This is a genomic window from Klebsiella sp. D-Nf1 (assembly GCF_002810515.1).
Classification (GTDB): domain Bacteria; phylum Pseudomonadota; class Gammaproteobacteria; order Enterobacterales; family Enterobacteriaceae; genus Klebsiella; species Klebsiella variicola.
This window is the reverse complement of sequence record NZ_PIOK01000002.1, coordinates 1-56,323: the sequence shown is the minus strand read 5'-3', so window position 1 is coordinate 56,323 and position 56,323 is coordinate 1. Positions and strand designations below refer to the sequence as shown.

The window sequence follows — 56,323 nt, the reverse complement described above, 5'->3', positions numbered from 1 at the left end:
CCGGACGAGCCACTTTGCTGCTACGACTACGACCACGGCCGCCTTCGACTTCACGGTCGTTATCATCTTCAGCCTGACGCGCATGCTGAGAGGTGGTTACGTGGTAGTCGGTCGTTTCTTCAGGGGTTTCTGGAGTTTCAGTCCAGTTTTTTTCATTTTCTTCAGCCATACGGCGTGCTTCTTCCGCTACACGGCGCGCTTCTTCTTCAAGTTTGCGGCGTGCTTCTTCTTCCGATTTGCGCTTCAGCTCCGCTGCTTCGTTCTCACGGCGGGTCTTTTCAGCCTGGGCGGTCTTGGTCATTTCGTCGGTATGTTGATTGCTCACTTTGTCTTTTTCCGCGGCTTCACGTTTCGCTTTATCAGCGACTTCACGTTTAGCTTGTTCTGCGGCCTCACGTTCAGCTTTTAATTGCGCCTCGCGTTTCGCTGCTTCTTCAGCTTCACGACGGGCCTGCTCTTCCGCTTCACGCTGCGCCTGCTCTTCCGCGGCCAGGCGTTCAGCCTCTTGCGGATCGCGTTTCACAAAGGTGCGTTTCTTGCGGACTTCGATTTGTACCGATTTACTCTTTCCACCGGTACCTGGAATATTCAACGTGCTGCGCGTTTTACGCTGCAACGTCAGCTTGTCAGGCGCCGAACCGTGTTCACGATTCAGGTGCGTTAACAAGGTTTGCTTCTCTTGCGCGGTCACAGAATCATCAGCTGATTTGCGAATGCCTGCATCAGCAAATTGCTGTATCAGGCGATCCACAGAGGTCTGAATTTCTGAGGCCAGCGCTTTAATAGTCACATCTGTCATGCTGTTCCTTCCTGCTACAGTTTATTACGCTTCGTCGCCGAACCAACAAATGTTGCGAGCAGCCATGATGAGCTCGCCAGCTTTCTCGTCGGTCATCCCTTCGATATCAGCCAGGTCATCAACGCCCTGCTCGGCGAGATCTTCCAGCGTACAAACACCACGGGCGGCCAGTTTGAATGCCAGAGCACGATCCAGACCTTCCAGATTCAACAGATCATCGGCAGGTTTGTTGTCTCCCAGGCTTTCTTCCTGAGCCAGCGCCAGCGTAGTCAGTGCGTTTTTCGCACGCTCACGAAGTGCTTCAACGGTGGCTTCATCCAGACCGTCGATTTCCAGCAGTTCTTTCATTGGCACATAGGCCAGTTCTTCCAGCGAGGAGAAGCCTTCTTCAACCAGCACTGTCGCGAAATCTTCATCAATATCGAGATATTTGGTGAAGGTATCGATAGCGGCATGCGCTTCCGCCTGGTGCTTAGCCTGCAGATCGTCAACGGTCATCACGTTGAGTTCCCAGCCGCTGAGCTGCGAAGCCAGACGAACGTTCTGACCGTTACGGCCAATCGCCTGCGCCAGGTTGCCCGCTTCCACCGCGATATCCATGGTGTGTTTATCTTCATCCACCACGATAGACGCGACGTCTGCCGGCGCCATGGCGTTAATCACGAACTGCGCCGGGTTATCATCCCACAGGACGATATCGATGCGTTCGCCGCCCAGCTCAGTAGAGACGGCCTGCACGCGCGCACCGCGCATACCGACGCAAGCGCCAACCGGGTCGATACGCTTGTCGTTGGTTTTCACCGCGATTTTCGCACGAGAGCCCGGATCGCGAGCTGCCGCTTTGATCTCCAGCACTTCTTCCCCGATTTCCGGCACTTCGATGCGGAACAGTTCGATCAGCATCTCAGGTTTGGAACGGGTCACGAACAGCTGGGCGCCACGCGCTTCCGGACGGACAGCGTACAGTACACCGCGGATGCGGTCGCCCGGACGGAAGTTTTCACGCGGCAGCATATCTTCACGCAGGATCACGGCTTCAGCGTTGTTGCCCAGATCAAGGGTGATGTTGTCGCGGTTCACTTTTTTCACCACGCCGGTGATGATCTCACCTTCGTGCTCGCGGAACTGATCGACCACCATCGCGCGCTCGGCTTCGCGGACTTTCTGCACGATAACCTGCTTAGCGGTCTGCGTGGTGATACGGTCGAAGGTAACAGACTCAATCTGATCTTCGACATAGTCGCCGACGTTCATGCTTTCATCTTCGTAACGCGCCGCTTCCAGCGTGATCTCGCGCGTCGGCTGAGTCACCTCTTCAACAACCAGCCAGCGACGGAAGGTGTCAAAATCACCGCTCTTACGGTCGATTTCTACGCGAACGTCGATCTCTTGTTCGTATTTTTTCTTGGTGGCCGTTGCCAGCGCGCTTTCCAGCGCTTCGAAAATTTTCTCGCGCGGCAGCGCTTTTTCGTTGGAAACGGCTTCAACAACAGCCAAAATTTCTTTGTTCATCGGGGCCTTTCACCTCAATCCAGACTGTTAAAAGTGGGGAACCAGGTTCGCCTTCTGGATGTTACTCAGCGCGAACACTTCATCTTTGCCTTCGACGGTTACCGTGATCATTTCACCGTCTACCGCTTTGATAATGCCCTGCCATTTGCGACGGTTCTGAACCGCCATGCGCAGCACCAGCGCAACTTCTTCGCCAGTGAAACGTTGATAGTGTTCGGCGGTGAACATCGGACGGTCGAGACCAGGCGAAGAGACTTCCAGGTTGTAAGCGACAGTGATCGGGTCTTCAACATCCATGACGGCGCTTACCTGGTGGCTCACATCAGCACAATCATCAACGTTGATGCCATCTTCACTATCAATATAGATGCGCAGTGTGGATGTGCGACCGCGAATAAATTCGATGCCGACCAGCTCAAAGCCAAGCGCTTCAACCGGCGCAGTGAGCATCTCTGTTAATTTTTGCTCTAATGTGGACAAACCCACCCCCAAGACATAAAAAAAGGGCGTATAGCCCAGTTATTCTGAAGTCAGATAACAAAAAACCCCGATAAATCGGGGCTTTAGATAACTGAACCCTGAGATCGCCATGGCGATCTGGAACACCTTCCGCAAGAATTCTTTCAAATTCGGCTACGAAGGACACTTAGTCCTCACAGTATATTTGAAAAAGTACTTAATGGGAAAGTGGTTGCGGGGGCCGGATTTGAACCGACGACCTTCGGGTTATGAGCCCGACGAGCTACCAGGCTGCTCCACCCCGCGCCTGAAACGTGGCATATTTTACTCTTATTGAGTAAAAGACGCAAATACTGCTGGGATTTGGTACCGAAGACGGGACATAAAATCGGGGTGAATTGTATCGGCAATTAGTATATTTTGTCAACATGCATTTTATCACCCCCGATTGCCGTTTGTGCTGGTATTTCAGGCTTTTTTAGCAAAAAGATGATGAAGCCCTTCCTGTCGCCAGTAAAAGATGGTTAAATGAATACTCACAATTAATGCATAAAAATGCAGTTAAGGTTGTTGAGTCGAACTCACCACAGTCTATCGAGCAGGGTTTTATTTTATGACGACGATTCTCAAGCATCTCCCGGTTGGTCAACGTATTGGTATCGCTTTCTCTGGTGGACTGGATACCAGCGCCGCGCTGTTATGGATGCGCAAAAAAGGCGCCGTGCCTTATGCATATACCGCTAACCTGGGTCAACCGGACGAAGACGACTACGATGCTATTCCGCGCCGCGCGAAAGAGTATGGCGCCGAAGGTGCCCGTCTGATCGACTGCCGCAAACAGCTGGTCGCAGAAGGGATCGCGGCGATTCAGTGTGGCGCATTCCATAACACCACCGGTGGGTTGACCTACTTCAACACCACGCCGCTGGGCCGCGCGGTCACCGGCACCATGCTGGTGGCGGCAATGAAAGAAGATGGCGTCAACATCTGGGGCGATGGCAGCACCTATAAAGGCAACGATATCGAACGTTTCTATCGTTACGGCCTGCTGACCAATGCTGAACTGCAGATTTACAAGCCGTGGCTGGACAGCGACTTTATTGATGAACTCGGCGGCCGTCACGAAATGTCCGAATTTATGATCGCCTGCGGCTTTGACTACAAGATGTCAGTCGAAAAAGCCTATTCCACCGACTCCAACATGCTCGGCGCGACCCACGAAGCGAAAGACCTCGAATTCCTGAACTCCAGCGTCAAGATCGTCAACCCGATTATGGGCGTGAAGTTCTGGGACGAAACCGTGAAGATCCCTGCGGAAGAGGTGACTGTACGCTTTGAGCAAGGCCATCCGGTGGCGCTGAATGGCAAAACCTTCGCCGATGACGTCGAGATGATGCTGGAAGCCAACCGTATCGGTGGTCGCCACGGTCTGGGCATGAGCGATCAGATTGAAAACCGCATTATCGAAGCGAAAAGCCGCGGCATTTATGAAGCCCCGGGGATGGCGCTGCTGCATATCGCCTATGAGCGTCTGCTGACCGGTATCCATAACGAAGATACTATCGAGCAATACCACGCCCACGGTCGTCAGCTGGGCCGCCTGCTGTATCAGGGACGCTGGTTCGATTCCCAGGCGCTGATGCTGCGTGATTCACTGCAACGCTGGGTTGCCAGCCAGATCACCGGTGAAGTCACCCTCGAACTGCGTCGCGGTAACGACTACTCGATCCTCAATACCGTTTCAGACAACCTGACCTATAAAGCAGAGCGTCTGACCATGGAAAAAGGCGATTCTATGTTTACCGCCGAAGACCGTATCGGTCAGCTGACCATGCGTAATCTGGATATCACCGATACCCGCGAGAAGCTGTTTGGCTATGCCCAGTCTGGCCTGCTGAGCGCCTCCTCAGCAACCGGTTTACCGCAGGTTGAGAATCTGGAAAACAAAGGCAAATAATCGCCTGACGATGTTTGCTCTCCGCCGGCGGCTTTCCGCCGGCTTTTTATTTTTTGTTACCCACCAACATCAAAAAAAATCGCCAGGACGCATTTTTTCCTTATCGCCCGACCAGCAAAATTGTTGACTATAATAACTTCAATTGATTAATTCATATCTGGTGATAAACATAATGAATATTAAACCACCGATCAGGCCACAAAAGGCCATTGACCGACTGATCGATGTGCTTGAGCCGCACGCCACGCCCGTTAACGCGATCGCCAGAAAAAGACTGACATGGGAATATAAAGGCAAAACTCAGCTCTTTATTTTTAAAAAAGGCGAACTGTCGATTATCCGTAATTCCGACAAGCTATTGATGGTAACCGTCTATGAGCCGCACCTTTTCGGCGTGGCGGAAATGCTACAGCCTAGTCGTAGCCATAGTCTGCGGGCGGAGGTCTCTTCCGAGCTGCTACGGATCGACTATGACCTGGCCTCCGCACTATTTCGCCAGCATAACCTTTGGGAAGAGGTGACCAGCCTGCTGGCCTATCATACTTCGTACCTGGTATATCGTGACGATCTGGTCCTGCAACAGCGAACCTATTCGGTCATACGTAACCATCTACTGGAAATGATGCTATTAACCGAAGAGACCCGACAGCGCGTGTCTATTCTTGAATATATTCAGGACAGGACCCACCTGTCGCGCAGCAGTATTCTCAATGTCTTGTCAGCATTAAAGAAAGGCGGTTATATTGCCTTTGCCCGCGGCGGTTATTTGCAAAGCATCGCCTCACTTCCTGAAAAATTTTGACCGCGCCAGTCACCTTTATTTGTTGTTATTCACCTCACTGTTGAAAATGTTTAAATTTAAATCAATAAACGCTAACGGTAAAAAAAGAAAAATTTTATGCTGAGCATCTGAATTTACCGGCGGACAACATGTCCCTGGGCTCGACCAGCAGGCAGCCACTCACGGCGTTAACCGCCGGGCCTGCACCGGCTCAGGATGTGCCACCGGAAATCGGCCAGGCGTTAGCAGCGGTAGCGGGAGTTGACCCCCTCGCCTGTCGTCTGCAGCGACCATAACGATGAGATCCAAGAACCCGTTAATTTTGCCCGAACGCCCGTATCGGGCTTTTTTTTATCTGAAGGAATTCCACAATGAAGTCTATTACTCCAAAATTGGTTGCCGTGATGATCGCCCTGGGGGCCAGCAGCGCCGTCTGCGCATCCGTTAACCTGCATGGTGAAGCCGGTGCCGAGTTCACCAATCTCTCCGCCAGCTTTGGCGCCGGGGAACCGGGTATGACGTTCAATACCCAGTGGGTCCACAGCGACAACGACGGGGATAGCGTAGGACTGGGAATGGGCTACAACTTTAACCTTGGGCCTTTTCTGATGACGCTGGGCGGTAAAGGTGTCTATCTGAACCCCAACGATGGGGATGAAGGTTACGCCATTGCTGCAGGTGGCGGAGCAGAGCTCCCCCTCGGCCAGTACTTCACGCTCTTCGGTGAGGGCTATTACTCACCAGACTCAATGTCCAGCGGCGTCGATGATTATGTGGAGGCCAATGCCGGATTACGTATTAACGTGCTCCCGTCTCTGAATATCGAAGCAGGCTATCGTTATATCGATATTGCGGGGAAAGATGGCCATCGTGACAACACCCTGGCCGACGGGGCCTATGCCGGGGTTAACTTCCGCTTTTAATCCTTACACAGGGATTGCCGTCCGGCAGTCCCTGTCTTCTCTCAGCTGGCCAACGGCACGCTTTTCAGCACGCGGTTGATCTCCTGCAGACCAGCAACATTATTCTCTTTCCGGTAAACGTCATTCATGGACGCCATCTGCTCCAGACGGGTCAGGGCGCCATACACCTGGTACGCCTCACTATGTCTGTCAAACACATCGCGGCGCTCCACATCCTGCAAATAATGATTTTTCAACGAATGGTTAAGGCGACCAATCAGTGCCGTATTGTCCTGGAAATAGCGCGTCACCGCCTGGGCATTATTCGCTGTAGCCCCAGGCTCACTGTGCGATACCGGTACCGTTAGCGCATTAATCGTCTCCACCGTTTGGGAGGGCGATGTTGAACTGCACCCTGCTAAACCGAGCACGCCGGCGACGATAAGCAACCCGATCTTGTTCATTATGTCACTTCACCTCTGTTAATTTGACGAGGCGACTTTAACGACAGTAAAAGGAGGGAACCAGCAAAGAGATGTTTATAAATAAATGGCCGGTGGGGACAAAAACAAAAAAAGACGCTTTTCAGCGTCTTTTTTCTGGAATATTGGTACCGAGGATGGGACTCGAACCCACAAGCCCGTTAGGGCACTACCACCTCAAGGTAGCGTGTCTACCAATTCCACCACCTCGGTACAGAATACTTAGTGCGGGATGTCGCTGCTCGGCTGAGCCGGTGCAGTTGACTGAGTTTGCTCCGTTTTCGGCGCGCTCAGGTTATCCCACTCACTTCCTTTACTGGTCTTGTTGCTGTTGATATTACCCAGCGCCAGACTGATGATGAAGAACAGCGCAGCCAGGATGCCGGTCATACGGGTCATGAAGTTACCAGAACCGCTGGACCCAAACAGTGTGCCGGAAGCGCCTGCACCGAAGGAGGCTCCCATATCAGCGCCTTTACCTTGCTGCAGCATAACCAGACCAACAAGGCCAATCGCTACAATAAGGAAAACTACCAAAAGAGCTTCGTACATAATCAACCTGTTCCTTGCGGATTTGCCGCATACCAAGTGCTTCGACCAATAAAGCGGGACGTTTTAACGTTTCCCACTGAAGCGGGTGTGAATACTAACCAAAGCGAATGACCTTCGCAAGGGCAATTTCGACACATTGTATCAACTGCAGAAAAAAACAGCAAAAAGTCGGTTTTCTATCATAAAAAAGGCGGCAAGCGCCGCCTTTTTAACCACTTAGCCCGGAAAGCTAAACGCTTTTTACCGCTTCGGCGATACGGTGCGCGAACTCGTGCACCTGCTCTTCATGCTCGCCCTCCACCATGACGCGGAGCAGCGGTTCTGTTCCGGATTTACGCAGCAGGACACGGCCGCGTTTCCCTAACGCCGCTTCCACTTCTGCGGTTACCGCTTTGACATGCTCGTTCTCCAGTGGATTACCGCTGCCTTCGGTAAACCGCACATTCACCAGCAGTTGAGGGAACATCTTCATGCCGCTGCAGAGGTCATGCAGGCTCATATGGTTGCGTACCATCGCCGCGACCACCTGCAGACTGGCGACGATGCCATCGCCGGTGGTGGTTTTATCCAGCAGGATCACGTGGCCGGAGTTTTCCGCACCAATGCGCCAGCCTTTTTCCTGCAGCATCTCGAGCACATAGCGGTCACCGACCTTCGCGCGGGCAAACGGGATACCTAACTGCTTGAGCGCCAGCTCCAGTCCCATATTGCTCATCAGCGTGCCGACGGCGCCGCCGCGCAGCTGCCCCTGACGCAGTCCTTCCCGGGCGATGATATAGAGGATCTGGTCGCCATCGACTTTATTACCTTCATGGTCAACCATGATCACCCGATCGCCATCACCATCGTAGGCAATGCCCAGATCGGCTTTCTCCGCCAGCACGCGCGCCTGCAGCGCACGCACGTCGGTGGCGCCGACCTCTTCGTTGATGTTGAGGCCGTCTGGCTCGCAGCCCATCGCGATAACCTGGGCTCCCAGCTCGCGGAAGACATTGGGGGCAATGTGATAGGTCGCGCCGTGCGCGCAATCCACCACCACTTTCAGCGTGGAGAGGCTCAGTTCGTTGGGAAAGGTGCCTTTACAAAATTCAATGTAGCGCCCGGCGGCATCGACGATACGGCTGGCTTTGCCCAGTTCTGCCGAATCCACGCAGGTAAGCTCCTTCTCCATTTCGGCTTCAATCGCCTCTTCCACATCGTCTGGCAGCTTGGTGCCCTCAATGGAGAAGAATTTAATACCGTTGTCGTAGAAAGGGTTATGCGAAGCCGAGATAACGATCCCCGCCTCGGCGCGGAATGCGCGCGTCAGGTAGGCGATAGCCGGTGTCGGCATGGGTCCGGTGAACGACGCAGAGAGCCCCGCTGCCGCCAGCCCAGCTTCCAGCGCCGACTCCAACATGTAGCCCGAAATACGGGTATCCTTGCCGATGATAATTTTACGCGAGCCGTGGCGCGCTAACACTTTCCCTGCCGCCCAGCCCAGCTTAAGCACAAACTCCGGAGTGATCGGCGCATCGCCGACGCGGCCACGAATACCATCGGTGCCAAAATACTTGCGGTTACTCATAACGTTTTTTTCCCTTAGCGGCGAGGGTGGCTTCCACCACGCGCAGCGCTTCTACCGTTTCTTTGACATCATGGACGCGGATTATCTGCGCGCCCTGCATTGCTGCAATGACGGCACACGCCAGGCTGCCGTTCAGCCGTTCTGACGGCCCGACGTTCAGCAACTGACCTACCATCGACTTACGCGACATACCGACCAGCAGAGGCAGCCCAAAGTGGTGAAATTCCCCCAGTCTGGCCAGCAGTTGATAATTATGGGAGAGATTTTTACCGAAACCGAATCCCGGGTCGAGCAGCAATTTTTCTTTTGCGATCCCCGCCTGCTCGCAGCGCACAATATGTTCTGTAAAAAAGCGCTCGACATCGGCGAAGACATCCTCATATTTCGGCGCCTCCTGCATGGTTTTCGGCTGACCCTGCATATGCATCAGACACACCGGCAGCCCGGTTTCCGCGGCGGCCTGCAGCGCGCCAGGTTCGGTCAGCGAGCGAATATCGTTAATGATATGCGCCCCTGCCCGGGCCGATTCGCGGATAACCTCCGGTTTGGAGGTATCCACCGAGATCCACACTTCAAAGCGCTGAGCGATCGCTTCGACGACCGGGATCACCCGTGCGAGTTCCTCTTCTACGCTCACCTCAGCCGCCCCTGGCCGCGTCGATTCACCGCCGATATCAATGATGGTCGCCCCGGCGTTAATCATCAGGTTGGCATGCTTCACCGCCTCAACCAGCGAGTTGTGGGCACCGCCATCGGAGAAGGAGTCGGGCGTCACATTAAGAATGCCCATCACATGGGGATGAGAGAGATCGAGGGTTGAGCCCTGGGCTACAAGTTTCATCACAAAATCCCTGAGACTGAAGAGGTTAAAAAAGAAAAACCCCGGAGCGGGCGCCCCGGGGTTTTAAGGTTAAAACAAGACATCAACAGCGGTAGCTTACTTGTCGCCCAGCTGCTCTGACATGGTGTTGCCCGGGTTCGGCGTACGCGGTTCATCAACCGGGCGCGGCGCACGAGGCGTACCATTGTTGTCAGAGTTGTTCGAAGAACCAGATTCTTCCCAACCCGCTGGCGGACGAACATCGCGACGAGCCATCAGGTCGTCAATCTGCGGCGCATCGATGGTCTCATATTTCATGAGCGCATCTTTCATCGCGTGCAGAATATCCATGTTGTCGTTCAGCAGCTGACGAGCACGACCGTAGTTACGCTCAATCAGCGATTTCACTTCCTGGTCGATGATACGCGCGGTTTCATCAGACATATGCTTCGCTTTCGCTACGCTACGGCCGAGGAAGACTTCGCCCTCTTCTTCCGCATACAGCAGCGGACCGAGTTTGTCGGAGAAGCCCCACTGAGTCACCATGTTACGCGCCAGGTTTGTCGCCACTTTAATATCGTTGGACGCACCGGTAGAAACATGTTCCGGACCGTAGATAATCTCTTCCGCCAGACGACCGCCGTACAGCGTGGAGATCTGGCTTTCCAGTTTCTGACGACTGGCGCTGATCGCATCGCCTTCCGGCAGGAAGAAGGTCACACCCAGCGCACGACCGCGCGGGATAATCGTCACTTTATGGACCGGATCGTGTTCCGGTACCAGACGGCCGATAATGGCGTGGCCCGCTTCGTGGTAAGCGGTCGATTCTTTCTGCGCTTCCGTCATCACCATGGAGCGACGTTCCGCACCCATCATGATTTTGTCTTTCGCTTTTTCGAACTCAACCATCGACACAACGCGTTTGTTGCCGCGAGCAGCAAACAGCGCCGCTTCGTTGACCAGGTTCGCCAGGTCCGCACCGGAGAAGCCCGGGGTACCGCGCGCAATGATCGCCGCGTCGATATCCGGCGCCAGCGGTACGCGACGCATATGCACTTTCAGGATCTGTTCACGACCGCGAACATCCGGCAGACCAACAACAACCTGGCGGTCGAAACGGCCTGGACGCAGCAGCGCCGGGTCAAGAACGTCCGGACGGTTAGTCGCCGCGATAACAATGATACCTTCGTTACCTTCGAAGCCGTCCATTTCAACCAGCATCTGGTTCAGGGTCTGCTCACGTTCATCGTGACCACCGCCAAGGCCCGCGCCACGCTGGCGGCCGACGGCGTCGATTTCATCGATGAAGATGATGCAAGGCGCTGCTTTCTTGGCCTGTTCGAACATGTCACGCACACGAGATGCACCGACACCGACGAACATTTCGACGAAATCAGAACCGGAAATTGTGAAGAACGGCACCTTCGCTTCGCCAGCGATCGCTTTCGCCAGCAGCGTTTTACCGGTACCCGGAGGGCCGACCATCAGGACGCCTTTCGGGATCTTACCGCCCAGTTTCTGGAAGCGGCTCGGCTCACGCAGGTATTCCACCAGCTCACCGACTTCCTCTTTCGCTTCGTCACACCCGGCAACGTCGGCAAAAGTCGTTTTGATCTGGTCTTCCGTCAGCATACGGGCTTTGCTTTTGCCGAAGGACATCGCGCCCTTCCCGCCGCCGCCCTGCATTTGCCGCATAAAGAAGATCCAGACGCCGATCAACAGCAGCATTGGGAACCAGGAGATGAAGATGGAAGCCAGCAGGCTTGGCTCTTCTGGTGGTTCGCCAATAACTTTGACGTTTTTAGTCAACAGGTTATCGAGCAGCTTCGGATCGTTAACCGGAATGTAAGTCGTGTAACGGTTACTATCTTTCTTGGTAACGTTGATCTCACGTCCGTTGATACGCGCTTCGCGAACCTGGTCCTGATTGACCTCTTGCAGGAAGGTAGAATAATCCACCTTGCGGCCATTCGACTCGCTGGGCCCAAAGCTCTGGAATACTGACATCAGCACAACGGCAATGACCAGCCAGAGTATTAGGTTTTTCGCCATGTCACTCAAGGGATTAACCTCTTATTACAACTGTGTTAAAAACAGCGTCAGGATACTCTATATCCAGTTTCATTCAAACTTTCGTTTGAAATCTGCCGGTTATGGTTTACGCCCGGTCGCTACAATATACACTTCACGCGAACGAGCGCGGGAAGAGTCCGGCTTACGAACTTTGACCTTCGTAAACAGGGAGCGAATTTCTCGAAGATACTCATCGAAGCCTTCGCCCTGGAACACCTTCACTACAAAACTACCACCTGGCGCTAATACATCACGAGACATTTCAAGCGCCAGTTCTACCAGATACATAGCCCGGGGAATATCCACCGCCGGTGTTCCGCACATATTCGGCGCCATATCGGACATGACAACTTGGACTTTACTGTCGCCCACTCGCTCAAGTAACGCTTTCAGGACTAATTCATCACGAAAATCGCCCTGAAGGAAGTCCACACCAACGATTGGATCCATTGGTAAAAGATCGCAAGCAATGATGCGGCCGCTGTTGCCGATCTGCGTGACCGCATACTGCGACCAGCCACCGGGAGCAGCACCGAGGTCAACTATCGTCATCCCCGGCTTAAAAATTTTGTCACTTTGCTGTATTTCATCAAGTTTAAACCAGGCACGGGAACGTAACCCCTTTTTCTGTGCCTGTTGAACATATTTATCGCTAAAGTGTTCCTGAAGCCAGCGGCTTGAGCTGGCAGAACGCTTTTTACCTGTCATTTAACATTCCCGTTCGGGTTCATCGTACTTTACTGCGTAAAAATCGACGCGGTAGTTTGGCGATATATGGGAGATGGCGGTAGAATGACCCGTTTTCAATCCCAACGTAAGCAAAAAAATACGATGAATCTGAGTACTAAACAAAAACAGCACCTGAAAGGTCTGGCACATCCGCTCAAGCCAGTAGTTATGCTTGGCAATAATGGTTTGACCGAAGGGGTACTGGCCGAGATCGAACAAGCGTTAGGGCACCATGAGCTCATCAAGGTGAAGATCGCCTCAGAAGATCGCGAAACTAAAGCCTTGATCGTGGAAGCCATCGTGCGTGAAACCGGCGCCTGTAATGTACAGGTCATCGGTAAAACGCTGGTTCTGTACCGCCCAACGCCAGAGCGTAAGATCTCGCTGCCACGCTAAGAATATCCTGAATCTCGACACAACTTTGTGTAAAACGAGGGATTTCTGCGGCCAGGCGAGCAAAATGCCATGCTCCTGACGTTGATAAAAGGCCGCTATGCGGCCTTTTTCCTTTCTTTACAATCTATAAACATCGTAGCGGGAAATACGCCTTACAGGTATTCAACCTTAGTAATTTCGTATTCCACTTCACCACCCGGGGTACGGATAGTCACGACATCATCCTGCTCTTTGCCGATCAGACCACGCGCGATCGGTGAGTTCACGGAGATCAGATTCTGCTTAAAATCCGCTTCATCATCACCCACGATGCGGTAGGTCTGTTCCTCGTCGGTATCCAGGTTCAGCACGCTGACGGTTGAACCAAAAATCACCCGGCCATTATTCGGCATTTTGGTGATATCAATCACCTGGGCATTGGACAGCTTCGCTTCGATATCTTTGATTCGCCCTTCGCAGAAGCCCTGCTGCTCACGCGCGGCATGATACTCAGCATTCTCTTTCAGATCGCCGTGCTCACGAGCGTCAGCAATAGCGGCAATGATTTCAGGACGACGCACAGACTTCAGATAATCCAGTTCTTCGCGCAGTTTCTCAGCGCCACGTAAGGTCATCGGAATCGCTTGCATTAGTTATACCTCTTTATCATTCCTTCAGGGAACGGATAGTCCCGCCCCGCCACCTGTCCTGCCCACAGGCAGGACACGAGCAAAAAGAAACCGACCCGGGAAACACTCCCCAGGTCAGCAGCAATTTTTCATTTGATAGGTATTTTACCCCGAAGTTCATTATGGGTCATCGTTTACTTTACTGGGCGTTGCACCGTAGTATGACGGCCTGGCTTCAGGTTGTTAGCGCGAGATTATGCGATTTCCCAGATTTATCATCGGATTGACTGCCGGTATAGCGCTTAGCGCTCAGGCGGCGAATATTGACGAGTACATCAACCAGCTTCCCGCCGGTGCGAACCTTGCCTTTATGGCGCAAAAGGTCGGCGCATCGACGCCGGAAATCGACTACCACAGCCAGCAAATGGCGCTCCCGGCCAGTACGCAAAAGGTTATCACCGCGCTGGCGGCTCTGCTGCAGCTGGGGCCCGATTTCCGCTTTACCACCACGCTGGAAACCAAAGGCTCACTTGACGGCGGCGTGCTGAAAGGCGACCTGATTGCCCGCTTCGGCGGCGATCCGACGCTCAAACGGCAGGATATTCGCAATATGGTGGCGACACTGAAAAAAGCCGGCGTGCAGCGTATCGAAGGCAATGTGCTCATCGATACCTCGGTCTTCGCCAGCCACGACAAAGCGCCGGGCTGGCCGTGGAACGACCTGACGCAGTGCTTCAGCGCTCCGCCGGCGGCGGCGATTGTCGACCGTAACTGCTTCTCTGTCTCACTGTATAGCGCGCAGAAACCGGGCGATCTCGCCTTCATTCGCGTTGCGTCCTATTATCCGGTCACCATGTTCAGCCAGGTGCGAACGCTGCCGCGTGGCTCATCGGAAGCGCAGTATTGCGAGCTCGACGTGGTGCCGGGCGATCTCAACCGCTATACCCTCACCGGCTGCCTGCCGCAGCGTAGCGAACCGCTGCCGCTGGCCTTCGCCATTCAGGATGGCGCCAGCTACGCCGGGGCGATCCTCAAAGCGGAGCTGACCCAGGCGGGGATCACCTATAGCGGCACGCTGCTGCGCCAGACGCTGGCCAATGACCCCGGAACGGTATTAGCCACCACTCAGTCGGCTCCTCTGCACGATCTGCTGAGGATCATGCTGAAGAAATCAGACAACATGATTGCCGACACCGTCTTTCGCACCATCGGCCACGCCCGTTTCGGCGTACCAGGCACCTGGCGGGCAGGATCCGATGCCGTACGCCAGATCCTGCGGCAACAGGCTGGGGTCGATCTCGGCAACACGATCATCGCCGACGGCTCTGGCTTGTCGCGCCACAACCTGATCGCCCCCGCGACCATGATGCAGGTGCTGCAGTATATCGCCCAGCACGATACCGAACTCAACTTCATCTCGATGCTGCCGCTGGCGGGCCACGATGGATCGCTGCAATATCGCGCCGGTCTCCACCAGGCGGGCGTGGATGGTAAAGTCTCGGCGAAAACAGGTTCGTTGCAGGGGGTTTATAACCTTGCTGGCTTTATCACTACCGCCAGCGGACAAAAGGTGGCCTTCGTGCAGTATCTCTCCGGCTACGCCGTGGAACCCGCCGACCAGCGTAATCGCCGCATCCCGCTGGTCCGCTTTGAAAGCCGCTTGTATAAAGATCTGTACCAGAACAACTAAAAACAAAAGGGCCGCATGAGAGATGCGGCCCTTTTTGATCCAGAGAAGTCAGGATTAACGTTTGTAGATGAATTCGACGCCTTCTTCGTCGTCTTCGTCCCAGTCGTCATCCCAGTCTTCGTCATCTTCCACTTCGACTTCGGCTTCTTCAAGCTGCTGACGGTGATAGTCGTCCCACATGAACTCGACTTTCTCCGGCTTCTGCTCTTCTTCCGCGTGCACGATCGGGTTTTCGATGATAAAGGTCATCACATCCCAGCACAGATCTTTCACGCCCTGCTGGCTGGCAGCTGAGATCAGGTAGAATTTCTCTTCCCAACCCAGCGCTTCGGCAATCGCCTTCGCTTTGGCTTCGGCTTCCGCTTTGTCCATCAGGTCAATCTTGTTAAAGACTAACCAGCGTGGCTTAGAGGCCAGCTTCTCGCTGTATTTCTCCAGCTCGCCAATGATAATGCGCGCATTCTCAACCGGATCGGAACCGTCGATTGGCTCGATGTCGATGAGATGCAGCAGCACACGGCAGCGCTCAAGGTGCTTGAGGAAGCGGATACCAAGGCCTGCGCCTTCCGCCGCCCCTTCAATCAGCCCCGGGATATCAGCAACCACGAAACTCTTCTCGTTATCCATACGCACCACGCCCAGGCTCGGCACCAGGGTGGTAAACGGATAGTCAGCCACTTTCGGCTTGGCAGCAGAGACCGCACGGATAAAGGTGGATTTACCGGCATTCGGCATCCCCAGCATCCCGACGTCGGCCAACAGCATCAGTTCAAGCTGCAGGTCGCGCTTATCGCCCGGGGTACCCATGGTCTTCTGACGCGGGGTACGGTTAACGGATGATTTGAAACGGGTGTTGCCCAGACCGTGCCAGCCGCCTTTCGCCACCATCAGACGCTGACCGTGTTTGGTCATATCGCCCATGGTCTCGCCGGTCCCCTGATCGATAACCCGCGTCCCTACCGGCACTTTCACCGTCACGTCTTTACCGCGTTTACCGGTACAGTCGCGGCTCTGACCGTTCTGCCCGCGTTCGGCGCGGAACGATTTTTCAAAACGGTAGTCGATCAGGGTGTTCAGGTTCTCGTCCGCTTCCAGCCAGACATCGCCGCCGTCACCGCCATCGCCGCCGTCCGGGCCGCCACGTGGAATATATTTTTCGCGGCGGAAGCTTACGCAACCATTGCCGCCGTCACCTGCTACGACCAGGATCGTTGCTTCATCTACAAACTTCATTTTACTCTCCGTAAATCATTCGCCTGAGCGGGGCAGCGGTACAACCGCCTCTCGCTTACGCCAACGCCCCCAAAGACGATGGCCGATGGCGGAATACATCGCGCCCGCAACCACGACAAACGCACCGAGATAACCAATCAGGTTTAACATCGGTCTGGCGAAAAAATCGGGCCAGGCCATTGATAATAAATCAGAAAACAGTAGCGTAAACAGTGGCGTCAAGGTGATTAACGCGCTGACCTGCGCCGCCTGCCAGCGCGCCATGGCTTCCGCCAGCGCCCCGTAGCCGACCAGGGTATTCAGCCCGCAAAAAATCAGGCATGCCAATTGCCAGTCGCTTAACTGGGATATCACCCCGGGCTTAGCGAGCGGCAGTAATGCAATCGTACATAAAGTGTACAGCAAAAATAGTATCTGCTGTGATGCCAGACGGCGCAATAACACCTTTTGCGCGACGCCATAGCTTACCCACACCGTTGCAGCAGCAACGCCGAAAATTACCCCCCATGTGTAATCCGTCAGGCGGGTAAAGATTTCAATCAGGCTGGTATTGAAGAACATCACCAACCCGCTGAGCAACATCAACGCGCCCACCACCTGGGTGCCGCGCATGCGCTCTTTCAGTATCACGACGCTTGCCACCATCATGCCCACCGGCGATAGCTGGCCGATGACCTGAGAAGCTGTGGGGCTGAGATATTGCAGGGAAGAACTGAACAGAATGAAGTTACCGAACAGGCCACCGGTGGCAATGGCTAATAAGACCAGCCAGCGCGGCTTACGAAAAATTCGCAGCGGCGGCAGTTTGCCTTTGATCGCGAGGATCGCGCCAAGCCCAATACTTGCCATCAGAAAGCGATAAAACACCACCGTAGGCGGCGCCATCACCTCGAGAACCTGCTTCATTGCAATCGGCAACGCTCCCCAGCACATCGCGGTGGTGAGCGCCAGAATAATGCCAATCCCAGCCTGCTGCTTCATGCCTGTTTCCCTGCAAGATTTTCCAGTAGACGAATGTAAAAAGCCCCGCAACGTGTTGCGGGGCTTTCATCCGTTACCGGGACGCGAAAAACTTATTCAGCAACGATGCTGATGAATTTACGGTTTTTCGGGCCTTTAACTTCGAACTTGACTTTACCGTCAGTCAAAGCGAACAGAGTGTGGTCACGGCCGCAACCAACGTTGGTGCCAGCGTGGAATTTGGTACCACGTTGACGAACGATGATGCTACCTGCCAGAACTGCTTCACCGCCGAAACGTTTTACGCCCAGACGTTTAGCTTCTGAATCGCGACCGTTACGAGTCGAGCCGCCAGCCTTTTTATGTGCCATTTAAATCTACTCCTCAGGTCTTAGGCGCTGATGCCAGTGATTTTCACATCAGTGAACCACTGACGATGGCCCTGCTGCTTACGATAGTGTTTACGACGACGAAACTTAACGATTTTAACTTTCTCGCCACGACCGTGAGCAACAACTTCAGCTTTGATTACGCCGCCCTCAACGAAAGGAACGCCGATCTTGATTTCTTCACCGTTTGCGATCATCAGCACTTCAGCGAATTCAACAGCTTCGCCAGTTGCGATGTCCAGCTTTTCCAGGCGAACGGTCTGACCTTCGCTTACTCGGTGTTGTTTACCACCACTTTGGAAAACCGCGTACATATAAAACTCCGCTTCCGCGCACCTCTTTATGTGATTCAGAGTGCGCTATAAATATTCACAATAGGGCGCGAATATTACGCAAAACGCGAGCCTTTGACAAGAGCGATCAGCGATCAATGCAGAAAAAAAACACAACTTTCACGACAACGTTTATCTACGGCAATTTTTCAGTACAATCATATCTTCTTTTAATTCTGTCTTAATCCTTCTGTGATCCCACCTGGATTCATGGTAACAGGACATTTGGCCCGGCTTTTGCGATGAATTTAGAAAAAATCAATGAGTTAACCGCGCAAGATATGGCGGGTGTCAATGCGACGATTCTTGAGCAACTCAACTCCGATGTTCAGCTTATCAATCAGTTAGGCTATTACATCGTCAGCGGCGGCGGCAAACGCATTCGCCCGATGATTGCTGTGCTTGCCGCGCGCGCGGTGGGCTATCAAGGGAGCGCGCATGTCACTATTGCTGCGCTGATTGAATTTATTCATACCGCCACGCTGCTGCATGACGACGTCGTCGATGAGTCTGACATGCGTCGCGGCAAAGCCACGGCCAATGCGGCGTTCGGCAATGCCGCCAGCGTGCTGGTTGGCGATTTCATCTATACCCGCGCTTTCCAGATGATGACCCAGCTAGGCTCACTGAAGATCCTCGAGGTCATGTCGGAGGCGGTGAACGTCATTGCCGAAGGCGAAGTGCTGCAGTTGATGAACGTCAACGATCCGGATATCACGGAAGAGAACTACATGCGCGTCATCTACAGCAAGACGGCGCGCCTGTTTGAGGCGGCCTCGCAGTGTGCGGGAATGCTGGCCGACTGCTCTGCGGAAGAAGAGCGCGCGTTGCAGGATTATGGTCGCTATCTCGGCACCGCTTTCCAGCTGATCGACGATTTACTCGACTACAGTTCCGACGGAGAGCGGCTCGGTAAAAACGTCGGCGATGACCTGAACGAAGGCAAACCGACGCTACCGTTGTTGCATGCTATGCATCACGGTACCCCCGATCAGGCGGCGATGATCCGCGGGGCGATCGAGCAAGGCAATGGTCGCCATCTGCTGGATGCTGTTCTGGAAACGATGGCCACCTGTGGCTCGCTGGAGTGGACGCAGAAACGTGCTGAAGAAGAAGCCGACAAAGCGATTGCTGCCCTGCAGATCCTCCCGGACACCCCGTGGCGCGAAGCCTTGATTGGGCTGGCACATATCGCGGTCCAGCGCGATCATTAATCCCCTCTCCTTTCCCGCGCGATGCGCGGGAAAGTTCCAGTAAAAGTCCATTTTCCACCCTAATTTCCAGCTATCTTGATACATTCTGAATATTCAGGCGCCTTAACAGAACTTGTTAGAACCTTACATAGTACGCGGGTATAGTGTCCTTATCGCCCATGTGGGACGATCTGGATCTTTATCACCAGGAGAATTTATGGATAAGTTCATCGACTGGCATCCCGCAGATATTGTTGCCGGATTACGTAAACGTGGAACATCGCTGGCGGCAGAATCGCGACGGCATGGCCTGAGTTCTTCAACGCTGGCGAACGCCCTGACTCGCCCCTGGCCGAAAGGCGAGTTGATTATCGCCACGGCGCTGGAAACGCAGCCGTGGGTCATCTGGCCGTCACGCTACCACGACCCGGTGACTCATGAGTTTATCGACAGAACGCAGATGATGCGTCAAAAGAAGACAGACAAGTGATGTGATTGACTGGCAGTGACCCCCACGGGGTCACTGCCATGATGCTATTACTCGCCTTTCACGCGCTGAATATTGGCACCCAGCGCCTGCAGTTTATCCTCGATACGCTCATAGCCACGATCGATGTGGTAGATGCGATCGACGATGGTGGTCCCTTCAGCGATACAGCCTGCCAGTACGAGGCTCGCCGACGCACGCAAATCGGTCGCCATCACTTGTGCGCCTGAAAGCTGCTTCACGCCGTGACAGATAGCGGTATTGCTCTCGATTTCCGCATGCGCACCCATACGGATCAGCTCAGGAATGTGCATGAAGCGGTTTTCAAAGATCGTTTCGGTGATCACACCGGTCCCTTCCGCCACCAGGTTGAGCAGCGTGAACTGGGCCTGCATATCGGTCGGGAAGCCCGGGTGCGGCGCGGTACGCACGTTAACCGCTTTCGGACGGTTGCCGTGCATATCGAGGCTAATCCAGTCTTCGCCCGTTTCGATGTCAGCCCCGGCGTCACGCAGTTTCGCCAGAACGGCATCGAGGGTATCTGGCTGCGCGTTACGGCAGAGGATCTTGCCGCCGGAAATCGCCGCGGCCACCAGGAAGGTACCCGTTTCGATACGGTCCGGCAGTACACGATATACGCCGCCACCCAGGCGCTGCACGCCTTCGATGGTAATGCGATCGGTGCCCTGACCTTTGATTTTCGCGCCCAGCGCGTTAAGGAAGTTGGCGGTATCGACAATTTCCGGCTCGCGCGCGGCGTTTTCGATAACGGTGGTACCTTCAGCCAGCGTCGCCGCGCTCATGATAGTCACGGTCGCGCCTACGCTGACCTTATCCATCACAATGTGCGCGCCTTTCAGTCGCCCGTTGACAGACGCCTTCACATAACCTTCTTCCAGTTTGATTTCGGCGCCCAGCTGTTCCAGACCGGTAATGTGCAGGTCGACCGGACGCGCGCCGATGGCACAGCCGCCTGGCAGAGAAACTTGTCCCTGACCAAAACGCGCGACCAGCGGGCCCAGCGCCCAGATGGAGGCACGCATGGTTTTCACCAGGTCGTATGGAGCACAGAATACATCAACCGGGCCGGCGTCAATCCATACCGAACCATTGCGCTCAACCTTCGCGCCCAGCTGGCTCAGTAGCTTCATGGTGGTATCGATATCTTTCAGCTTGGGTACGTTCTGGATCTCTACCGGCTCTTCGGCAAGCAGCGCGGAAAAGAGGATTGGCAGGGCGGCGTTTTTTGCACCAGAAATGGTGACTTCGCCCTGAAGGCGAGTCGGCCCCTGAACACGGAATTTATCCATTGATTCTGTTCTCTATTAAAAATTCACATACGCTGCAGGGGACCCCCCACAGCTTAGAAGCCATTTAGTTTGCGGTCTCGCGCCCACTCCTGCGGAGTGAAGGCCTTGATCGACAGCGCATGGATACGGTTGTCAGCAATATATTCCATCAGCGGCGCGTAGACGCTCTGCTGCTTTTTAACCCGGCTCATGCCATCGAACATCTCACCCACAGCAATAACCTGAAAGTGGCTGCCATCGCCAGAGACGTGGACTTCCTGGAGGGGGAGTGCGTTCATCAGCACGGTCTGAATTTCATGATTTTCCATGGGCTCAAATTTATCTGATAGTGAAAACAGCCCAACATCTTAGAGGAAAGTGGCGCGGTCTTAAACAAGCAAAAAGCCCCGACGAAAAGATTGCCGGGGCTTTCGGAATAGCTTCAACGCTAAGACACTGAAAAGGTTATGGGATCATATCAACAGGCAGGTTGTAAAGACCGATCAGCGTTTGCAGATTTTCGCTCTTCGCGATCAGCTGCGCTTCCCGCCCCTGACGGCGGATCAGTGCCACAAAATGCACTAACAGCGCCAGGCCCGCCGTGTCCACGCGCGTAGTCTGGCTGAGATCGATGATCGTCGCCCCCTCCGTCGCCCTGGCGCGTGCTTCCCAGAGCGGGACCAGCAGATCCTGGTCCAGCTCTCCGTGCAGCGCCAGCGTCTCGCCCTCGCGAGTCCAGCTCAGCTGCCCGGTCATTATTTTTTCTGATCCAGCGTGATCGGCTGAGCGGAGATCGCTTTCAACTGCGCAGTCAGCCCGTCGACGCCTTTGGTACGCAGCAGATCGCTCCACTCATTCTGTTTGGTGGTGATCATGCTGACCCCTTCGGCGATCATATCGTAAGCCTGCCAGTGGCCGGTCTGCGTATTTTTACGCCACTGGAAGTCCAGACGCACTGGCGGACGGCCATTCGGGTCGACGATGGTCACGCGGATAGGCACGATGGTGGCATCCCCCAGCGGCTGCTCTGGAGCAATCTGATAAGTCTGACCATGGTACATCGCCAGTGCCTGGCCGTAGGCCTGCTTCAGATATTCGCGGAAGGCGGCAAAGTAGGCTTCACGCTGCGCCGGGGTCGCTTCTTTGTAGTAGCGGCCCAGCACCAGCGCGCCGGCATATTTCACCTGCACATACGGCAGCAGCTCCTGGTCGACGATGTCGCGCAGATAGTTAGGGTTAGCTTTAATCTTCGGCTGTTCATTCTTCAGGCGATCGAAGGTTTTCTGCGCCGCTTCATTCATCAGCTTATACGGGTTGGACTGGTCTGCCGCCTGGGCGGCGGTCAGCGGGGCAATCACCAGCATGGCGACCATGAGTAAGCGTTTAAACATATCGTGTTTCTCCTGAAATTAATGCGTCGTGCCGGCTGCCGGCGTCGCGTCAGTATGGCCTTCTGCCGCGGCCTTATCATTACCAGAATTCTGATTGTCGCTGCCCTTGCTGTTATAAAGGAACTGACCAATCAGATCTTCCAGCACCATGGCGGACTTGGTGTCCTGGATCGTGCCGCCGTCTTTAAGGATAGCCGTCCCGAGGTCCGGGTCTTCAAAACCGACGTTCAGCGCCAGATACTGCTCGCCCAGCAGACCCGAGGTGCGGATCGCCAGCGAACTGGTATCCGGGATATGGTTGTAGCGCTCATCAATATCGAGCTCCACGCGTGGCAGATAGGTTTTCGGGTCGAGAGTGATGTCCGCTACCCGCCCCACAACCACACCGCCGATGCGTACCGGCGAACGCGCCTTCAGGCCGCCGATGTTATCGAAGGTCGCGTACAGGCGGTAAGTCGGCTCGGTACGTAGTGAGGTAACGTTCGCCGCCTTCAGGCAGACAAACAGCGCCGCCAGCAGCGCCACCAGTAAGAACACCCCTACCCAGATTTCATTTTTTTTCGTTTGCATGAACTCAATTCCCAAACATCAGCGCAGTCAGCACAAAATCCAGCCCCAGAACCGCCAGCGACGCATGCACCACGGTGCGCGTTGTCGCCCGGCTAATCCCGGCGGAAGTGGGGATAGCGTCATAACCGTTAAATAACGCAATCCAGGTTACCGTAATGGCGAATACCAGGCTCTTAATCAGGCAGTTCACCAGATCCATTCGCCAGTCGACGGCATTTTGCATCGCGGTCCAGAAAAAGCCACCATCAATACCCTTCCAGCTCACGCCTACCAGCGCACCGCCCCAGATCCCCACCGCCACGAAGATAATCGTCAGCAGCGGCAGCGAAATGACGCCAGCCCAGAAGCGGGGGGAAATCACGCGGCGCAGCGGGTCCACCGCCATCATCTCCATACTGGAGAGCTGTTCCGTGGCCCGCATCAGGCCAATCTCGGCGGTCAGCGCCGATCCGGCGCGGCCGGCAAACAACAGCGCAGCAACCACCGGTCCCAGCTCGCGCAGCAGCGACAGCGCCACCAGCATGCCAAGACTGGTCTCTGCGCTGTAGGTGGTTAAGACCAGATACCCCTGCAGGCCGAGCACCATACCGATAAACAAGCCCGATACAATGATAATCAGCATCGACAGAACGCCAACGTTATAGAGCTGACGAACCAGCAGCGGCGCGTGCTTGCGAAACTCTGGTTTGCCCACAATGGCGTTGAAAAGCATTAATCCGGCGCGTCCAAACGTCGCGGTGGTTTTAATCCCGCGATGCCCTAGCGCGGCCAGCGCATTAAACAGCATGAGTCGCTCAACTCCCTATGCCTAATAAATCATGGTGATAGTCGCCAGCCGGATAACGGAACGGCACCGGGCCGTCGGCAATACCATCAATGAACTGACGAACCCGAGCGTCGGCATTTTCCCGCAGCGACTGGGCGCTACCGTGGGCGACAATCTTTTTATCCGCCACGATATACGCGTAGTCTGCGATGCTAAGCACCTCAGGCACATCGTGCGAAACCACGATGCAAGTGACACCCAACGTGTTGTTGAGTTCAGAAATCAACTTCACCAGCACGCCCATGGTGATGGGATCCTGCCCGACAAACGGTTCGTCGAACATAATCAGGTCCGGCTCCAGCGCAATGGCTCTCGCCAGGGCGGCGCGGCGCGCCATCCCGCCGGAAAGCTCGGAGGGCATTAACTTCGCCGCACCTCGCAACCCCACCGCCTCCAGCTTCATCATCACCGTCGTATGCAACAGCGCAGGCGGCAGCTGCGTATGCTCGCGCAGCGGATAGGCAACGTTATCAAATACATTGAGATCGGTGAACAGCGCGCCGGACTGGAACAACATGCTCATCCGCTTACGCACCGTGTAAAGACGCGAACGCGTCATCTGTGGTACGTTCTCGCCATCAAACAGGATCTCTCCCCTGTCCGGCGGGATCTGCCCACCGATCAGGCGTAACAGGGTTGTCTTGCCGATCCCCGAAGGTCCCATGATCGCAGTAATCTTACCGCGCGGTACCGACAGCGAGATGTCGTCAAAGATCACACGATCGCCGCGAGAAAAGCGGATACCGCGCACTTCAACTAAATTCGCCTGAGTTTGGCTCATAAAATCATCCTTACTAAACACCTGACGGGCAAGCATGGCCCTTTCTTGCGCCACAATCACAACATTTTTACAGAATCTTACCTGCACAGGTTAGCGAAAGCTGGCATTTGTTTTACTTTTGGCACACATAAAGTCAAAATTAAGAATTCGTTACGCTGCGTAGGGATAACCCAGCGAGGCGACGATTATACCTGAAGAAAGGACTTTAGATGCTCTTAGCGACGGCTCTGTTAATTATTGGTTTACTGCTGGTTGTCTACAGCGCCGATCGTCTGGTCTATGCCGCTTCCATCCTGTGTCGTATGTTGGGGATCCCGCCGCTGATCATCGGTATGACGGTGGTGAGTATCGGCACCAGCCTGCCCGAGATCATGGTTTCCACCACGGCCTCGCTGCATGGGCAGATCGATCTGGCGGTCGGCACCGCGCTCGGCTCCAACATTACCAATATTCTTCTGATCCTCGGTCTCGCCGCCTTACTCAGGCCATTTACCGTGCATTCTGATATTCTGCGCCGCGAATTACCGCTAATGTTGCTGGTCAGCGTGCTGGCCGGGCTGGTGCTCTACGATGGACAGTTGTCCCGTCTCGACGGGCTGTTTTTACTGGCGCTGGCGCTTCTGTGGCTGTTGTTTACCATCAAGATTGCCCGTCTGGCGGAGCGCCAGGGCAGCGATAGTCTGACCCGCGAACAGCTGGCGGAGCTGCCGCGAGAAGGATCGCTGCCGGTCGCTCTGCTCTGGTTAGGGGTGGCGATGATTGTCATGCCGATGGCTACCCGTATGGTGGTGGATAACACCACGGTATTGGCAAACTTTTTTGCCATTAGCGAGCTGACCGTCGGTCTGACGGTGGTGGCGATAGGCACCAGCCTGCCAGAGCTGGCCACCGCTATCGCCGGGGCGCGGAAAGGGGAAGATGACATTGCTATCGGCAATATCATCGGCGCCAATATCCTCAATATTGCGCTGGTGCTGGGTTTACCGGCGCTGATCGCGCCGGGGAGCTTTGCGAGCGAAGCCTTTACTCGCGATTATGGCGTGATGCTGCTGGTCAGCCTGATCTTCGCGGTGCTGTGCTGGCGCCGCCAGCAGCAGCCGGGACGACTGATTGGCGCACTGCTGGTCGGCGGCTTTGTGGTTTGGTTGGCGATGCTGTTCTGGACAGCGCCGCTCTTCGTTGAATGACTCGGGATAACATCATGTCGCAAATAGATTTGCCCACGGATTTTGACTTTCAACAGGCAGGCCGTCAGGTGCTGGAAATTGAACGTGAAGGTCTGGCCCAGCTCGATCAATATATAAATGAAGACTTTACCCATGCTTGCGAAACGATTTTCCGCTGCGGCGGCAAAGTCGTGGTGATGGGGATGGGCAAATCCGGCCACATCGGCCGCAAAATGGCGGCGACGTTCGCCAGTACCGGCACCTCGGCTTTTTTTGTCCACCCCGGCGAAGCGGCGCACGGCGATTTAGGAATGGTCACTCCACAGGATGTGGTGATTGCGCTGTCGAATTCCGGCGAATCGAATGAAATTCTGGCGCTGATCCCGGTCCTGAAGCGCCAGCAGGTGAAGCTTATCTGCATCACCAGCCGGCCTGAGAGCAGCATGGCGCGCGCAGCGGATATCCATCTGTGCGTGAAAGTGCCCAAAGAGGCCTGCCCGTTAGGGCTGGCGCCCACCTCCAGCACCACCGCGGCGCTGGTGATGGGTGATGCCCTCGCCGTCGCTCTGCTGGAAGCCCGTGGCTTTACCGCCGAAGATTTCGCCCTGTCTCATCCTGGCGGCGCACTCGGTCGTAAGCTGTTGCTGCGCGTCAATGATATTATGCATACCGGTGATGAAATCCCGCACGTCGGCCTGCAGGCCACCCTGCGCGATGCGCTGCTGGAAATCACGCGTAAAAATTTAGGCATGACCGCCGTCTGCGATGACGATATGAACATCATCGGGATCTTCACCGATGGTGACCTGCGCCGGGTCTTTGATACCGGCGTCGATATGCGTAATGCCAGCATTGCCGATGTCATGACCCGGGGAGGGATCCGCATCCGTCCCGGCACCCTGGCGGTAGATGCGCTAAACCTGATGCAATCCCGTCATATCACCTGCGTGCTGGTTGCCGATGGCGACCACCTGCTAGGTGTGGTACATATGCACGATCTCCTGCGCGCGGGCGTAGTGTAAGTAAGGAAAAAATAATGAATAATGCTGATGCTCAGTTAGCGACATGCTATGGGCCGGTAAGCCAGGCGTTTCTCGATCGCGCGGCTAAGATCCGTCTACTGATCCTCGATGTTGACGGTGTATTATCCGACGGACTTATCTATATGGGTAATCACGGCGAGGAGCTGAAAGCGTTCAACGTCCGCGATGGCTATGGTATCCGCTGCGCGCTGACCTCCGGCATCGAAGTGGCGATTATTACCGGGCGAAAAGCTAAACTGGTAGAAGACCGCTGCCAGACGCTGGGCATTACGCATCTCTATCAAGGTCAGTCGGATAAGCTGTTGGCGTTTCGCGAATTAGTCAGCAAACTGGCGGTTCGTCCGGATGAAGTGGCGTATATCGGCGACGATCTGATCGACTGGCCGGTGATGGCGGAAGTGGGTTTAAGCGTCGCCGTCGCCGATGCGCATCCGCTGCTGCTGCCGCGGGCGAATTATGTCACGCGCATTAACGGCGGACGCGGCGCGGTACGCGAAGTCTGCGATTTGTTACTATTGGCGCAGGGCAAGTTGGATGAGGCCAAAGGGCAATCAATATGAGTAAAACCAGACGTTGGGTTATCATTTTACTGTCGCTGCTCGCGCTGATCCTCATCGGCCTGAATCTGGCGAATACGGACGACACGGCCCAGCCGGAGGTCAATCCCAACGACCCGACGTATAAAAGCGAACATACCGACACCGTCGTGTACAGCCCGGAAGGCGCCCTGAGCTATCGGCTGATTGCCGAGCATGTGGAATACTTTTCCGATCAGGAGGTTTCCTGGTTTACCAAGCCGGTGATGACCACTTTTGATACCAATAAGGTGCCAACCTGGTCAATCAGGGCAGATAAAGCGAAGCTGACGAATGACCGTATGCTCTATCTTTACGGGCACGTTGAGGTGAATGCGCTCGCGCCTGACTCTCAACTGCGCAAAATTACGACGGATAACGCCCAGATAAATCTGGTCACACAGGACGTTACCTCCGATGACATGGTGACGTTATACGGCACCACATTTAATTCCAGCGGCCTGAAAATGCGTGGAAACCTTCGCAGCAAAAATGCCGAGCTGATTGAAAAGGTGAGAACCTCTTATGAAATTCAGAACAAACAAACTCAGCCTTAAGATTGCGCTCGCCGGCGCTTTACTGGCCGCCAGCCTGCCGGCTTTGGCCAAGACGGGCGATACCGATCAGCCGATCCATATCGAGTCCGATCAGCAGTCGCTGGATATGCAGGGTAACGTCGTCACCTTCACCGGTAACGTGGTCGTCACCCAGGGGACGATCAAAATTAACGCAGATAAAGTGGTGGTCACCCGTCCGGGCAATGAGAAAGGCAAAGAGGTGATCGAAGGCTTCGGTAACCCGGCCACCTTCTTCCAGATGCAGGATAACGGCAAACCGGTAAAAGGCCGGGCGTCGAAAATGCGCTACGAGCTGCAGAATGATTACGTCGTGCTGACCGGCAACGCTTACCTTGAGCAGCTCGACAGCAATATCAAGGGCGATAAAATCACCTATCTGGTGAAAGAGCAAAAAATGCAGGCCTTCAGCGACAAAGGTCGACGCGTCACCACCGTTCTGGTGCCGTCCGAGCTGCAGGATAAAAGCGGCAACCAGCAAAAGAAGAGTAACTAATTCGTTATGGCAACCTTAACTGCGAAGAATCTCGCCAAAGCTTATAAAGGCCGCCGCGTGGTGGAAGATGTCAGTCTCACCGTTAACTCCGGAGAGATTGTCGGCTTGCTCGGCCCTAACGGCGCCGGTAAAACCACCACCTTCTACATGGTGGTCGGCATTGTGCCGCGCGATGCGGGCAATATTATTATCGATGACGAAGACATCAGCCTGCTGCCGCTGCACGCGCGCGCGCGCCGGGGCATCGGCTATCTGCCGCAGGAAGCCTCTATTTTTCGTCGTCTGAGCGTCTATGACAACCTGATGGCGGTCCTGCAGATCCGTGACGATTTAACCAGCGAACAGCGTGAAGATCGCGCCAAAGAGCTGATGGAAGAGTTTCATATTGAGCACCTGCGCGACAGCCTCGGTCAGGCGCTCTCCGGTGGTGAACGCCGCCGTGTCGAAATCGCTCGCGCGCTGGCGGCGAACCCGAAATTTATCCTTCTGGATGAACCGTTTGCCGGTGTTGACCCGATCTCCGTTATCGATATCAAACGCATTATTGAGCACCTGCGCGACAGCGGCCTCGGCGTGCTGATCACCGACCATAACGTCAGAGAGACCCTCGCCGTCTGCGAACGCGCGTATATTGTCAGTCAGGGACACCTTATTGCTCATGGCACACCGCAGCAGATCCTCGAAGATGAGCAGGTTAAGCGCGTGTATCTTGGGGAAGACTTCAGACTCTGATAGGGTAGAGGTTACAGACGTTTTAGCCGGAGATATTTACCCTGAACATGAAGCAAGGTTTGCAATTAAGGCTTAGCCAACAGCTTGCCATGACGCCGCAGCTGCAGCAGGCGATTCGTTTGCTGCAGTTGTCCACGTTAGAACTCCAGCAAGAGCTCCAGCAAGCGCTGGAAAGTAACCCATTGCTTGAGCAAACCGATCTTCACGAAGAGGTAGAAGCGAAAGAAGTGGAGGACCGCGAGTCCCTCGATACCGTCGATGCGCTTGAGCAAAAAGAGATGCCGGACGAGCTCCCTCTCGATGCCAGCTGGGATGAAATCTATACCGCCGGTACGCCGTCAGGCAACGGCGTGGACTATCAGGACGACGAGCTGCCCGTCTATCAAGGTGAGACCACCCAGACGCTTCAGGATTACCTGATGTGGCAGGTCGAGCTGACGCCCTTCACCGATACCGACCGCGCCATTGCCACCTCTATCGTCGACGCCGTCGACGATACGGGCTATCTCACCATTCAGATTGAAGACATCGTTGAGAGCATCGGCGATGACGAGATCGGCCTGGAAGAGGTGGAAGCCGTCCTGAAGCGCATCCAGCGCTTTGATCCGGTTGGCGTCGCGGCGAAAGATCTGCGCGACTGCCTGCTGATCCAGCTGTCGCAATTCGCCAAAGAGACGCCGTGGCTGGAAGAGGCCCGGTTGATTATCAGCGATCATCTCGATCTGCTGGCTAATCATGATTTCCGTACCCTGATGCGAGTAACGCGCCTGAAAGAAGAGGTGCTGAAAGAGGCGGTGAATCTGATCCAGTCACTGGATCCCCGCCCAGGGCAGTCCATTCATACCAGTGAACCAGAATATGTCATTCCGGACGTACTGGTCCGCAAGGTCAGCGGCCGCTGGACCGTGGAGCTCAACGCCGACAGCATTCCCCGGCTGAAAATTAATCAGCAGTATGCGGCGATGGGCAACAGCACCCGTAATGACGCCGACGGCCAGTTCATTCGCAGCAATCTGCAGGAAGCCCGCTGGCTGATTAAAAGTCTGGAAAGCCGCAACGATACGCTACTGCGCGTCAGCCGCTGCATCGTTGAACAGCAGCAGGCTTTTTTCGAACAGGGTGAAGAGTATATGAAGCCGATGGTGCTGGCCGATATCGCCCAGGCTGTCGAGATGCATGAATCCACCATTTCCCGTGTCACCACGCAAAAATATCTGCACAGTCCGCGCGGTATTTTTGAACTGAAGTATTTCTTCTCCAGCCATGTGAATACCGAAGGCGGCGGCGAAGCCTCGTCGACGGCCATTCGCGCGCTGGTGAAGAAGTTAATCGCCGCGGAAAACCCCGCGAAGCCGTTGAGCGACAGTAAGCTCACCTCCATGCTGTCCGAGCAGGGTATCATGGTCGCGCGCCGCACTGTCGCGAAGTACAGAGAGTCTTTATCCATTCCGCCGTCAAACCAGCGTAAACAACTGGTCTGACACAACCGATAAGGAAGACACTATGCAGCTCAACATTACAGGACACAACGTCGAGATCACCCCCGCGATGCGCGACTTCGTCACGGCGAAGTTCAGCAAACTGGAGCAATTTTTCGACCGGATCAATCAGGTCTATATTGTGTTAAAAGTAGAGAAAGTGACGCAAATTGCGGACGCGAATCTGCATGTCAACGGTGGCGAAATCCATGCCAGTGCGGAAGGGCAGGATATGTATGCAGCTGTCGATGGTCTTATCGACAAGCTGGCAAGGCAGTTAACGAAGCACAAAGATAAACTAAAACAACACTAATTGTCCGGGCCCCTCTGCGTCCGTCGTGGTTTAACATCGGCGGCGGGCGTGGGGGCGCTCAGGTGAAATTATGATGAACAACGATTCGGCTCTACAACTGAGCAACGTCCTGAACCAGGAATGTACCCGTAGCCAGGTTCACTGCCAGAGCAAGAAGCGTGCTCTGGAAATCATTAGCGAACTGGCCGCCAAACAGTTAAGTTTGCCGCCGCAGGTGGTGTTCGAAGCGATCCTCACCCGCGAAAAAATGGGCAGTACCGGGATTGGCAATGGTATCGCCATTCCTCACGGTAAACTGGAAGAGGATACGCTGCGTGCTGTCGGCGTTTTTGTCCAGCTGGAAACCCCCATCGCCTTCGACGCGATCGACAATCAGCCTGTCGACCTGCTGTTCGCGCTGCTGGTGCCAGCCGACCAGACAAAGACTCACCTGCATACGCTCTCCCTGGTGGCCAAACGGCTGGCGGACAAAGCGATTTGCCGTCGCCTGCGCGCGGCGCAGAGCGATGAAGAGTTGTATGAGATCATCACCGAAGCAGGAAGCAGCGATGACGCATAACGGCAGTCGCACCTTATCCTTTATCGTACTGAGGAGAAACGGTACATGGTACTGATGATCGTCAGCGGCCGCTCGGGCTCGGGGAAATCCGTCGCTCTGCGAGCGCTGGAAGATATGGGCTTTTACTGCGTGGATAACCTGCCGGTCGTGCTGCTGCCCGACCTGGCGCGGTCGCTGGCTGACCGCAATATCTCCGCGGCCGTCAGCATCGACGTGCGTAACATGCCAGAATCACCGGAAATCTTTGAACAGGCGATGCAGAACCTGCCAGAATGCTTTTCTCCGCAACTGCTGTTCCTTGATGCCGACCGTAATACCCTGATCCGCCGTTACAGCGATACGCGTCGCTTACACCCGCTCTCCAGCAAGAATCTGTCGCTCGAAAGCGCTATCGACGAAGAGAGCGATCTGCTGGAGCCGCTGCGCTCCCGTGCGGATCTGATCGTCGATACGTCCGAAATGTCGGTGCATGAACTGGCCGAAATGCTGCGTACTCGCCTGTTAGGTAAACGCGAGCGCGAACTGACGATGGTCTTCGAATCCTTCGGCTTCAAACATGGTATTCCGATCGATGCCGATTACGTCTTTGACGTGCGCTTTCTGCCAAACCCGCACTGGGATCCGAAGCTGCGTCCAATGACCGGTCTGGATAAACCGGTGGCCGCCTTCCTTGACCGGCACACCGAAGTGCACAACTTTATTTACCAGACCCGGAGCTATCTTGAGCTATGGTTACCGATGCTGGAGACCAACAATCGCAGCTATCTGACGGTGGCCATTGGCTGCACCGGCGGTAAACATCGTTCGGTTTATATTGCTGAACAACTGGCTGACTACTTCCGCTCCCGCGGCAAGAACGTACAGTCTCGTCATCGGACGCTGGAAAAACGTAAATCATGACCGTAAAGCAGACCGTTGAAATCACCAATAAGCTGGGCATGCACGCCCGCCCGGCGATGAAGCTGTTTGAGCTGATGCAGAATTTCGATGCCGAAGTACTGCTGCGCAACGATGAAGGCACGGAGGCAGAAGCAAACAGCGTGATTGCCCTGCTGATGCTGGACTCGGCGAAAGGGCGGCAGATAGAGGTGGAAGCCAGCGGTCCGCAGGAAGTTGAGGCACTCGCCGCGGTGATAGCCCTGTTTAATGCCGGATTTGATGAAGACTAAGCGTTACGCTTCCCGGCGACGGCCGACTGGCGACAGTGCCAGCCCCGGCGCCGGATTAACGCGCTAATACAGCTTATGCTCGCGCATAAACCCTTCTCCACCCAGCTGTCGCATCTGGCGTAAGATCCAGGCCTGGCGGCTGCGCACATAGCCCGAAGGCGCGTCGGCGCGATAGCGGATCGGATTTGGCAGCACCGCGGCCAGCAGAGCCGCTTCCCCCGGCGTCAGCTGGCTGGCAGGCTTATGAAAATAGCGCTGCGCGGCCGCTTCCACACCAAATATCCCATCACCAAACTCGGCGATATTCAGGTAGACGGTCAGGATCCGCTTTTTACTCCAGACGGTTTCTATACCGACAGTCAGCCCGGCTTCCAGTCCCTTACGCAACCAGCTGCGGCCATCCCATAAAAACAGGTTTTTCGCCGTCTGCTGCGACAGCGTTGACGCGCCGCGGATGCGGGTATCATGACGCTCATTGTGCGCCAGCGCTTTTTCTATCGCCGATACGTCGAACCCCCAGTGTTCCGGGAACTTCTGATCTTCGGCGGCAATCACCGCCAGCCCCATCCACGGAGAGATCTCATCCATGCCGACCCAATCAGAGTGCGCCAGATAGTGGACATCTCCGGACAGCCAGGCGCTCACCTGCCGTTCGAGCATCACCGCCGAAAACGGCACCGGCAGCACGCTAAACAGCGCGATCCCCCCGCCCCAGAAGACGGCGGCGATCAGCAGCAGACGCAGCGCCAGTCGTTTTAGCAGCGCAAAGGGCGCTACGCGGAGTCTCATGCGCTCAGCGCCAGCACGCGGGCGACCAGCTTTTCGATCCCGGTGGCGGCTTGCGCAATATTCTCTGCCAGCATATACGCCGGGGTGGTGACCACTTTGTTGTCTTCATCCACCACGATGTCGTCGACCGGGCAAGGCACGTGCTCCGCCCCCATCTCTTCGACCACATCGGCAGTATCGAGATCGGTCCCGATGGTTATCCGTAGCGGAAACGCAAAGATCTTCGGCAGCAGCGCCGGGGCAATGCACATGAAGCCCAGCGGTTTGCCGGCCTGATGCATCGCCAGCGCCAGGGCCTGCAGATCGCGGTCCACCTGACATTCGCTGCCCTCGGCGGCGAAGCTGCTTAAATTTTTAGCCGCGCCGAAGCCGCCGGGGACGATCAGCGCGTCCAGCGTCTCCGCACGCGCCTGCGTCAGCGGTAAGATGTCGCCGCGGGCAATTCGCGCCGCTTCCACCAGCACGTTGCGTTGATCCGTCAGCGGTTCCCTCGTCAGATGGTTGATGACGTCGCGCTGCGGTTTATCGGGTGCAAAGCACACCGCCTGCGCGCCGTTGCGCGCGATCGCCAGCAGGGTAATCACCGCTTCATGAATTTCACTGCCGTCGTACACGCCGCAGCCGCTCAGTACCACACCAATTTTTTTCATCGCTTTCGCTCCTCCATGCAACTCGCTGAAACCAGTCAAAAATGTCGATTTACTCGCTATGCTTCACATATTTTACTGATTCATGTAACAAATTAGTTAAGCTTTGCTATCTTAATGAGCGAGCAATCCACTTCTCAGGTTGCGCCACGTAACAACATCACTCAAATAACACTGGCTCAACCACCAGTTCCCTGGTGTTGGCGCAGTATTCGCGCACCCCGGTCTGTCCGGGGTCATTTTTTCCCGGCCTTCGCCACCCACGCCTTCAGTACCGCCACGTCGTTTTGCCACTCAGATTTCATCTCTTCAACCCATTCAGCGACATTATCAGACCAGGCAGGCAGATCCGGGGTCTGGATCTGCTGCCCCAGCTGCTGAATATGGCGCAGACCGATAGAACCGGCCGCCCCTTTGATCTTATGCCCCTCCTCGACGATCCCTTTTTGATCGCGGGCGGTGAGATTGGACTCGAGGACAGACATATAGCCCGGCATCATCTTCTCAAACACCGCGAGTCCATCGTTGATAAGCTTCGGTCCCACCAGTTCGATATATTGCTCCAGCATATCGGTATCCAGCACCGCGTCGGCTTTATGCACATCGGCCGCCGGCGCTTCCTGCGCTTCCTCTTCCGGCGAATCCCAGAATTTCTTGATCATGGCGGTGAGCGCTGGCACCGACAACGGCTTGCTCAGCACATCGTCCATCCCGGCATCAAGATACTCTTTCTTATTCTTCAGTACGTTGGCGGTCAGGGCTACCAGCGGCGGCAACTCATCCGCGGCAAAGTTCTGTTTTAGCTGACGAGAGATATCCAGCCCCGTCATATCGGGCAATTGAATATCCAGTAGCACCAGGTCGTACTCGCCAGGCTCGAACATCTCCAGCGCGGCTTTCCCGGTCATGGCGACATCCACACTGTTGCCCAGCTTTTCCAGCACCGAGCGCGCCACGATGACGTTGAGCTCAATGTCTTCCACCAACAGCACGTTGAGTGCAGGTAATGGCATGTCGTCTTCCGCCAACGTGTCTTCCACTTCTTCCGCAATGGCAGGCGCATGGACGGTGAGCGTAAAAGTCGCCCCTTTACCCGGCTGGCTGGTTACGCTGATATCGCCGCCCATATTGCGCGCCAGGCGACGCGATACGGCGAGGCCAATCCCGGTGCCGGTGGCTGGTTTGCCGCCGTGGCTGTCTTTGACCTGGTAATACATGGCGAATATTTTGTCTTGTTCCGCCTCAGGAATACCGATACCGGAGTCTTCCACTTCGAAGTGCAGGATATCGCCTTCGTCATAGCGCACGCGGACATTTACCCCGCCGCCCTGTGGGGTAAACTTCACGGCGTTGCTGATAAGATTCCACAGGATCTGGCGCAGACGCGTACCGTCAGTGATCACTTTATGCGGTAGCGGCAGGCTCGGCTCCAGCACAAAGCGCAGGCCTTTCTGCTGGGCCTGCAGACCCGAAAGGTTTTCAAGGTCGGCAAGGAAGCTGGTGAAGTCTACCGGCTGGTTATCGAGCTGAACCTTACGGCGCTCCATTTTATCCATGTCGATAATATCATTGAAGATATTTCCCAGCGTCACCGCCGAGACATGGATGGTCTTCAGGTATTTCTCCTGCTCGCTGGTCAGTTCGGTATCCAGCAAAATACGGCTCAGCCCGACGATCCCATTCAGCGGGGTACGCAGCTCATGGCTGATGGTCGAAATAAAGGTAGTTTTATCCCGGCTGGCGCGCTCGAGGGCATCCTGATAGCGTTTTCGTTCAGTGATATCGCGCCCGAAGCCCATCAGGCCGCGACGCTTACCGACGCGATCGTAGTACGGGACCTTGCGGATTTCGAAGCACGCTTTGCGGCCATCGGGATAGTCCAGCCACTGCTCATAGGTCAGCGATACATTGTGGCGGAACACCTTCTCGTCGGTTTCCAACACTTTTTCCGCGGCCTCTTCGCTATAGACGTCCTGCGGTTTGAGGTGGATCAGTTGTTTCTCACTTTTGCCGGTCAACAGCTCCATCGCCCGGTTACAGCCTGAAAACTCCTTATCCTCATTGCGGTAGAAAACCAGATCTGGCGAAGCGTCGAGGAAAGAGCGCAGAAAGGAGGATTGCTGTTCGAGCTGGATCTGCGTCTCTTCACGCTCTTTCATCTCGATCTTCAACTGCTCGAGAGTGGTCTCGCGCTCGGCTTCCGCCTTTTCACGTTCGCCAATCTCCTGATTCAACTGCGCGATGTTATCTTTCAGCTGCACGTTCAGCTTCAGATCGCGCTCTCGCATCTCCTCCAGCTTGTCCACCAGCCGCGAAAGACGCTGGCGGGACTCTTCGAGCTGCTCCACCACCACCGAGAGAAAGTAGACCGCCCAGGGGGTGATCAGCAGACCGAAGAAGATAGAGCGGATAACGTCGATACTTTCAACCTGGCCATGCAGCACCATGGTGACCGCCATCTGTACCACAATGGCCAGCACCACCAGCGCAAGAGCCAACAACATCGAAAAGCGGACCAGACCCAGCTTCATCATCAGGTCGACATAATACTGCGCCAGCATACGAATTTGCTTCATAGGGGATTCCTTCACGACAACTCCGCACAATAATACTCAATTCTGAGCAATGCGCTGTAAGTTGTGCAAAAAATGCGGGAAGGAGCCGATATGACGGCCGGTCGCCGAGGCGAACCAGCCGCTAAAAAGAGGCAGGGTCAGGAGAGTGGTTAGCGCTTGCTTAATGCCTCCCAGAGGCCCTTCAGGTAGGTCACGCCGAGGGCGCGGTCGTACAAGCCATAGCCCGGCCGTCCGGTCTCTCCCCAGATAAAGCGGCCATGATCCGGGCGAATATAGCCGTCGAACCCGTTGTCATACAGCGCTTGCATCACCTTATACATATCCAGCGAACCGTACTCTGATGGATGCGCGCACTCGTAAAAGTCTTTATCCTGCATCAGCTTAATATTGCGGACGTGGGCGAAATGGATCCGCTTGCGCCGGGTAAACTCTGCCAGGATAGCGTACACATCGTTATCCGGATCTTCGGCAATCGAGCCGGTGCAGAGCGTGATGCCGTTGGCGGGCGAGTCGACGGCCCGGCAGATCCAGTCCAGATCGTCGCGGTTTTTGACCACCCGCGGCAGGCCAAAAATCGAGTACGGCGGATCGTCCGGATGGATCGCCATTTTCACCCCGACCTCTTCACAGACCGGGATCACCGCCCGCAGAAAATAGACCAGGTTCTCCCGCAGCTTGTGGTCATCCACCGCGCTATATTTGGCAAACAGGGTCTGCACCTCCGCCAGCCGTTCCGGCTCCCAGCCCGGCAAGGCGAAGCCGTTTGAGTTCTCCAGTACCTCTTTCACTACGTCTTCCAGCCGCTTATCGATATCTTTCTTCTCAAAAGCCATCGTCAGCGAGCCATCCGGCAGGACGTAGTTCATATCCGTCTTCATCCAGTCGAAAACCGGCATGAAGTTATAACAGATAACTTTGACGCCGAAGCGGGCAAGGTGGCGAATGGTCTGCTGATAGTTGGCAATATAGCGGTCACGGGAAGGAAGGCCGATTTTAATGTCATCATGAATGTTGACGCTCTCTATCACCTCCATTTTCAGGCCCGCGGCATGGGCCTGGCTGACCAGACGCTCAATTTTATCGACTGGCCATACCTCACCCACCGCGACGTCATAGAGCGCGCCAACTACCCCCTCCACGCCGGGCACCTGTCGTATATGCTCTAATGAAACCTTGTCTTCCTCTGGCCCAAACCAGCGCATTGTCATCTGCATCGTTATCACCTGCTTCATAATTTAAATTTTTACCCTACTACCATACCAGCAATCATAATCGAATTGTCCTTCACTGTCGTGATAACGATCACATTCCTGCACCGGGCAAGCCCATCCCGGCGTATTCATATTTTTTTTTCAATTTATTTCAATAGATTAATAATAGCCTGGCTTTTTCTGACGACCTCTTCCAAATGTGATCCAGAGCTATTTATGATCAAATGCATACTTGTATGGTAATAAAAAGCAGCGACATTCGTTCGCAAAACAGACAATGGAAGGAAAAGAAATGAGAAGCGTCGTCGTCAAAGAGCCAGGCCAGCTGAATATTGAATCACGTCCGGTTCCCGTTCCGGGCAGCCATGAGGTACGGGTGAGAATCGCCTTTGCCGGGATCTGTGGTTCCGATGTGCATATCTATCAGGGCCACAACCCCTTCGCGAAATATCCCCGCGTTATTGGTCATGAATTCTTCGGCATTATCGATGCCGTCGGCGAGCAGGTCTCTCCGTCGCGTATCGGCGAACGCGTCGCGGTCGACCCCGTAGTCAGCTGCGGCCATTGTTATCCCTGCTCGGTAGGTCGGCCGAATGTTTGCGCGCAGCTCCAGGTCATCGGGGTGCACCGCGATGGGGGATTCAGCGACTATGCCTGCGTGCCAGCCAAGAATGCCTGGCGCATTCCGGAGGCCATCAGCGATCGTCAGGCGACAATGGTTGAGCCTTTTACTATTGCAGCAAATATTACCGCCCAACTGCAGCCCACGCCGCAGGATATCGCCCTGGTCTACGGCGCTGGCCCGATGGGCCTGACGGTGATCCAGGCGCTGAAGGGGGTGTATGGCGTTAAGCAGGTAATCGCCGTGGACCGCATTGCCGAGCGTCTACAGATGGCGCGGGACAACGGCGCCGATCTGACGCTCGATAACACCCATCAGCCGCTGGCGGATCAGCTGGCGCAGCGGCAGCTAGCCCCCACGCTGGTCATTGATGCCGCCTGCCACCCAGCCATTCTGCAGGAGGCAATCCTCCTCGCCTCCCCTGCCGCCCGTATCGGCATACTCGGTTTCTCCGGCGAGGCGTCCACGCTGACCCAGCAAAGCATCACCAGTAAAGAGATCGCCATTTTCTCCTCCCGACTGAACAGCGGGCGCTTTCCGCTGGTCATCGACTGGATGGAGAAAGGCCTTATTCATCCTGAGGCGTTAATAACCCACTGTATGCCGCTGGAGCAGGTGAAAGAGGCCATGGAGATTTTCGCCAACGATCGGAAGACCTGCTGCAAAGTGCTGCTGCAGCTAGGCTAAGCCGACATCATTTTTAAATAACGGCCGACGGATATCTGTACATCCGCCGCGCCTGATATAAATCATATAATGAGCATGGTGTTATCATGGGAAAAAATATTCGCTGGATTATCGTCCTGTTATTATTTTTAGTATATATGATAAATTATCTGGACCGGGTGGCATTATCCATTACGGTGCCGATGATTGAAAAGGACCTTGCACTTAACGCTGAACAATTTGGTATGATTTTCGGCAGCTTTTTCTTCGGCTACGCGGTCTTTAATTTTATTGGCGGCCTCGCCGTCGATAAATTTGGCGCCACATTGGTGATGGGTCTGGCGGTTGGGTTATGGTCGCTGTTTTGCGGCTTAACCGCGGTTGCCACCGGCTTTTATTCCATGCTGGTGCTGCGGGTGCTCTTCGGGATGGCAGAGGGCCCGATTTGCGCCTCAGCGAACAAGATGATTAACGGCTGGTTTCCTAAAAAGCAAGCGGCAACCGCAGTGGGGTTCCTCAGCGCCGGCTCTCCGCTGGGCGGCGCGGTCGCCGGTCCCATCGTCGGTTATCTGGCCCTGGCTTTCGGCTGGCGTCCCGCGTTTATGATTATTTTCGCCATCGGTATTGTGTGGATGGTCGTGTGGTTTTTTATTGCCGCTAACTCGCCTGACAAACATAAGCATGTCAGTCAGGAAGAGCTCATGCTCATTAATAAAATGAAGCATGAGGAGGACGCCCTGGAAACCGTAGAAAATCAAACTGCCCACTCATTGGGTTATTATCTCAAGCAGCCTATTATTCTGGTGACGGCATTTGCGTTCTTCTGCTACAACTATATTCTGTTTTTCTTTCTCAGCTGGTTCCCGTCCTATCTGGTCCAGCAGCACCATCTGGATATTAAACAGATGAGTCTCACCACTATGATCCCGTGGATTGTCGGCTTTGTTGGTCTGGCGCTGGGGGGTTATATATCCGATAAAATATTTAACCTGACTGGACGGCTGTTGCTGTCGCGCAAAATCGTGCTGGTGGTATGCCTGTTAATGGCCGCGCTCTGCGTGGGACTCGCCGGTACCGTTAGCAGCGTCGTTCCTGCCGTTCTGCTGATGTCGGTCTCCATCTTTTTCCTCTATGTGACCGGGGCGATCTACTGGGCGATTATTCAGGACGTGGTGCATAAATCCCGCGTCGGCGGCGCCAGCGGCTTTATCCATCTTATCGGCAGCGTCTCCGGCATCGTGGGGCCAATTGTTACGGGCTATATCGTGCAGTCTACCGGCAAATTCGACAGCGCCTTTATTCTCGCCGGCACCATCGCCGCGCTTGGCGCCCTTCTGGTACTGTTCGTGATTAAAACCCCACGTCTGACGATGAAAACCAGCCAGGCGTAGGTGACAGGAAAGCCATGCCCGGCGCAGCGATCTGGCCGGGCATCATCTGATATCACTTCACGGCCTGGGGGACGACCCAGCTGCGGCCCAGCGCCGATCCCTGAGCGCCCTGTTCATTCAGATAGCGATCCAGTTCAACCATTCCGGTCCAGCGATTTTCGCACCACAGCGGCGCCAGTAGTGTGGGTCGACGGGCGCTGGCCGATATCCGGTGATAGATCACCTCCGGCGGCGTATGGCGGATCATCTCCCCGGCGGTAACGGTATACGCCTCCAGCTCAATGCCATCGAGACGCCCGGCCTGCCACGCTTTGGCCATAATACTGCCTTTAACAATATGCAGCGGGTGCAGCTTGATGCCGTCCACGCCGGTCGCCACCACCCGCTCCAGCGTCTCCAGGCAATGCCCCTGAGTCTCCCCGGGCAGGCCGACGATCAGATGCGCGCAGACCTTCAGCCCGCGCTCTCGCGCCAGACGCGCGGTGCGCTGGTAGCATGCGAAATCATGCCCACGGTTAATCCGATGCAGGGTTTTATCATGGGCGGTTTGCAGTCCCAGCTCCAGCCATACCTCATACCCCTGCTCATGATACTCACTCAGCAGATCGAGGACCGCCTCCGGCACGCAGTCCGGACGGGTGCCGACGCAGAGGCCGACGATATTCGCCTGGCTGATGGCCTGACGATACATCGAGCGGAGCACCTGCACTTCAGCGAAGGTGCTGGTATAGGCCTGGAAATAGGCCAGATAGCGCTTTGCCCGGTTGACGAGCTGCGCCTGATGAGCGAGTTGTTCGGCGATGGAGCGATGCTGCTGCGCCTCATCGGCAAAGGAAGCCACATTACAGAAAGTGCAGCCGCCGCGGCCCAGCGTGCCGTCGCGGTTCGGGCAGCTAAAACCGCCGTGCAGCGTCAGCTTATGGACCTTTTCGCCATAGCGGCGCATAAGATCCCCACCAAACATATTGACTAATTTCTGTAACTGCATAATCTGATAGACCGGCCTCAACAAAGGGGGCCAAGCCTGCCACTTTTTGTCACCGACGGCGATGACCTGGATCAATCGTCAGCGCGGCGGCCACCCTCATTGCATAAACAATCATGATTACTGCAATTTCATTCACCTCTGCGGTGATGAGTTTTGCTTATATTTCACCTGCGGATAGCCCTAATCTTCTTCACGGCAAAAAACAGTATTAATATCCACCATGAAAATACATTGCAGTCAAATATGCTAACAGTGGAATATATTTCAGCGCATAACGGTAACGCAAAGCCGCGCGCACAGTGAGACAGATCACACTAGCCTTACCCTAAGCAGGCGTATCAAGAGCACAAAAAATGGCACTATTTATTTTTAAAACAATAAGTTAATACCTGTATAGCACATTTTTGTATTAATAAGATTGCCATTTGACGTAAGTGTGGATTCCCGATAAGTTGGGGATCCGCTGGAAGCTTTCTGGATGAGCACTCTGCTCATCATATTTATGCAGTAATTGAGATTCCCTCTTAACAGCAAGTCCTCAAACTTGTGTACCGATGCGAAAAGGATTTAAAGAGGGCGAATGCGAGGTGCAAACCCCGTCGCCATGCTCTTTCTGTGCCTGTGCGCAATCGGTATCGGAGGGTGTCCGTAGAGCCTGGGGAGGTTCACTGATATGTTGTACGACAAATCCCTTGAGAGGGATAACTGTGGTTTCGGCCTGATCGCCCACATAGAAGGCGAACCTAGCCACAAGGTAGTGCGAACCGCGATACACGCACTGGCCCGCATGCAGCACCGTGGCGCAATCCTTGCCGATGGTAAAACCGGCGACGGTTGCGGTCTGCTGCTGCAAAAACCCGATCGTTTCTTCCGCATCGTTGCTGAAGAGCGCGGCTGGCGTTTAGCCAAAAACTACGCCGTTGGGATGCTGTTCCTGAATAAAGATCCTGAGCTGGCTAAAGCGGCGCGCCGCATCGTTGAAGAAGAACTTCAGCTTGAGACCCTGTCGATTGTCGGCTGGCGCGATGTGCCGACCAACGAAGGCGTCCTCGGTGAAATCGCCCTCTCCTCGCTGCCCCGTATTGAGCAAATCTTTGTGAACGCCCCGGCTGGCTGGCGCCCGCGCGATATGGAGCGCCGTCTGTTCATTGCGCGTCGTCGCATTGAAAAACGCCTGCAGGAAGACAAAGATTTCTACGTTTGTAGCCTGTCCAACCTGGTCAACATCTATAAAGGTCTGTGTATGCCGGCAGATTTGCCGCGCTTCTACCTGGACCTCGCGGATCTGCGCCTGGAGTCGGCCATCTGTCTGTTCCACCAGCGCTTCTCCACCAACACCGTGCCGCGCTGGCCGCTGGCCCAGCCGTTCCGTTACCTGGCGCATAACGGTGAAATCAACACCATCACCGGCAACCGCCAGTGGGCCCGCGCCCGTACCTATAAGTTCCAGACCCCGCTGATCCCGGATCTGCACGACGCCGCGCCGTTCGTTAACGAAACCGGCTCTGACTCCAGTTCAATGGACAACATGCTGGAGCTGCTGCTGGCCGGCGGGATGGATATCGTGCGCGCCATGCGCCTGCTGGTGCCGCCAGCCTGGCAGAACAACCCGGATATGGATCCGGAGCTGCGTTCGTTCTTCGACTTTAACTCCATGCATATGGAGCCGTGGGATGGCCCGGCGGGCATCGTCATGTCCGATGGCCGCTACGCTGCCTGTAACCTCGATCGTAATGGCCTGCGCCCGGCGCGCTACGTCATTACCAAAGATAAGCTCATCACCTGCGCCTCTGAAGTCGGTATCTGGGACTACCAGCCGGACGAAGTGGTCGAGAAAGGCCGCGTGGGCCCGGGCGAGCTGATGGTTATCGATACCCGCGCCGGACGCATTCTGCACTCGGCAGAAACCGATGACGATCTGAAGAGCCGCCACCCGTACAAAGAGTGGATGGAGAAAAACGTTCGTCGCCTGGTGCCGTTCGAAGATCTGCCGGAAGAAGAAGTCGGCAGCCGCCAACTGGATGACGACACGCTCGCCAGCTACCAGAAACAGTTTAACTACAGCGCGGAAGAGCTGGACTCCGTCCTGCGCGTGCTCGGCGAAAATGGCCAGGAAGCGGTCGGTTCGATGGGCGATGACACGCCTTTCGCCGTGCTCTCCAGCCAGCCGCGCATTATCTACGATTACTTCCGTCAGCAGTTCGCCCAGGTGACTAACCCGCCTATCGATCCGCTGCGTGAAGCGCACGTCATGTCGCTGGCCACCAGCATCGGTCGCGAAATGAATGTCTTCTGCGAAGCGGAAGGCCAGGCCCATCGCCTGAGCTTCAAATCGCCGATCCTGCTGTACTCCGATTTCAAACAGCTGACGACGATGGAAGAAGAGCACTATCGTGCCGACGTCCTCGACATCACATTTAACCCGGCAGAGACCTCCCTCGGCGAGACGGTGAAAGCCCTGTGTGACAAAGCAGAGCAAATGGTGCGCGAGGGTACCGTGCTGCTGGTGCTGTCCGACCGCAACATCGCCAAAGACCGCCTGCCGGTACCGGCGCCGATGGCCGTTGGCGCGATCCAGACCCGTCTGGTCGATAAAAGTCTGCGCTGCGATGCCAACATCATCGTTGAAACCGCCAGCGCCCGCGATCCGCATCACTTTGCGGTCCTGCTTGGCTTCGGCGCGACAGCTATCTATCCGTACCTCGCCTATGAAACCCTGGCGAAGCTGGTCGACAGCAAAGCTATCGATAAAGCCTACCGTGCGGTGATGCTGAACTATCGCAACGGTATCAACAAAGGTCTGTACAAGATCATGTCGAAGATGGGGATCTCCACCATCGCGTCCTACCGCTGCTCGAAGCTGTTCGAAGCCGTCGGTCTGCATCGCGAGGTTTCCGATCTCTGCTTCCAGGGCGTGGTCAGCCGCATCGGCGGCGCCGGCTTCGACGATTTCCAGCAGGATCTGCTGAATCTGTCGAAACGCGCCTGGCTGGCACGTAAGCCACTGGCTCAGGGCGGCCTGCTGAAGTTCGTGCACGGCGGCGAATATCACGCCTACAACCCGGACGTGGTTCAGACCCTGCAGAAGGCCGTGCAGAGCGGCGAATACAGCGACTATCAACAATACGCGAAGCTGGTTAACGAACGTCCGGCGGCCACGCTGCGCGATCTGCTGGCGCTCAATCCAGGCGAAGACGCTATCAGTATCGACGACGTAGAACCGGCGAAAGAGCTGTTCAAGCGCTTCGATACCGCGGCGATGTCGATCGGCGCCCTGAGCCCGGAAGCGCACGAATCGCTGGCGGAAGCGATGAACAGCATCGGCGGTTTCTCTAACTCCGGTGAAGGCGGTGAAGACCCGGCGCGCTACGGCACCAATAAAGTGTCGCGCATCAAGCAGGTCGCGTCCGGCCGCTTCGGCGTCACGCCAGCCTATCTGGTCAATGCCGACGTCATCCAGATCAAAGTCGCCCAGGGGGCGAAACCGGGTGAAGGTGGCCAGCTGCCAGGCGATAAAGTTACCCCGTATATCGCCAAACTGCGCTATTCCGTACCGGGCGTGACGCTGATCTCCCCGCCGCCGCACCACGATATCTACTCTATCGAGGATTTGGCACAGCTGATTTTCGACCTCAAGCAGGTCAACCCGAAAGCGATGATTTCGGTCAAACTGGTTTCTGAACCGGGTGTTGGCACCATCGCCACCGGCGTGGCCAAAGCCTATGCCGACCTGATCACCATCGCCGGCTACGACGGCGGCACCGGGGCGAGCCCGCTCTCTTCGGTGAAATATGCCGGCTGTCCGTGGGAGCTTGGCCTGGTGGAAACCCAGCAGGCGCTGGTTGCTAACGGTCTGCGTCATAAGATCCGTCTGCAGGTGGATGGCGGCCTGAAAACCGGCCTCGATATCATCAAAGCGGCGATCCTCGGCGCAGAGAGCTTCGGTTTCGGTACCGGCCCGATGGTCGCGCTGGGCTGTAAATACCTGCGTATTTGCCACCTGAACAACTGCGCGACCGGCGTGGCGACTCAGGATGACAAACTGCGTAAGAACCACTATCACGGTCTGCCGTTCAAAGTGACCAACTACTTTGAATTTATCGCCCGTGAGACCCGCGAGCTGATGGCCCAGCTGGGCGTCAAGCGTCTGGTGGATCTGATTGGCCGCACCGATCTGCTCAAAGAGCTGGATGGGTTTACTGCCAAACAGCAGAAACTGGATCTGGGTAAACTGCTGGAGACCGCAGAGCCGCATCCGGGCAAAGCGCTGTACTGCACCGAGAACAACCCACCGTTCGATAACGGTGTACTCAACGCGCAGCTGCTGCAGCAGGCGAAACCGTACGTGGATGAAAAGCAGAGCAAAACGTTCTGGTTCGATATCCGCAATACCGACCGCTCCGTGGGGGCCTCGCTGTCCGGGTATATTGCCCAGACCCATGGTGACCAGGGACTGGCCGGGGATCCGATCGTCGCCCACTTTAGCGGCACCGCAGGCCAGAGCTTCGGCGTGTGGAACGCCGGTGGCGTAGAGCTGCATCTGACCGGCGATGCCAACGACTATGTCGGGAAAGGCATGGCGGGCGGTCTGCTGGCCATTCGTCCTCCGGTCGGCTCTGCGTTCCGCAGCCATGAAGCCAGCATTATCGGCAACACCTGCCTGTACGGCGCGACCGGTGGTCGTCTGTACGCCGCAGGCCGCGCAGGCGAGCGTTTCGCCGTGCGTAACTCCGGCGCCATTACCGTGGTGGAAGGCATCGGTGACAACGGCTGTGAATATATGACCGGCGGCATCGTCTGCGTGCTCGGTAAAACCGGCGTCAACTTTGGCGCAGGGATGACCGGCGGCTTTGCTTATGTCCTGGATGAAGATGGCGACTTCCGTAAACGCGTGAACCCGGAACTGGTGGAAGTGCTGGACGTTGATTCTCTGGCTATCCATGAAGAGCACCTGCGCGGTTTAATCACCGAACACGTGCAGCTTACCGGTTCGCAACGTGGCGAAGAGATCCTCGCCAACTGGCCGGCCTTCTCCGCGAAGTTTGCGCTGGTTAAACCGAAGTCCAGCGATGTTAAAGCACTGTTGGGTCACCGTAGTCGTTCCGCAGCTGAGCTGCGGGTGCAGGCGCAGTAAGGGGTTAAGATGAGTCAGAACGTTTATCAATTTATCGACCTGCAGCGCGTTGATCCGCCAAAGAAACCGCTGAAGATCCGTAAAATTGAGTTTGTGGAAATTTACGAGCCGTTTTCAGAAGGCCAGGCCAAGGCGCAGGCAGATCGCTGCCTCTCCTGCGGCAACCCGTACTGCGAATGGAAATGCCCGGTGCATAACTACATCCCGAACTGGCTGAAGCTGGCCAACGAGGGGCGTATTTTTGAGGCGGCTGAGCTGTCGCATCAGACCAACACCCTGCCGGAAGTCTGCGGGCGCGTTTGCCCGCAGGACCGCCTGTGTGAAGGTTCCTGTACGCTGAACGATGAGTTCGGCGCGGTGACCATCGGCAACATCGAACGCTATATCAATGACAAAGCGTTTGAAATGGGCTGGCGTCCGGATCTCTCCGGCGTGAAGCCGACCGGTAAAACCGTCGCTATTATCGGTGCTGGCCCGGCGGGCCTCGCCTGTGCCGATGTGCTGACCCGCAACGGCGTCAAAGCGGTGGTGTTTGACCGCCATCCGGAAATCGGTGGCCTGCTGACCTTCGGTATCCCGGCGTTCAAGCTGGAAAAAGAGGTGATGACCCGCCGCCGTGAAATCTTCACCGGCATGGGCATTGAGTTCAAACTCAATACCGAAGTGGGCCGTGACGTGCAGCTCGACGACCTGCTGAAGGAGTACGATGCCGTGTTCCTCGGCGTCGGGACCTATCAGTCGATGCGCGGTGGACTGGACAACGAAGACGCCCCGGGCGTCTACGACGCGCTGCCGTTCCTGATCGCTAACACCAAGCAGATCATGGGCTTCGGTGAAACCGCTGATGAGCCCTACGTCAGCATGGAAGGCAAACGCGTGGTCGTGCTCGGCGGTGGCGACACCGCGATGGACTGCGTGCGGACCTCCATTCGTCAGAATGCGGCGCACGTGATCTGTGCCTATCGTCGTGACGAAGAGAACATGCCGGGTTCAAAACGCGAAGTGAAAAACGCGCGTGAAGAAGGCGTGGAGTTCCAGTTCAACGTCCAGCCGCTGGGTGTGGAAGTGAATGCCAATGGCAAAGTGTGCGGCGTGAAGATGGCACGCACCGAGATGGGCCAGCCGGACGCGAAAGGCCGCCGTCGCGCGGAGATCGTCGCCGGTTCTGAACACGTGGTGCCGGCTGATGCGGTGGTAATGGCCTTTGGCTTCCGTCCGCACAGCATGGAGTGGCTGGCGAAGCACAGCGTCGAGCTGGACTCTCAGGGCCGCATCATCGCGCCGGAAGGCAGCGACAACGCGTTCCAGACCAGCAACCCGAAAATCTTCGCCGGTGGCGATATCGTTCGCGGTTCCGACCTGGTGGTCACTGCGATTGCCGAAGGCCGTAAAGCGGCGGACGGGATCCTGAACTACCTTGAAGTCTGATTAGACTCTGAGCCTCAGCGCATAAAAGCCCGATGGTTAACGCCATCGGGCTTTTTTATTGCTCATTCGCCGGGCAAACCGCCGCTTTCAGCGCCGAATTATACCAGCCGCAGATATGCTCTAAGCGGGTGATCGCCGATCCGACGGTTACCGCCCACGCACCGCAACGCATCGCCTCAGCCGCCTGCGCAGGCGTATTGTAGCGCCCCTCAGCGATGACTCTGCATCCCGCGGCGCTCAGGCTTTTCACCAGCGCCAGGTCCGGTTCGTCCGGTGTCTCCTCTGCGGTATAGCCTGAGAGGGTGGTGCCAACCATATCGAAACCCAATTGCCAGCATTCCAGGGCATCGTCGAGAGAGGAACAATCTGCCATCGCGTTTTTCCCCTGGCGGTGAATGGCCGCCAACAACGATGCGACAGAGGCCGGACGCTGACGCCGCGTGCCGTCAACCGCAATGATATCGGCCCCCGCCTGCGCCAGGGCATTCACATCCTCAAGCCACGGCGTAATACGCACCGGACTATCATGCAGATCGCGCTTAATCAGCGCGATAATGGGCACCGTCACTAACGGACGAACGGCATGCAGGTTGGCCAGACCTTCTATGCGCAGCGCCACCGCCCCCGCCTGCTCTGCCGCCAGCGCCATCGCCGCGACGATGGTGGGGTTATCCAGCGGGCTGCCCGGTACCGGCTGACAGGAGACAATTAACCCGCCGTCATGGCGAATACGCCGATCCAGTTGTGCAAGTAAAGACATGACTGCTCCCTGAAAGATAAGTGTGGCAATAACAGTATCAGCCGCAGGACGCGTGATGTGTGGCGGGGTTAACAAAGCAGGCAGGCAAAAAAAACAGGCCCCGGAGGGCCTGTCAGGCGTTACTTCACAACGCGGAGCGCCGGGCGACCACCGCGCGGCGGCGGCGTGTCGTCAGGATCGTCGTCGTGATTATCCGGCTTATCGCCATCAATCACCGACATCACCGTTTCGCTTTCGCTCTCAGGCGCGACGTCATCATCGTTGAGGCTGCTGACATCTTCGTCATAGGCCGCCTCAGGTTCGAACATCGTGCCAGCGCCGTTCTCACGGGCATAGATGGCGAGTACCGCAGCCAGCGGGACGGAAACGTTACGCGGAACGCCGCCAAAGCGCGCGTTAAAACGCACCTCGTCATTCGCCAGCTCCAGATTGCCGACCGCACGCGGGGCAATATTGAGAACGATTTGACCGTCGCGCGCGTACTCCATCGGTACGAGCACGCCCGGCAGAGTGACATCCACTACCAGGTGCGGCGTCAGCTGGTTATCCAGCAGCCACTCATAAAACGCCCGCAATAAATACGGACGACGCGGCGTCAGCTGTGATACATCCATTATTTAGCCCCGACCGAGGCGCATTTCACGCTCGGCTTCAGTTAAAGAAGCGAGGAAGGAATCACGCTCAAATACGCGAGTCATGTAGCCTTTGAGCTCTTTCGCGCCTGCGCCAACCAGTTCCACACCGAGAACCGGCAGACGCCACAGCAGCGGCGCCAGGTAGCAATCTACCAGGCTGAACTCGTCGCTCAGGAAGTAAGGTTTCTGGGTGAAGACCGGCGCGATAGCCAGCAGTTCTTCACGCAGCTGCTTACGCGCAGCATCAGCTTGTGCTGCGGTACCGCTCTGGATGGTATTCATCAGCGAATACCAGTCCTTCTCGATACGTTGCATATACAGGCGGCTTTCTCCACGCGCCACCGGATAAACCGGCATTAACGGCGGATGCGGGAAACGCTCATCCAGATACTCCATAATGATGCGAGATTCCCACAGAGTGAGCTCACGATCCACCAGCGTCGGTACGCTTTGATTCGGGTTGAGGTCAATCAGATCCTGAGGTGGGTTGTCCTTCTCCACGTGCTCTATCTCAAAACTGACACCCTTCTCAGCCAGCACAATGCGGACCTGATGGCTATAGATGTCAGTAGGACCAGAAAACAGCGTCATTACCGAACGTTTGTTGGCAGCGACAGCCATGAAAACCTCCAGGTATATTCAGAATTTTGTACTGCTGCCAGTCACTCATGACCGGCCAGATGTAAAAACCCCAGTAGCGTGATGTCACCTTCGTTCACGAATAAAACAAAAAATGAACAATCACCAGCATTTGGGCAGAAAATTGGATGATAGTTTACCAGATTTTGAAGACGTTGTGGTGAGGGGATTCTGGAAATGCTGAAAAAGTGGCGAAAAGCGGCGGCATGATTGTGGATAACAGCCGTTTTATCCATAAAAAAACCCGCCGGAGCGGGTTTTTTCGCAAATTGTTCTGCGTGAGCAGAAAACAATTAACGTTTGGAGAACTGCGGACGACGACGTGCTTTACGCAGGCCGACTTTCTTACGTTCAACCTGACGAGCATCACGAGTAACGAAGCCTGCTTTACGCAGTTCGCCACGCAGAGACTCATCGTACTCCATCAGAGCGCGGGTGATACCGTGACGGATCGCACCAGCCTGACCAGAGATACCACCACCTTTAACAGTGATGTACAGATCCAGTTTCTCAACCATGTCGACCAGTTCCAGCGGCTGGCGAACTACCATGCGGGCAGTTTCGCGACCGAAGTACTGTTCCAGAGAACGCTGGTTGATAACGATTTTGCCGTTGCCCGGTTTGATGAAAACGCGAGCTGCGGAACTTTTGCGGCGACCAGTGCCGTAGTATTGATTTTCAGCCATTGCCTATAATCCCGATTAGATGTCAAGAACTTGCGGTTGCTGTGCCGCGTGGTTGTGCTCGTTACCCGCGTAAACTTTCAGTTTACGGTACATAGCACGACCCAGCGGGCCTTTTGGCAGCATGCCTTTAACCGCGATTTCAATCACACGCTCAGGACGGCGGGCAATCATCTCTTCAAAGGTCGCTTCTTTGATACCACCGATGTGGCCGGTGTGGTGGTAGTACATTTTGTCTTCGCGCTTGTTGCCGGTTACAGCAACTTTTTCTGCGTTCAGAACGATGATGTAATCACCGGTATCAACGTGCGGAGTGTATTCCGCTTTATGCTTACCGCGCAGGCGACGAGCCAGTTCAGTAGCCAGACGGCCCAGAGTTTTACCGGTCGCGTCAACAACATACCAGTCGCGTTTTACGGTTTCTGGTTTAGCTGTAAAAGTTTTCATTAAAAGCTTACCCAAATAATAAGTTACACGTTGGTGAACACCCAAACGTTTAGTCAGTTGAGGTTCACACGACATTGTCCAGCAAACCTACCCCTTCGAATAGCCTATGCCGGCACATAGAAAGTTTCGGGAAAAAAACCTTCTTGTAACGTGGGGTCGCAAGATTATAGAGAAGTCGGGGTCAAAGATCGACCCCTTTATGAGATTTTTCAGGCAGGTCCCGGGGCGGCCTTCCGGCCCTGAATCTGCCGGGAAAAAGTGCCCTGTCAGGGCATGTGCGGACGCTTGAGGTACTCTTCGCTCTGCATTTCCTGCAGACGCGACAGACAGCGCTGAAACTCAAACTTCAGCCGCTCACCCTGATAAATGTCGTACAGCGGCACCGCGGCGCTGACCACCAGCTTCACGTGGCGCTCATAGAACTCATCCACCAGAGCGATAAAGCGCCGCGCTTCGCTCTCCAGCTGCGCGGTCATCACCGGCACGTCGAGCAGCATCACGGTGTGGAACAGACGGGAGAGAGCAATATAGTCATGCTGGCTACGGGCATCCACACACAGCGTGGCGAACGACGCCGCCAGCGTCTGGTTTTCGACGCCAAGCGTGGGCAGCTCGCGGTGGTTGATCTCCAGCGTCGGGCCGACAGCCGCGCGCGGCGCCCCGGCTAGCGCCAGCCACAGTTTATCCATCTGTTCGCGAGTTTCACTGTTCAGCGGCGACAGCCACAGGTGCGCCTGCGTCAGCGTACGCAGACGATAATCGATGCCGGCATCGACGTTCATAATATCGCAATGCTGCTTGATGGCGTCGATAGCAGGCAGAAAACGAGCGCGCTGCAGGCCATTGCGATAGAGCTCATCCGGCGGAATATTGGAGGTGGCGACCAGGGTGATGCCACGGGCAAACAGGGCTTTCATCAACCCGCCCAACAGCATGGCATCGGTAATATCGGAGACGAAAAACTCGTCGAAACAGAGCACATCGGTTTCCGCTTTAAAGCGGTCGGCGACAATCTCCAGCGGGTCGCTATGTCCCTGCAGGGTGGTCAGCTCTTCGTGCACGCGCAGCATAAAGCGATGAAAATGCAGGCGCTGCTTACGCTCGCCTGGCAGGCTCTGGTAAAACAGGTCCATCAGCCAGGTTTTTCCCCGCCCCACGCCGCCCCACATATACAGGCCGCGGACAGGTGCCGCCTCGGCAGCCGGTTCGCGCTTACCCAGCAGTTTGCCGAATTTCGCGCGCAAACCGCCGCCTGACGCGACGGGCGCGGGCTGAGTCTGCAGTTCCTGGTAAATGGTATCAAGGCGGCTCACCGCTTCTTGCTGGACGTCGTCGGGTTGATGGCTGCCCTCTTTCAGGGCTAAAAGGTAACGCGATGTTGGAGACAGGCTTTGCATGATCTAATTGTTATTCCTTGAAAACCGTAATGCCGAAGCTCACGATTGACGAAAAAAAGGCCGTTCTACACTACGCGATGATACGCCAGGATTCCACTTCTGTGGAATTAGCGGTTATAGTGGCACTATCGGGCGCAGGCGGAGAGCCTAACAGCCACCCTACGGAACCACAAAACAACGGGAGATGTTCATGACCTGGGAATACGCGCTAATTGGATTAGTCGTCGGTATCATTATTGGTGCCGTCGCCATGCGTTTCGGCAACCGCAAACTGCGCCAGCAGCAGGCGCTGCAGTTCGAACTGGAAAAAAATAAAGCCGAGCTTGAAGAATACCGTGAAGAGCTGGTCAGCCACTTCGCGCGCAGCGCCGAACTGCTGGATAACATGGCGCACGACTATCGTCAGCTGTATCAGCATATGGCGAAAAGCTCTAACAACCTGCTGCCGGACTCTATGGCAGACGCCAACCCGTTCCGCAACCGCCTGGAAGAGTCAGAAGCCAGCAACGATCAGGCCCCTGTCCAGATGCCGCGCGACTATTCTGAAGGCGCATCCGGTTTACTGCGCGGTGGCGCAAAACGCGATTAACTGATCGCGTCTGATAAAATATCTCCGGGCGCGCCCACCGCGCCCGCTCCTTCCCCCACTTCCCGGCTACAATTTAAACCAGTACCCACATTGTTACCTGTGCAAAAATTCAATAACATCAGGTTATTCAGGACGTTTTTCCATACACCTCAGGTTACGAGAGCCAGCATCTAATGAAGAAACAGACTTTGCTGTTGAGTGCGTTAGCGTTAAGCATTGGGTTATCGTTGTCGGCCCTGCCTCCGGCAGCAGCATCCTTACCGACTCAGGTGCCCGGCCAGGGCGCGTTACCGAGCCTGGCGCCGATGCTGGAAAAGGTCCTGCCAGCGGTGGTCAGCGTGCAGGTGGAAGGCACCGCCTCGCCGACGCTCAATATGCCGGAAGAGCTGAAGAAATATTTTGGTGATAACGCCCCGCAGGAGCAGGCGCAGCCGTTTGAAGGGCTCGGCTCCGGTGTCATCATCGACGCAGCGAAGGGCTACGTGCTAACCAATAACCACGTCATCAATCAGGCGCAGAAGATCAGCGTCCAGCTGAACGATGGCCGTGAGTTTGATGCCAAACTGGTCGGCAGCGATGAACAGAGCGACATTGCGCTGCTGCAACTGGTTAAGCCGGCGAACCTGACGCAAATCGCCATTGCTGACTCCGATAAACTCCGCGTCGGCGACTTCGCTGTCGCCGTCGGCAACCCGTTCGGCCTTGGCCAGACTGCCACCTCCGGCATTATCTCAGCCCTTGGCCGCAGCGGCCTGAATCTTGAAGGGCTGGAGAATTTCATCCAGACCGATGCCTCGATTAACCGCGGCAACTCTGGCGGCGCGCTGCTGAACCTCAATGGCGAGCTTATCGGGATCAACACCGCGATCCTGGCGCCGGGCGGCGGCAGCATCGGCATCGGCTTTGCCATTCCAAGCAACATGGCGAAAACCCTCGCCGACCAGCTCATTCAGTTTGGCGAAATCAAACGCGGCCTGCTGGGCATTAAAGGCATGGAAATGAGCGCCGATATCGCCAAGGCGATGAATCTCGACGTTCAGCGCGGCGCCTTCGTCAGTGAAGTGTTACCAAACTCCGGTTCCGCCAAAGCAGGGATCAAATCCGGCGACGTCATTGTCAGTCTGAACGGCAAGCCGCTGAACAGTTTTGCCGAACTGCGCTCGCGTATCGCCACCACCGAACCGGGGACCAAGGTCAAACTTGGCCTGCTGCGCGATGGAAAACCGGTCGATGTCGAAGTGACGCTGGATAAGAGCACCTCCTCCACCGCCAGCGCCGAGCTGATTATCCCAGCCCTGCAGGGAGCCTCATTCAGCGATGGTCAGATGAAGGACGGTACCAAAGGCGTGGTGATCGATAATGTCGATAAAGGCAGCGCCGCCGCCCAGGTCGGCCTGCATAAGGATGACATTATCATTGGCCTTAACCGGGAACGTATTCACTCGATTGCCGAACTGCGCAAAGTGCTTGAAGGCAAACCGCCGGTCATCGCCCTGAACGTGATCCGCGGCAACGAAAGCATTTATCTGCTGCTGCGCTGATTGTCTTCCCGGACATCGCCGCCATGTGCGATGTCCGGACAACTCATGCTATGCTGCGTCTGACCATTCATTAACGATACTTGCATCATGCCTGGAAAGTTATTACGTTCGATACTTATCGGTTTGATTGTCGGGGGCCTGCTGCTGGCCCTGATGCCATCGCTGCGCCAGTGGCAACTGACGCCGACCACCCAAAACGATACGGCAGACGACTCCCCTGTGAGCTATAACGCCGCCGTACGCCGCGCGGCGCCCGCCGTGGTGAACGTCTATAACCGCGCCCTGAACAGCACCAGCCATAATCAGCTGACGCTTGGCTCCGGGGTGATCATGGACCAGCGCGGCTATATCCTGACCAACAAACACGTTATCAACGATGCCGATCAGATCATTGTCGCGCTGCAGGACGGCCGCGTCTTCGAAGCGCTGCTGGTCGGCTCCGACACCCTGACTGACCTCGCCGTGCTGAAGATCAACGCCACCGGCGGGCTGCCGGTGATCCCGATCAACCCGAAACGCACGCCGCATATTGGCGATGTCGTCCTGGCGATTGGCAACCCCTATAACCTGGGGCAGACCATCACTCAGGGGATCATCAGCGCCACAGGGCGCATTGGCCTCAACCCGACCGGCCGCCAGAACTTCCTGCAGACTGACGCCTCGATTAACCACGGTAACTCGGGTGGGGCGCTGGTGAACTCCCTCGGCGAGCTGATGGGGATTAACACCCTTTCCTTTGACAAGAGCAATGACGGCGAAACGCCGGAAGGCATTGGCTTTGCGATCCCGTTCCAGTTAGCGACCAAAATTATGGATAAGCTGATCCGGGATGGCCGGGTGATCCGCGGCTATATCGGCATTAGCGGCCGGGAGATCGCCCCGCTGCACGCGCAGGGTGGCGGGATCGATCAGATCCAGGGGATCGTGGTTAACGATGTGGCGCCGGACGGACCGGCCGCGCAAGCCGGGATCCGCGCCAACGACGTGATCATCTCTGTAAATGACAAACCCGCGGTCTCTGCGCTGGAGACGATGGATCAGGTGGCCGAGATCCGCCCGGGATCGGAAATTCCGGTGGTTATCATGCGTGATGATAAGAAAATTACGCTCCATATCGCCGTCCAGGAATACCCGGCCACCAACTAAACGGCTCCCCGTTTGGGGAGCCTCGTTAATCGCTAAATACCGGACCGGCCGGGAATCTGACCAGAAACCCGGTCACCGCCAGCAGCGATCTCAGCGCGGGCCAGACTATCTGTCGCTCGCGAAGCTCATCATCCAGCGTCAGTAGCGCAA

The 56,323-nt window shown here is 55.7% G+C and carries 58 protein-coding genes, 2 tRNA genes and 1 pseudogene (1 of these 61 cut by a window edge); 25 read left to right on the top strand and 36 right to left on the bottom strand.

Translation table 11 applies throughout. The features are described 5' to 3' along the window. The 4 genes from infB to CWM54_RS10170 form a co-directional block, all read right to left on the bottom strand. On the bottom strand, positions 1 to 799 hold the beginning of the coding sequence (gene infB, locus CWM54_RS10185) for a translation initiation factor IF-2 (protein WP_061153204.1). Its footprint begins 1,892 nt before the window's first position; 799 of the gene's 2,691 nt are visible here — the first part of the coding sequence; it begins with the start codon at positions 797 to 799; its stop codon lies beyond the left edge, outside the window. A 24-nt stretch (positions 800 to 823) separates the two neighbouring features. After that, positions 824 to 2,311, bottom strand: coding sequence for a transcription termination factor NusA (gene nusA / locus CWM54_RS10180; RefSeq protein WP_008806630.1), 1,488 nt, complete (start codon positions 2,309 to 2,311; stop codon positions 824 to 826). Positions 2,312 to 2,338: 27 nt separating this feature from the next. Continuing rightward, positions 2,339 to 2,791, bottom strand: a complete 453-nt coding sequence (gene rimP, locus CWM54_RS10175) for a ribosome maturation factor RimP (RefSeq protein WP_002918364.1) — start codon at positions 2,789 to 2,791, stop codon at positions 2,339 to 2,341. A 208-nt stretch (positions 2,792 to 2,999) separates the two neighbouring features. After that, positions 3,000 to 3,076 (bottom strand) — tRNA-Met (locus tag CWM54_RS10170). A 307-nt stretch (positions 3,077 to 3,383) separates the two neighbouring features. Here CWM54_RS10170 and argG point away from each other — a divergent pair. The 3 genes from argG (at position 3,384) to CWM54_RS10155 (ending at position 6,431) form a co-directional block, all read left to right on the top strand. Continuing rightward, complete coding sequence (gene argG / locus CWM54_RS10165) at positions 3,384 to 4,727, top strand: argininosuccinate synthase (RefSeq protein ID WP_061153203.1); 1,344 nt, start codon at positions 3,384 to 3,386, stop codon at positions 4,725 to 4,727. Positions 4,728 to 4,899: 172 nt separating this feature from the next. Next, the gene (locus tag CWM54_RS10160) at positions 4,900 to 5,529 is read left to right on the top strand and encodes a winged helix-turn-helix transcriptional regulator (protein ID WP_023323319.1); all 630 of its coding nucleotides are present in this window, start codon (positions 4,900 to 4,902) and stop codon (positions 5,527 to 5,529) included. A 350-nt stretch (positions 5,530 to 5,879) separates the two neighbouring features. Further along, positions 5,880 to 6,431, top strand: a complete 552-nt coding sequence (locus tag CWM54_RS10155) for a YfaZ family outer membrane protein (RefSeq protein ID WP_061153202.1) — start codon at positions 5,880 to 5,882, stop codon at positions 6,429 to 6,431. Between the two features lie 41 nt (positions 6,432 to 6,472). Here the strand turns inward: CWM54_RS10155 and CWM54_RS28545 are convergent, their stop codons facing one another. The 7 genes from CWM54_RS28545 to rlmE form a co-directional block, all read right to left on the bottom strand. Continuing rightward, a complete protein-coding gene (locus tag CWM54_RS28545) occupies positions 6,473 to 6,721 on the bottom strand; it encodes a hypothetical protein (protein ID WP_162493299.1) in 249 nt (82 codons plus the stop codon). A 297-nt stretch (positions 6,722 to 7,018) separates the two neighbouring features. Next, positions 7,019 to 7,105, bottom strand: a tRNA-Leu gene (locus CWM54_RS10145). Between the two features lie 9 nt (positions 7,106 to 7,114). Beyond that, entirely contained in the window at positions 7,115 to 7,444 is a 330-nt protein-coding gene (gene secG / locus CWM54_RS10140; RefSeq protein ID WP_100680594.1) for a preprotein translocase subunit SecG, read from the bottom strand. 229 nt (positions 7,445 to 7,673) lie between these two features. Next, a complete protein-coding gene (glmM, locus tag CWM54_RS10135; RefSeq protein WP_100696972.1) occupies positions 7,674 to 9,011 on the bottom strand; it encodes a phosphoglucosamine mutase in 1,338 nt (445 codons plus the stop codon). After that, a complete protein-coding gene (folP, locus tag CWM54_RS10130; protein WP_061153199.1) occupies positions 9,004 to 9,852 on the bottom strand; it encodes a dihydropteroate synthase in 849 nt (282 codons plus the stop codon). The genes glmM and folP overlap by 8 nt, the downstream gene beginning before the upstream one ends. Before the next feature lie 96 nt (positions 9,853 to 9,948). Continuing rightward, the gene (ftsH, locus tag CWM54_RS10125; RefSeq protein ID WP_061153198.1) at positions 9,949 to 11,883 is read right to left on the bottom strand and encodes an ATP-dependent zinc metalloprotease FtsH; all 1,935 of its coding nucleotides are present in this window, start codon (positions 11,881 to 11,883) and stop codon (positions 9,949 to 9,951) included. A gap of 99 nt (positions 11,884 to 11,982) precedes the next feature. Continuing rightward, on the bottom strand, positions 11,983 to 12,612 hold the full coding sequence (gene rlmE, locus CWM54_RS10120; RefSeq protein WP_008806638.1) for a 23S rRNA (uridine(2552)-2'-O)-methyltransferase RlmE: 630 nt from the start codon (positions 12,610 to 12,612) through the stop codon (positions 11,983 to 11,985). A gap of 123 nt (positions 12,613 to 12,735) precedes the next feature. Between rlmE and yhbY the strand changes: the two genes are divergently transcribed. Beyond that, positions 12,736 to 13,029, top strand: a complete 294-nt coding sequence (gene yhbY / locus CWM54_RS10115; protein ID WP_002918374.1) for a ribosome assembly RNA-binding protein YhbY — start codon at positions 12,736 to 12,738, stop codon at positions 13,027 to 13,029. Positions 13,030 to 13,181: 152 nt separating this feature from the next. Here the strand turns inward: yhbY and greA are convergent, their stop codons facing one another. After that, a complete protein-coding gene (gene greA, locus CWM54_RS10110; protein WP_008806639.1) occupies positions 13,182 to 13,658 on the bottom strand; it encodes a transcription elongation factor GreA in 477 nt (158 codons plus the stop codon). Between the two features lie 235 nt (positions 13,659 to 13,893). Here greA and dacB point away from each other — a divergent pair, with 235 nt between their 5' ends. Then, entirely contained in the window at positions 13,894 to 15,327 is a 1,434-nt protein-coding gene (gene dacB / locus CWM54_RS10105; RefSeq protein ID WP_061153197.1) for a serine-type D-Ala-D-Ala carboxypeptidase, read from the top strand. A 54-nt stretch (positions 15,328 to 15,381) separates the two neighbouring features. Here dacB and cgtA read toward each other — a convergent pair whose 3' ends face one another. From cgtA to rplU, 4 genes are all read right to left on the bottom strand, one after another. After that, a complete protein-coding gene (gene cgtA, locus CWM54_RS10100) occupies positions 15,382 to 16,560 on the bottom strand; it encodes an Obg family GTPase CgtA (RefSeq protein ID WP_100676248.1) in 1,179 nt (392 codons plus the stop codon). A 15-nt stretch (positions 16,561 to 16,575) separates the two neighbouring features. Continuing rightward, positions 16,576 to 17,541: a DMT family transporter gene (locus CWM54_RS10095; RefSeq protein WP_061153195.1), complete on the bottom strand. Its 966-nt coding sequence runs from the start codon at positions 17,539 to 17,541 to the stop codon at positions 16,576 to 16,578. Positions 17,542 to 17,633: 92 nt separating this feature from the next. Continuing rightward, entirely contained in the window at positions 17,634 to 17,891 is a 258-nt protein-coding gene (rpmA, locus tag CWM54_RS10090) for a 50S ribosomal protein L27 (protein ID WP_002434222.1), read from the bottom strand. A 20-nt stretch (positions 17,892 to 17,911) separates the two neighbouring features. Continuing rightward, a complete protein-coding gene (gene rplU / locus CWM54_RS10085; RefSeq protein ID WP_002918379.1) occupies positions 17,912 to 18,223 on the bottom strand; it encodes a 50S ribosomal protein L21 in 312 nt (103 codons plus the stop codon). A 260-nt stretch (positions 18,224 to 18,483) separates the two neighbouring features. Between rplU and ispB the strand changes: the two genes are divergently transcribed. Further along, positions 18,484 to 19,455, top strand: a complete 972-nt coding sequence (gene ispB, locus CWM54_RS10080; protein WP_008806643.1) for an octaprenyl diphosphate synthase — start codon at positions 18,484 to 18,486, stop codon at positions 19,453 to 19,455. Between the two features lie 196 nt (positions 19,456 to 19,651). Beyond that, entirely contained in the window at positions 19,652 to 19,924 is a 273-nt protein-coding gene (sfsB, locus tag CWM54_RS10075; protein WP_061153194.1) for a DNA-binding transcriptional regulator SfsB, read from the top strand. Between the two features lie 47 nt (positions 19,925 to 19,971). Here sfsB and murA read toward each other — a convergent pair whose 3' ends face one another. The 7 genes from murA to mlaF form a co-directional block, all read right to left on the bottom strand. Continuing rightward, positions 19,972 to 21,231, bottom strand: coding sequence for a UDP-N-acetylglucosamine 1-carboxyvinyltransferase (murA, locus tag CWM54_RS10070; protein WP_061153193.1), 1,260 nt, complete (start codon positions 21,229 to 21,231; stop codon positions 19,972 to 19,974). A 53-nt stretch (positions 21,232 to 21,284) separates the two neighbouring features. Continuing rightward, complete coding sequence (gene ibaG / locus CWM54_RS10065) at positions 21,285 to 21,539, bottom strand: BolA family iron metabolism protein IbaG (protein WP_004144910.1); 255 nt, start codon at positions 21,537 to 21,539, stop codon at positions 21,285 to 21,287. Between the two features lie 136 nt (positions 21,540 to 21,675). Further along, positions 21,676 to 21,966 carry a lipid asymmetry maintenance protein MlaB gene (gene mlaB / locus CWM54_RS10060; protein WP_008806646.1) on the bottom strand — a complete coding sequence of 97 codons (291 nt, stop codon included), beginning with the start codon at positions 21,964 to 21,966 and terminating at the stop codon, positions 21,676 to 21,678. Next, the gene (mlaC, locus tag CWM54_RS10055; RefSeq protein WP_061153192.1) at positions 21,966 to 22,601 is read right to left on the bottom strand and encodes a phospholipid-binding protein MlaC; all 636 of its coding nucleotides are present in this window, start codon (positions 22,599 to 22,601) and stop codon (positions 21,966 to 21,968) included. Before mlaC ends, mlaB begins: the two co-directional genes overlap by 1 nt. 18 nt (positions 22,602 to 22,619) lie before the next feature. Further along, complete coding sequence (gene mlaD / locus CWM54_RS10050; RefSeq protein WP_061153191.1) at positions 22,620 to 23,171, bottom strand: outer membrane lipid asymmetry maintenance protein MlaD; 552 nt, start codon at positions 23,169 to 23,171, stop codon at positions 22,620 to 22,622. A 4-nt stretch (positions 23,172 to 23,175) separates the two neighbouring features. Then, a complete protein-coding gene (gene mlaE / locus CWM54_RS10045) occupies positions 23,176 to 23,958 on the bottom strand; it encodes a lipid asymmetry maintenance ABC transporter permease subunit MlaE (protein WP_100696970.1) in 783 nt (260 codons plus the stop codon). Between the two features lie 7 nt (positions 23,959 to 23,965). Continuing rightward, complete coding sequence (mlaF, locus tag CWM54_RS10040; RefSeq protein WP_100680593.1) at positions 23,966 to 24,778, bottom strand: phospholipid ABC transporter ATP-binding protein MlaF; 813 nt, start codon at positions 24,776 to 24,778, stop codon at positions 23,966 to 23,968. 209 nt (positions 24,779 to 24,987) lie between these two features. Between mlaF and CWM54_RS10030 the strand changes: the two genes are divergently transcribed. From CWM54_RS10030 to npr, 11 genes are all read left to right on the top strand, one after another. Further along, entirely contained in the window at positions 24,988 to 25,965 is a 978-nt protein-coding gene (locus tag CWM54_RS10030; protein ID WP_100696968.1) for a calcium/sodium antiporter, read from the top strand. Beyond that, a complete protein-coding gene (kdsD, locus tag CWM54_RS10025; RefSeq protein ID WP_075206807.1) occupies positions 25,962 to 26,966 on the top strand; it encodes an arabinose-5-phosphate isomerase KdsD in 1,005 nt (334 codons plus the stop codon). Before CWM54_RS10030 ends, kdsD begins: the two co-directional genes overlap by 4 nt. Positions 26,967 to 26,980: 14 nt before the next feature. Further along, complete coding sequence (kdsC, locus tag CWM54_RS10020; protein WP_008806650.1) at positions 26,981 to 27,547, top strand: 3-deoxy-manno-octulosonate-8-phosphatase KdsC; 567 nt, start codon at positions 26,981 to 26,983, stop codon at positions 27,545 to 27,547. After that, entirely contained in the window at positions 27,544 to 28,119 is a 576-nt protein-coding gene (gene lptC, locus CWM54_RS10015) for an LPS export ABC transporter periplasmic protein LptC (protein WP_008806651.1), read from the top strand. The genes kdsC and lptC overlap by 4 nt, the downstream gene beginning before the upstream one ends. Then, on the top strand, positions 28,088 to 28,633 hold the full coding sequence (gene lptA, locus CWM54_RS10010; protein ID WP_061153188.1) for a lipopolysaccharide ABC transporter substrate-binding protein LptA: 546 nt from the start codon (positions 28,088 to 28,090) through the stop codon (positions 28,631 to 28,633). Before lptC ends, lptA begins: the two co-directional genes overlap by 32 nt. 6 nt (positions 28,634 to 28,639) lie before the next feature. Further along, on the top strand, positions 28,640 to 29,365 hold the full coding sequence (lptB, locus tag CWM54_RS10005) for an LPS export ABC transporter ATP-binding protein (protein ID WP_002918417.1): 726 nt from the start codon (positions 28,640 to 28,642) through the stop codon (positions 29,363 to 29,365). Positions 29,366 to 29,412: 47 nt separating this feature from the next. Beyond that, positions 29,413 to 30,846 (top strand): RNA polymerase factor sigma-54, encoded by a 1,434-nt coding sequence (gene rpoN / locus CWM54_RS10000; protein WP_061153187.1) that lies wholly within the window; start codon positions 29,413 to 29,415, stop codon positions 30,844 to 30,846. A gap of 22 nt (positions 30,847 to 30,868) precedes the next feature. Then, complete coding sequence (gene hpf / locus CWM54_RS09995) at positions 30,869 to 31,156, top strand: ribosome hibernation promoting factor (RefSeq protein WP_004206206.1); 288 nt, start codon at positions 30,869 to 30,871, stop codon at positions 31,154 to 31,156. 70 nt (positions 31,157 to 31,226) lie between these two features. Then, positions 31,227 to 31,715 carry a PTS IIA-like nitrogen regulatory protein PtsN gene (gene ptsN, locus CWM54_RS09990; protein ID WP_004144926.1) on the top strand — a complete coding sequence of 163 codons (489 nt, stop codon included), beginning with the start codon at positions 31,227 to 31,229 and terminating at the stop codon, positions 31,713 to 31,715. A 45-nt stretch (positions 31,716 to 31,760) separates the two neighbouring features. Then, entirely contained in the window at positions 31,761 to 32,615 is an 855-nt protein-coding gene (gene rapZ, locus CWM54_RS09985; protein WP_002918428.1) for an RNase adapter RapZ, read from the top strand. Further along, entirely contained in the window at positions 32,612 to 32,884 is a 273-nt protein-coding gene (gene npr / locus CWM54_RS09980) for a PTS phosphocarrier protein NPr (protein ID WP_002918431.1), read from the top strand. Before rapZ ends, npr begins: the two co-directional genes overlap by 4 nt. A 63-nt stretch (positions 32,885 to 32,947) precedes the next feature. Here npr and mtgA read toward each other — a convergent pair whose 3' ends face one another. The 4 genes from mtgA to uxuA all read right to left on the bottom strand — a co-directional run bounded on the left by mtgA (position 32,948) and on the right by uxuA (position 38,110). Next, positions 32,948 to 33,673 (bottom strand): monofunctional biosynthetic peptidoglycan transglycosylase, encoded by a 726-nt coding sequence (gene mtgA / locus CWM54_RS09975; RefSeq protein WP_008806653.1) that lies wholly within the window; start codon positions 33,671 to 33,673, stop codon positions 32,948 to 32,950. Next, positions 33,670 to 34,323: an isoprenoid biosynthesis glyoxalase ElbB gene (elbB, locus tag CWM54_RS09970; RefSeq protein WP_061153186.1), complete on the bottom strand. Its 654-nt coding sequence runs from the start codon at positions 34,321 to 34,323 to the stop codon at positions 33,670 to 33,672. The genes mtgA and elbB overlap by 4 nt, the downstream gene beginning before the upstream one ends. 233 nt (positions 34,324 to 34,556) lie before the next feature. Continuing rightward, a complete protein-coding gene (gene arcB, locus CWM54_RS09965) occupies positions 34,557 to 36,896 on the bottom strand; it encodes an aerobic respiration two-component sensor histidine kinase ArcB (protein WP_100696966.1) in 2,340 nt (779 codons plus the stop codon). A 149-nt stretch (positions 36,897 to 37,045) separates the two neighbouring features. Next, complete coding sequence (uxuA, locus tag CWM54_RS09960; RefSeq protein WP_047667027.1) at positions 37,046 to 38,110, bottom strand: mannonate dehydratase; 1,065 nt, start codon at positions 38,108 to 38,110, stop codon at positions 37,046 to 37,048. 289 nt (positions 38,111 to 38,399) lie between these two features. Between uxuA and CWM54_RS09955 the strand changes: the two genes are divergently transcribed. Both CWM54_RS09955 and CWM54_RS09950 read left to right on the top strand, forming a co-directional pair. Then, the gene (locus CWM54_RS09955) at positions 38,400 to 39,416 is read left to right on the top strand and encodes a Zn-dependent oxidoreductase (RefSeq protein WP_100696964.1); all 1,017 of its coding nucleotides are present in this window, start codon (positions 38,400 to 38,402) and stop codon (positions 39,414 to 39,416) included. 86 nt (positions 39,417 to 39,502) lie between these two features. Further along, positions 39,503 to 40,786: an MFS transporter gene (locus tag CWM54_RS09950; protein WP_100696962.1), complete on the top strand. Its 1,284-nt coding sequence runs from the start codon at positions 39,503 to 39,505 to the stop codon at positions 40,784 to 40,786. 52 nt (positions 40,787 to 40,838) lie between these two features. Here CWM54_RS09950 and CWM54_RS09945 read toward each other — a convergent pair whose 3' ends face one another. Beyond that, positions 40,839 to 41,774, bottom strand: a complete 936-nt coding sequence (locus CWM54_RS09945) for a TIGR01212 family radical SAM protein (RefSeq protein ID WP_100696960.1) — start codon at positions 41,772 to 41,774, stop codon at positions 40,839 to 40,841. A 673-nt stretch (positions 41,775 to 42,447) separates the two neighbouring features. Between CWM54_RS09945 and gltB the strand changes: the two genes are divergently transcribed. After that, on the top strand, positions 42,448 to 46,908 hold the full coding sequence (gene gltB, locus CWM54_RS09935) for a glutamate synthase large subunit (protein WP_077274658.1): 4,461 nt from the start codon (positions 42,448 to 42,450) through the stop codon (positions 46,906 to 46,908). 9 nt (positions 46,909 to 46,917) lie between these two features. Then, the gene (gene gltD / locus CWM54_RS09930) at positions 46,918 to 48,336 is read left to right on the top strand and encodes a glutamate synthase subunit GltD (protein ID WP_008806661.1); all 1,419 of its coding nucleotides are present in this window, start codon (positions 46,918 to 46,920) and stop codon (positions 48,334 to 48,336) included. 55 nt (positions 48,337 to 48,391) lie between these two features. Here the strand turns inward: gltD and CWM54_RS09925 are convergent, their stop codons facing one another. From CWM54_RS09925 to zapE, 7 genes are all read right to left on the bottom strand, one after another. Beyond that, positions 48,392 to 49,096, bottom strand: coding sequence for an N-acetylmannosamine-6-phosphate 2-epimerase (locus tag CWM54_RS09925; RefSeq protein ID WP_100696958.1), 705 nt, complete (start codon positions 49,094 to 49,096; stop codon positions 48,392 to 48,394). A 119-nt stretch (positions 49,097 to 49,215) separates the two neighbouring features. Continuing rightward, positions 49,216 to 49,710: a ClpXP protease specificity-enhancing factor gene (gene sspB, locus CWM54_RS09920; protein ID WP_008806663.1), complete on the bottom strand. Its 495-nt coding sequence runs from the start codon at positions 49,708 to 49,710 to the stop codon at positions 49,216 to 49,218. 3 nt (positions 49,711 to 49,713) lie between these two features. After that, positions 49,714 to 50,352: a stringent starvation protein SspA gene (gene sspA, locus CWM54_RS09915; RefSeq protein WP_002918467.1), complete on the bottom strand. Its 639-nt coding sequence runs from the start codon at positions 50,350 to 50,352 to the stop codon at positions 49,714 to 49,716. 41 nt (positions 50,353 to 50,393) lie between these two features. Then, positions 50,394 to 50,606 carry a hypothetical protein gene (locus tag CWM54_RS28535; RefSeq protein ID WP_136027183.1) on the bottom strand — a complete coding sequence of 71 codons (213 nt, stop codon included), beginning with the start codon at positions 50,604 to 50,606 and terminating at the stop codon, positions 50,394 to 50,396. Positions 50,607 to 50,663: 57 nt separating this feature from the next. Then, complete coding sequence (gene rpsI, locus CWM54_RS09905; protein ID WP_000829815.1) at positions 50,664 to 51,056, bottom strand: 30S ribosomal protein S9; 393 nt, start codon at positions 51,054 to 51,056, stop codon at positions 50,664 to 50,666. A gap of 15 nt (positions 51,057 to 51,071) precedes the next feature. Beyond that, complete coding sequence (gene rplM / locus CWM54_RS09900; protein ID WP_002918559.1) at positions 51,072 to 51,500, bottom strand: 50S ribosomal protein L13; 429 nt, start codon at positions 51,498 to 51,500, stop codon at positions 51,072 to 51,074. 266 nt (positions 51,501 to 51,766) lie between these two features. Further along, complete coding sequence (gene zapE, locus CWM54_RS09895; RefSeq protein ID WP_061153178.1) at positions 51,767 to 52,897, bottom strand: cell division protein ZapE; 1,131 nt, start codon at positions 52,895 to 52,897, stop codon at positions 51,767 to 51,769. Between the two features lie 190 nt (positions 52,898 to 53,087). Here zapE and zapG point away from each other — a divergent pair, with 190 nt between their 5' ends. The 3 genes from zapG to degS all read left to right on the top strand — a co-directional run bounded on the left by zapG (position 53,088) and on the right by degS (position 56,173). Next, positions 53,088 to 53,486, top strand: a complete 399-nt coding sequence (gene zapG / locus CWM54_RS09890; protein ID WP_012540461.1) for a Z-ring associated protein ZapG — start codon at positions 53,088 to 53,090, stop codon at positions 53,484 to 53,486. Positions 53,487 to 53,659: 173 nt separating this feature from the next. Further along, positions 53,660 to 55,027, top strand: a complete 1,368-nt coding sequence (degQ, locus tag CWM54_RS09885) for a serine endoprotease DegQ (RefSeq protein WP_100680585.1) — start codon at positions 53,660 to 53,662, stop codon at positions 55,025 to 55,027. Positions 55,028 to 55,114: 87 nt separating this feature from the next. Continuing rightward, a complete protein-coding gene (degS, locus tag CWM54_RS09880; protein WP_008806667.1) occupies positions 55,115 to 56,173 on the top strand; it encodes an outer membrane-stress sensor serine endopeptidase DegS in 1,059 nt (352 codons plus the stop codon). Positions 56,174 to 56,198: 25 nt separating this feature from the next. Here the strand turns inward: degS and CWM54_RS29260 are convergent. Further along, positions 56,199 to 56,323, bottom strand: a pseudogene (locus CWM54_RS29260) (hypothetical protein); the annotation flags it as partial.

Coding starts and splice junctions, on each gene's coding strand:
- rpsI (WP_000829815.1), bottom strand. CDS start 51,056: ATGGCTGAAAATCAATACTACGGCACTGGTCGCCGCAAAAGTTCCGCA.
- rapZ (WP_002918428.1), top strand. CDS start 31,761: ATGGTACTGATGATCGTCAGCGGCCGCTCGGGCTCGGGGAAATCCGTC.
- mlaD (WP_061153191.1), bottom strand. CDS start 23,171: ATGCAAACGAAAAAAAATGAAATCTGGGTAGGGGTGTTCTTACTGGTG.
- npr (WP_002918431.1), top strand. CDS start 32,612: ATGACCGTAAAGCAGACCGTTGAAATCACCAATAAGCTGGGCATGCAC.
- uxuA (WP_047667027.1), bottom strand. CDS start 38,110: ATGCAGATGACAATGCGCTGGTTTGGGCCAGAGGAAGACAAGGTTTCA.
- rplU (WP_002918379.1), bottom strand. CDS start 18,223: ATGTACGCGGTTTTCCAAAGTGGTGGTAAACAACACCGAGTAAGCGAA.
- CWM54_RS28535 (WP_136027183.1), bottom strand. CDS start 50,606: ATGGATAAAACGGCTGTTATCCACAATCATGCCGCCGCTTTTCGCCAC.
- CWM54_RS09945 (WP_100696960.1), bottom strand. CDS start 41,774: ATGCAGTTACAGAAATTAGTCAATATGTTTGGTGGGGATCTTATGCGC.
- CWM54_RS10095 (WP_061153195.1), bottom strand. CDS start 17,541: ATGAAGCAGCAGGCTGGGATTGGCATTATTCTGGCGCTCACCACCGCG.
- rpmA (WP_002434222.1), bottom strand. CDS start 17,891: ATGGCACATAAAAAGGCTGGCGGCTCGACTCGTAACGGTCGCGATTCA.
- cgtA (WP_100676248.1), bottom strand. CDS start 16,560: ATGAAGTTTGTAGATGAAGCAACGATCCTGGTCGTAGCAGGTGACGGC.
- mlaB (WP_008806646.1), bottom strand. CDS start 21,966: ATGACCGGGCAGCTGAGCTGGACTCGCGAGGGCGAGACGCTGGCGCTG.
- gltB (WP_077274658.1), top strand. CDS start 42,448: ATGTTGTACGACAAATCCCTTGAGAGGGATAACTGTGGTTTCGGCCTG.
- rpoN (WP_061153187.1), top strand. CDS start 29,413: ATGAAGCAAGGTTTGCAATTAAGGCTTAGCCAACAGCTTGCCATGACG.
- arcB (WP_100696966.1), bottom strand. CDS start 36,896: ATGAAGCAAATTCGTATGCTGGCGCAGTATTATGTCGACCTGATGATG.
- sfsB (WP_061153194.1), top strand. CDS start 19,652: ATGGATAAGTTCATCGACTGGCATCCCGCAGATATTGTTGCCGGATTA.
- mtgA (WP_008806653.1), bottom strand. CDS start 33,673: ATGAGACTCCGCGTAGCGCCCTTTGCGCTGCTAAAACGACTGGCGCTG.
- ibaG (WP_004144910.1), bottom strand. CDS start 21,539: ATGGAAAATCATGAAATTCAGACCGTGCTGATGAACGCACTCCCCCTC.
- ftsH (WP_061153198.1), bottom strand. CDS start 11,883: ATGGCGAAAAACCTAATACTCTGGCTGGTCATTGCCGTTGTGCTGATG.
- lptA (WP_061153188.1), top strand. CDS start 28,088: ATGAAATTCAGAACAAACAAACTCAGCCTTAAGATTGCGCTCGCCGGC.
- yhbY (WP_002918374.1), top strand. CDS start 12,736: ATGAATCTGAGTACTAAACAAAAACAGCACCTGAAAGGTCTGGCACAT.
- CWM54_RS09955 (WP_100696964.1), top strand. CDS start 38,400: ATGAGAAGCGTCGTCGTCAAAGAGCCAGGCCAGCTGAATATTGAATCA.
- folP (WP_061153199.1), bottom strand. CDS start 9,852: ATGAAACTTGTAGCCCAGGGCTCAACCCTCGATCTCTCTCATCCCCAT.
- CWM54_RS10155 (WP_061153202.1), top strand. CDS start 5,880: ATGAAGTCTATTACTCCAAAATTGGTTGCCGTGATGATCGCCCTGGGG.
- kdsC (WP_008806650.1), top strand. CDS start 26,981: ATGAATAATGCTGATGCTCAGTTAGCGACATGCTATGGGCCGGTAAGC.
- rplM (WP_002918559.1), bottom strand. CDS start 51,500: ATGAAAACTTTTACAGCTAAACCAGAAACCGTAAAACGCGACTGGTAT.
- nusA (WP_008806630.1), bottom strand. CDS start 2,311: ATGAACAAAGAAATTTTGGCTGTTGTTGAAGCCGTTTCCAACGAAAAA.
- ptsN (WP_004144926.1), top strand. CDS start 31,227: ATGATGAACAACGATTCGGCTCTACAACTGAGCAACGTCCTGAACCAG.
- CWM54_RS10160 (WP_023323319.1), top strand. CDS start 4,900: ATGAATATTAAACCACCGATCAGGCCACAAAAGGCCATTGACCGACTG.
- greA (WP_008806639.1), bottom strand. CDS start 13,658: ATGCAAGCGATTCCGATGACCTTACGTGGCGCTGAGAAACTGCGCGAA.
- kdsD (WP_075206807.1), top strand. CDS start 25,962: ATGACTCGGGATAACATCATGTCGCAAATAGATTTGCCCACGGATTTT.
- mlaE (WP_100696970.1), bottom strand. CDS start 23,958: ATGCTGTTTAATGCGCTGGCCGCGCTAGGGCATCGCGGGATTAAAACC.
- lptB (WP_002918417.1), top strand. CDS start 28,640: ATGGCAACCTTAACTGCGAAGAATCTCGCCAAAGCTTATAAAGGCCGC.
- degS (WP_008806667.1), top strand. CDS start 55,115: ATGCCTGGAAAGTTATTACGTTCGATACTTATCGGTTTGATTGTCGGG.
- rlmE (WP_008806638.1), bottom strand. CDS start 12,612: ATGACAGGTAAAAAGCGTTCTGCCAGCTCAAGCCGCTGGCTTCAGGAA.
- CWM54_RS09925 (WP_100696958.1), bottom strand. CDS start 49,096: ATGTCTTTACTTGCACAACTGGATCGGCGTATTCGCCATGACGGCGGG.
- degQ (WP_100680585.1), top strand. CDS start 53,660: ATGAAGAAACAGACTTTGCTGTTGAGTGCGTTAGCGTTAAGCATTGGG.
- secG (WP_100680594.1), bottom strand. CDS start 7,444: ATGTACGAAGCTCTTTTGGTAGTTTTCCTTATTGTAGCGATTGGCCTT.
- mlaC (WP_061153192.1), bottom strand. CDS start 22,601: ATGTTTAAACGCTTACTCATGGTCGCCATGCTGGTGATTGCCCCGCTG.
- mlaF (WP_100680593.1), bottom strand. CDS start 24,778: ATGAGCCAAACTCAGGCGAATTTAGTTGAAGTGCGCGGTATCCGCTTT.
- sspB (WP_008806663.1), bottom strand. CDS start 49,710: ATGGATGTATCACAGCTGACGCCGCGTCGTCCGTATTTATTGCGGGCG.
- dacB (WP_061153197.1), top strand. CDS start 13,894: ATGCGATTTCCCAGATTTATCATCGGATTGACTGCCGGTATAGCGCTT.
- elbB (WP_061153186.1), bottom strand. CDS start 34,323: ATGAAAAAAATTGGTGTGGTACTGAGCGGCTGCGGCGTGTACGACGGC.
- lptC (WP_008806651.1), top strand. CDS start 27,544: ATGAGTAAAACCAGACGTTGGGTTATCATTTTACTGTCGCTGCTCGCG.
- murA (WP_061153193.1), bottom strand. CDS start 21,231: ATGGATAAATTCCGTGTTCAGGGGCCGACTCGCCTTCAGGGCGAAGTC.
- zapE (WP_061153178.1), bottom strand. CDS start 52,897: ATGCAAAGCCTGTCTCCAACATCGCGTTACCTTTTAGCCCTGAAAGAG.
- CWM54_RS09950 (WP_100696962.1), top strand. CDS start 39,503: ATGGGAAAAAATATTCGCTGGATTATCGTCCTGTTATTATTTTTAGTA.
- ispB (WP_008806643.1), top strand. CDS start 18,484: ATGAATTTAGAAAAAATCAATGAGTTAACCGCGCAAGATATGGCGGGT.
- hpf (WP_004206206.1), top strand. CDS start 30,869: ATGCAGCTCAACATTACAGGACACAACGTCGAGATCACCCCCGCGATG.
- sspA (WP_002918467.1), bottom strand. CDS start 50,352: ATGGCTGTCGCTGCCAACAAACGTTCGGTAATGACGCTGTTTTCTGGT.
- zapG (WP_012540461.1), top strand. CDS start 53,088: ATGACCTGGGAATACGCGCTAATTGGATTAGTCGTCGGTATCATTATT.
- gltD (WP_008806661.1), top strand. CDS start 46,918: ATGAGTCAGAACGTTTATCAATTTATCGACCTGCAGCGCGTTGATCCG.
- glmM (WP_100696972.1), bottom strand. CDS start 9,011: ATGAGTAACCGCAAGTATTTTGGCACCGATGGTATTCGTGGCCGCGTC.
- argG (WP_061153203.1), top strand. CDS start 3,384: ATGACGACGATTCTCAAGCATCTCCCGGTTGGTCAACGTATTGGTATC.
- CWM54_RS10030 (WP_100696968.1), top strand. CDS start 24,988: ATGCTCTTAGCGACGGCTCTGTTAATTATTGGTTTACTGCTGGTTGTC.